Consider the following 56,683-nt stretch of genomic DNA (forward strand, 5'->3'; position numbering starts at 1 on the left):
AGACCTTGGGCTTCTTGCCGAGCTTCTCGACGACGGCGGCCCGCGCGTTGATCCAGTCGGTCGCGAGGTCCTGGACGGTCGCGTTCTGCCCGTACTTCTTGCGGGCGGCCGCGGCCAGCTGCGGGAACTTCGTCTGCGGGTCGGACGCGGTGAGCGCCAGGTACTCGTCGCCTCCGATGTGCCAGTACGGGCCGGGGAACAGCTTCGCGTACTCCGTCAGCAGCTGGTCGACGATCTTCGCGGACTGAGGGTTCGAGATGTCGACCGCGCCCTGGTACGTGGTCCCCGAGGCGTTGCGCAGCTGGATGCCCGGGTGCTGGTGGATGACCGACGCGAGGTGTCCCGGCGAGTCGATCTCCGGGACGATCGTGATGTGCAGCCGCGTGGCGAGCGCGATGATCTGCTTGGTCTGCGCGGTCGTCAGGTGCTGCGCAGAGACCACCTCGGGGTGGCTGCTGGACGCGATCCGGAAGCCCTGGTCGTCGGAGAAGTGCAGGCCGAGCTCGTTGAGCTTGAGGTCGGCCATCTCGCGCAGCCGCGCCTCGATCCAGCTCGCCGGGTAGAACTTGCGTGCGATGTCGAGGTTGAGGCCGCGTTCGGGCTTCGCCGGCCGGTCGTGCACGACGCCCTCGGGCATGTCGCCCGAGGCCCGCACCGACTGCTTGAGGGTGCGGGTGCCGTAGAAGACGCCGGACTGGTCGGGGCCCTTGATGACGACCCGGCCGCCGCTGGTGGTGAGGGTGTACGACTCGGCGGCGCCGCTCCCGCCGAGCGCGAGCTCCACGTCGCCGGGGCGCGCCGCCGCGGTCCCCCGGTAGTGGATCTTCAGCTCCTCGGCGATGAGCTGCGCCTCGTCCGTGAGCCCCTGTCCCGCGCTCCCCGAGGCCACCACGACGCCGCTCGACGGGGTCGGCCGCCAGCCGGGGCCGTGGGCGGCGGTGAACTGCCGCACGGACGGGACGGTGCGCGGCGCGCTCGACAGCGGGTAGCTGCGGGTCGGCGTGGGGGTCGCCGCGGCCGCGGTCCTGGACGGCGCGGGCGAGGACCCGGTGCTCTGCGCGCCGGACGAGCCGCCCTGGCACGCGGTGAGCGCCAGCGCGCCTGCCGCGACGGCCGCCGTCGCGGCGCCGAGTGTGCTGCGCGGTTGCCTCATGATCCTGGCTCCTCCTGTGCCGCCGGGTGGTGCCTGAGCGGCCGTCGCGGGGGCCGCGCCTCGGGGCCTGCCGGCCCTTCGGACGGGCAGTCCTGGTGCGAACCTGCCACGCCGGCGTCCACGCCGCATGTCGAAACTTCTTCGTACGAGTGAAAGAGTGTGCGCGAACCGGTCGACTTCCCGCGCGCCCGCTAGGGTCTTTCGTCTGGATCAGGGCGGATCAGGGAGCGGGGTCCGGTGCCGTGGATCGCAAGGCGGAGGAGGGAGCCATGGCGGAGCCATGGCGACCGACGACAACGCCGCGAGGCGCGGCACCGGGGCACGCGAGCCCGCCATGATCCAGACGAGAGACCCTGGCGTCGGGGCACCGCACCGGTCGTCGCCACCGAGATGAGCATGTCCCCGGCCGTATCCCACGACGCGTACGAGGAGCCTCCCCTGCTGTCCCGCGAGGAGTCAGGGCTGCGCCGCTTCAACGGCGCTCCCGCAGACACCGCCCACGAGGCCCTGCTCGGGTGCTGCGGCAGCGAGCGGTGGGCCCGCAGGGTCGCCGCCCACCGACCGTACCCCGATGTCGCGGCCCTGCTCGCCGCCGCCGACGAGGCGGTCTACGACCTCTCCCCCGCCGACCTCGGGCAGGCGCTGGCCGCGGAGTCCGCGGCCGACCGCTGCTCCCGCCTGTCGGGGGCCGAGGTGCCGCAGGCCGCGCTGACCGCCCTGCGGGCCGCGTTCGCCGCGTACGAGGCGAGCTTCGGCCACACCTTCGTGATCAGCCTTGCGGGGCGGGCCCCCGACGAGTACCTGGACCAGGTGCTCGCGGGCGTGCGGGCGCGGCTCGGCAACGACCCGGAGGAGGAGCGCGCGGTGGCCAGGGACGAGCTGCGCGGCCTCGCCCGTACCCGCCTCGCTGCGCTGGTGGCGCGACACGCGGGGCCCGAGGAAGACCCCGGGGGTCGGGCGCCGACGGTCCCGGCGCCCGGAAGGTCGCCCGAAATGCCGGGGAAGCGGTGAATCGCCCCTGCTCCGGTAGCCCGTCCGTGGCTGTTTGACTGCGGGTTCGATCACACCGGCGACCCCCGGGCGAGCCGACCGACAACTCGTCGCTAACATGGCCGGGGCCGGTGGACCGTACCCGGCCGGGCGCGACCGACACCACTGTGCTTGACCAAGTAAAAGATGGCGGCCGGCCCCGATCCCCGCTTCCGGAGGGTTTTCCGTGCCGGCTGGAACGTTGTACCGCGGCCGGGAAGGCATGTGGTCCTGGGTGGCTCACCGAGTCACCGGTGTCCTCATCTTCTTCTTCCTGTTCGTACACGTGCTGGACACCGCTCTCGTCCGTGTCTCCCCCGAGGCCTACGACCACGTCGTAGCGACCTACAAGAACCCTGTCGTCGCGGTGCTTGAGTACGGCCTGGTGGCCGCCATCCTCTTCCACGCACTGAACGGCCTGCGCGTGATCGCCGTGGACTTCTGGTCCCAGGGCCCGCGCTACCAGAAGCAGATGCTGTGGTCCGCGGTGGTCCTGTGGCTGGTGCTGATGATCGGCGCCCTGTACCCCGTGCTCGGCCACGCATTCCGTCAAGTGTTCGGGAGCTAGAGACCCATGTCCGCAGACACCACCTCAGCGGCCGGCTCCGGGATCGGCGAGGTCGAGGGCGCGAGCCTGTTCGACGCCGACCACCCGGCCCCCGTCATCGAGCCGCCCCGCGCCCGCACCCGCAAGACGCCCAAGTCGACCCGCGGCAACTTCGAGATGGCCGCCTGGCTGTTCATGCGGCTCTCCGGCGTGGTCCTCGTCGTCCTGGTCCTCGGCCACCTGCTGATCCAGCTCGTGCTCGACGGCGGCGTCTCCAAGATCGGCTTCGCCTTCGTGGCGGGCCGCTGGGCCAACCCGTTCTGGCAGATCTGGGACCTGGCGATGCTGTGGCTCGCCATGCTGCACGGCTGCAACGGTCTGCGTACCGTGGTCAACGACTACGCGGAGCGCCACGCCACCCGCATGTGGCTGAAGGGCCTGCTCTACGCGGCCACCATCTGGACCGTCCTGCTGGGCACGCTGGTGATCTTCACCTTCGACCCGAACATCCGCTAGAGCCGGGGCTGACGACACCCATGAAGATCCACAAGTACGACACCGTCATCGTCGGCGCAGGCGGCGCCGGGATGCGCGCGGCCATCGAGTCGACCAAGCGCAGCAGGACCGCCGTCCTGACCAAGCTGTACCCGACCAGGTCCCACACCGGTGCGGCGCAGGGCGGCATGGCCGCCGCGCTCGCCAACGTGGAGGACGACAACTGGGAGTGGCACACCTTCGACACGATCAAGGGCGGCGACTACCTGGTCGACCAGGACGCCGCCGAGATCCTCGCGAAGGAGGCCATCGACGCCGTCCTCGACCTGGAGAAGATGGGCCTGCCCTTCAACAGGACGCCCGAGGGCAACATCGACCAGCGCCGCTTCGGCGGGCACTCCCGCAACCACGGCGAGGCCCCCGTACGCCGCTCCTGCTACGCGGCCGACCGCACGGGCCACATGATCCTCCAGACGCTGTACCAGAACTGCGTCAAGGAGGGCGTGGAGTTCTTCAACGAGTTCTACGTGCTCGACCAGATCATGGTCGAGGTCGACGGGGTGAAGCGGTCGGCGGGCGTCGTCGCCTACGAGCTGGCGACCGGCGAGATCCACATCTTCCAGTCGAAGGCCGTGATCTACGCGTCCGGCGGCAGCGGCAAGTTCTTCAAGGTCACCTCCAACGCGCACACCCTCACCGGTGACGGCCAGGCGGCCTGCTACCGGCGCGGCCTGCCGCTTGAGGACATGGAGTTCTTCCAGTTCCACCCGACGGGCATCTGGCGCATGGGCATCCTGCTCACGGAGGGCGCCCGCGGCGAGGGCGGCATCCTGCGCAACAAGGACGGCGAGCGCTTCATGGAGAAGTACGCGCCCGTCATGAAGGACCTCGCGTCCCGCGACGTCGTCTCGCGCTCCATCTACACGGAGATCCGCGAGGGCCGCGGCTGCGGTCCCGCCGGCGACCACGTCTACCTGGACCTGACCCACCTGCCGCCGGAGCAGCTCGACGCCAAGCTGCCCGACATCACCGAGTTCGCGCGCACGTACCTCGGCATCGAGCCCTACACGGACCCGATCCCGATCCAGCCGACCGCGCACTACGCGATGGGCGGCATCCCCACCAACGTGATGGGCGAGGTGCTCGCCGACAACACCACGGTGGTGCCCGGCCTGTACGCGGCGGGCGAGGTCGCCTGCGTCTCGGTGCACGGCGCGAACCGCCTCGGCACCAACTCGCTGCTCGACATCAACGTCTTCGGCCGCCGCTCGGGCATCGCGGCCGCCGAGTACGCCGCGAGCCACGACTTCGTGGAACTCCCCGACAATCCGGAGGAGTTCGTCCTCGGGCAGGTCGAGCGGCTGCTGTCGTCGACGGGCAAGGAGCGCGTCTCCGTGCTGCGGGGCGAGCTCCAGGAGTGCATGGACGCCAACGTGATGGTCTTCCGCACCGAGCAGACCATCAAGACGGCGGTCGAGCGGATCGCCGAGCTGCGCGAGCGCTACCAGAACGTGGCGGTCCAGGACAAGGGCAAGCGCTTCAACACGGACCTCCTGGAGGCCATCGAGCTGGGCAACCTGCTCGACCTGGCCGAGGTGATGGCCGTGTCCGCGCTGGCCCGCAAGGAGTCGCGCGGCGGTCACTACCGCGAGGACTTCCCCAACCGCGACGATGTGAACTTCATGCGCCACACGATGGCGTACCGCGAGGTCGGCGACGACGGCAGCGAGTCCATCAGGCTCGACTACAAGCCGGTCGTCCAGACCCGCTACCAGCCGATGGAGCGTAAGTACTGATGGCTACCCCGACCATGGACCGGGTGGAGTCGGACTCCGCCGCCTCCGCGCACCTGCTCACCGTCACGTTCCGGATCCGCCGCTTCAACCCGGAGGTCTCCGACGAGGCGCAGTGGCAGGACTTCCGGATCGACATCGACCCGAAGGAGCGCGTGCTCGACGGGCTCCACAAGATCAAGTGGGAGCTCGACGGGTCGCTGACCTTCCGCCGCTCCTGCGCGCACGGCGTCTGCGGCTCCGACGCCATGCGGATCAACGGCAAGAACCGGCTCGCCTGCAAGACGCTGATCAAGGACATCGTCTCGCTGGACAAGTCGGGCGCCGCCGCCAAGCCCATCACGATCGAGGCCATCAAGGGCCTGACCGTCCTCAAGGACCTGGTCGTGGACATGGAGCCGTTCTTCCAGGCGTACCGCGACGTGATGCCGTTCCTCGTCACCACGGGCAACGAGCCGACGCGCGAGCGCCACCAGTCGGCCGAGGACCGCGAGCGGTTCGACGACACCACCAAGTGCATCCTGTGCGCGGCGTGCACGTCGTCCTGCCCGGTGTTCTGGAACGACGGGCAGTACTTCGGCCCTGCCGCGATCGTCAACGCGCACCGCTTCATCTTCGACTCGCGTGACGAGGCCGGGGAGCAGCGCCTGGAGATCCTCAACGACCGCGACGGCGTGTGGCGTTGCCGTACGACCTTCAACTGCACGGACGCCTGCCCGCGCGGCATCGAGGTCACGAAGGCGATCCAGGAGGTCAAGAGGGCGCTCATCACGCGCCGTTTCTGACCCGCTCGTTCGCTCCCGAGCACCGCGCCCGCCCCCTCGTGCACCGCACGCGGGGGCGGGTCTCTTCTGTGCCAGGATCGACGCACGCAGATCGTGGTCGAGGCCGCATGGGGAGGCGGAAGAGGCATGAGCGAGCCCAACCCGTACGCGAACGACGGGCAGGGGCAGGGCGGTTGGCCCGGCCTCTGGGAGGCGGAGCACCCCTGGGAGCCGCCGGGCGGGCGGGAGCCGACGGCGCTCGCGGGCGGCTCGACGCTGGTCGCGATCGGCGACATCACCGTGCTGAACACCGGCCGGATCGTGACGCCTTCCGGCACGCTGCCGCTGCACGGCGCGGTGTGGAGCGCGATGGACATGTCCCGCACCGAGGAGCGCGTCCCGCCGTACGCGATCGTCCTCGCCGCGGTGTTCTTCGTCTTCTGCCTCCTCGGGCTGCTGTTCCTGCTGGTGAAGGAGCGGACCACCACCGGCTTCGTGCAGGTCACCGTGGTCAGCGCGGGGCGGCACCACTCGACGGTCGTCCCGGTCACCCACCCGGCCACGGTCCCGCACGTGCGGGGGCAGCTCAGGTACGCGCGCTCGCTCAGCGCCTGAGCGGGCCCGCCGCGGGCGGGGCCCGCCTCAGCCGGGCACGCCCGTGCGGCGCGCCGCCGCCAGCCACCCGGAGAAGGCGCACAGCAGCCGGTCGTACAGCTCCGCGTCGGTCGTGCGGCAGACGTCGTCGAGCGCGAAGAAGCCGGCGTTGGGCAGGCGGCCGCCGCCCGGCGCGCCGAGCCCGGGCAGCACGCCGTAGTCGGCGGCCCTGCCGAGGCCGACGAACTGCCAGAAGACCGGCTCCGCCACGGCCTCGCGCAGCTGCCGCTCGATCTCGGGGCCCCGGCGCACGCCGCCGCCCGTGACGAGGACGACGAGCGTCGGCACGGGTGCGGCCTCCCGCCGCAGCCGCGCCCGCACCTCGGCGACGGCCCGGTGCGTCTCGTTGTGCACGCCGACGCAGCGCATGTCGATCTGCCCGGGGCGCAGCCCGCGGCGGCGGCGCCGCGGGCTGCCGAGGAACGCGAGCTGCCCGGGGCGCACATGGAGCCGCAGCCACTGCGGCAGCTCGCCGGGTACGCAGTCGGGCAGCCGCGCGGGGTGGGTCGCGAAGGTCCAGGCACGCAGCCGTCCGCCGCCGAGCACGGCGGCCGCCGCCGCGACGCGCTCCACCACGTCGGCGACCGCACCGCGCGCGTACAGCGGGGACATCGTCCTGGAGGCGTCGAGGACGAGCGCGACCCCGGCCCGGGCGCCCGGGGCGCCGTAGGTGCGCAGGCTCATGGCCGCCTGCTCGGTGCGCGCGGCGAGCCTGCGCCGCAGCGCGGGCGGCAGGCACTCGGCGCCGCTGCCGAGGCACTCGGCGCCCGGCGGCCCGCCCTGCGCGGGCACCCGCGGCTGCGCGGCGTGCGGCCCCGCGGCAGACAGCGCACGGAAGGCCCAGCTGCTGCCCGCGCGGTAGAGCTCGCCGCCCGCGTGCGGGCCGTCCCCCGCGACCGCGACCGCCGCGAGCTCGGCGGCGTCGTCGGCCCGCAGGATGCGCAGCAGCGCCCCGGGCGCCCGGTCGGTCTCCGGTACGCGGAACAGCACGCGCTCGACCGCGGCGGGCAGCGCCCGCAGGTCCACGGCGCCGCCCCGGCCGCCGCCCGCCGGCCTGCCTGCGGCGGTGAGCAGCAGCGCGGGCACGCCGGCGCCGGCCCCGCGGGGCGCGGCGGCGCCGCCGCCCGCCGCGGTCAGCTCGGCGCGTACCGCCGTCGCTGCGAGCGGGACCGGGGCGCCCTCGGCGGGGGAAGCGGAAGCCATGCCGCACAGTGTGCCGCGCGAGGGGCACTCTCCGTAAGCGCGGGGACCCGGGTGTGCGCGCCGGCCGCCAGAACGGCCGGTTGTGGCGGCCCTGTTCAGGCCGGGGCGAAGCGAGCCGCGTGACCCGCACGGGCGCGCCACCCGGCGGGTCCACGACCGGGGTGCCGGCGGCCTGCGGTGGCCCGCCGCGGTGACCGGGAACCGGTGGGGGCGGCCGCCCGCCGGCCCGCCCCCACCGACCGACGCCACCGGCCGGCTCTCCGGGCGGACGCGGTCCGTGCGGCGGCACTCCCTAGGCTGGTCGCGTGACGGACGAGAACCACACCGCCGACCGGGGCGCGGCCGCGCGCGGCACCGACGGGACCGGGCGCAGGGCCCCCAAGAGCGAGCAGACGCGCACCCTGATCCTGGAGACGGCGCTGCGCCTGTTCCAGGAGCGCGGGTACGACAGGACCACGATGCGCGCCATCGCCGCAGAGGCGGGCGTCTCGGTCGGCAACGCGTACTACTACTTCTCGTCCAAGGAGCACCTCGTCCAGGGCTTCTACGACCGGATCGCCGCGCAGCACAGGGAGGCCGTCGTGCCGGTGCTCGCCCGGGAGACGGGCCTCCAGGAGCGGCTCGGGGGCGTGCTGCGCGCGTGGCTCGACATCGCCGAGCCCTACCACCGGTTCGCCGGGCAGTTCTTCAAGAACGCGGCGGACCCTGACAGCCCGCTCAGCCCCTTCTCGCCCGAGTCCGCGCACGCGCGCGAGGCCGCGATCGCGGTGCACCGGGAGGTGCTCGCCGGCTCCCGCACCCGGGTGCCTGACGATCTCGCGGACGCGCTGCCCGAGCTGATGTGGCTGGCGCAGATGGGGCTCGTGCTGTTCTGGGTCTTCGACCGCTCCCCCGGCGCCGCGCGCTCCCGCAGGCTCGCAGGACGCGGCGCGCGGCTGACCGCGCGGGGCATCGCGCTGTCCCGCTTCCGGGTGCTGCGTCCGCTGGTGCGCGAAGTCCAGGAGCTGTGCGCGGACTTCCTGCCGGGCATGGCCCGGGCCGCCGCAGCGCGCGGCGGGCGCGCGGCGGGCGGCACCGGCCGCGAGGCGCCCTGAGCGGCCCCGCCCTGCGGGCGGACGGAGCCCGGGACGCCCGGGCTGCCCAGGGCCGTCAGATGCGGCCGAGCTCCCACAGCCGCCAGATGCCGGTGCCGTCCGAGAGGTACTGGGAGCCGGTGATGTTCTCCGCGCTCAGCACGTAGTCCTTCTTCTGCCACAGCGGCAGCAGCGGCACGTCGTCGGCGACGGCCTGCTGCACCGCCTTGAAGTCGTCGGACGCCTGGCCGCGCTGCGAGTACTTCTGCGTCGCCGTGATCAGGCTGTTCACCTTGGCGTTCGCGTAGTCGTTGTGGAAGGTGTTGTCGCTGCCCACGAGCGGCGCCACGAAGTCGTCGGGGTCCGGGTAGTCCGGCAGCCAGCCGATGGTGTACGCGTCGAAGTCGCCGTCCGCGTACCCCTTCTGGAAGGCCGCCCACTCCTTGCTGACGACCTTCACCTTGAACAGGCCCGTGGCCTCGAGCTGGCGTTTGATCTCCGCGGACTCGGGCGCCGCCGAGCCGCTCGGCGAGTACGCGAGGGTGAAGGCGACCGGCGTGTGCACCCCGGCGTCCGCGAGCAGCGACCTGGCCTTGGCCGGGTCCGGCTTCGGGTACGTGTCGAAGAAGGCGGTGCTGTGCGAGGTGATGCCCTGCGGGACCAGCGAGTAGAGCGGCTCGACCGTCGAGTCGTACACGTTCGCGGTGATCTTGTTGCGGTCGATCACTTCGGCGACGGCCTTGCGCACCGCGGCGCTCCCCATCGGGGAGCTCCCCCGGACGTTGAAGACCATGTTGCGGATCTCGGCGCTCGCGGCCTCCGTGACGTGCATGTCGTCGGAGCTCGCGTCGACCTTCGCCACGACAGAGGGCGGCATCTGCCGGTGCGTGACGTCGATCTTCTTGTCCTGCCAGGCCGCGTTCAGGTCGTCGGGCGTCTTGAAGTAGTCGACGTCCACGGGGCCGCCGGTGTCGCCGACGGCACCGACGTACTCCGGGTTGGGCACGAGCGTCGCCGACGTACCGGGCTTGTACGCCTTGAGCAGGTACGGGCCCGAGCCGACAGCGGTCTGGCCGCCGCGCAGCCGGTCCGCCGGGTACTGGCGGCTGTCGACGATGGCGCCCGCGCCGGTCGCGAGCTTGGAGGGGAACGTCGCGTCGGGCGTCTTGAGGTGGAAGGTGACGGTCATGCCGTGCGCCTCGACGGACTTCATCGTGGACAGCAGCGACCAGGGGCCCTGCGGGTTCTTGATGTGCACGACGCGGTTGATCGAGAACGCCACGTCGGCGCCGGTCATCTCGTCCCCGTTGGAGAACGTGATGCCCTTGCGGAGCGTGCAGCTGTACGTCAGCAGGCCGGTGCCCTCGAAGCCGCAGCGCCGCGCGGCGTCCCCGGTGGGGACGGTCGAGCTGGGCTTGAAGGTCAGCAGCGACTGGTAGATGTTGTTGAACAGGGCCCAGGAGCCCGCGTCGTACGCGCCCGCGGGGTCGAGCGAGCTGACGATGTCCGTCGTGCCGACCGTGATCGGCTTCTCCCCGTCGCCACCGGACGGCAGGAGCTGCCACCCGCCCACGCCGATGATCGCGAGCACGACGCAGGTAACCAGTATTCGGAGACGGATCGACCGCATGTTCGCTGTGCCCCTCGTATGTCACGCCCACCCCGGACCGCGACGGCGTCACCCAATCACACGCACTTCGCAAGGGAAAGTAACGATTGGGTACAACGGGCGGCGGTCGGGTCACTTGCACGGCCGCGGCCCCGGCCTCCGGCCGAAACGTGACACGTCCGTATCCGTCCGCATCATGCCGTGGTCACGCCGACTCCACAACCGTCGCGCAGCCACCATCGACCCACCGCGCCCGCCCGGCCCCGGGCCGTGACGCCGCCCCCGCGGACACGGGCCCCCGCGCTCGCGGGCCGCACCCCTGGGCGCCAGGGGGCGGTGATCACAACTCCTTCACAACCCCGCCGGGGTGACCCCGCGTCAGTCGCGGGCGGCCGGGGCGGTCCCGGCCCTCAGGGCGCGCAGGCCGCGGAACCCGATGGCGCCGATCGCCGTCCCCAGGAGAAAGGACGCGATGGCGAGCAGCAGGTGGACCCAGAAGTAGGCGGTCGGCCGGCCCGCGTCGTCGAAGGCGAGGCCGCTGCCGTCCTGCCACAGGTTTTTCGCGAAAGTGATCCAGATGAACCAGCTCCAGACACCGAAGGCGAGCAGGAACCAGGACACCGGGCGGCTGAGCTTCATGGCTCCAGTATCGCCGCCCGCGCGCGGGGCCCTCGGCCGGGGGCGCGGCGGGTGGTCCTCGTCACCTCGGCCGTCGAAACCCCTGGCGGTGCCCTGTACGTTTTCGGTCGTGTCTGCTGTGAAGAAGTCCGCGGTCGCCGCCGTGTGCGCCGCCCTGCTGCCCGTGTTCGCCGTGGCCCCCGCGTGGGCGGCCGCGGGGGACGGCACCCATGAGTCCAAGCCGCCGAGTCCGCCCGCGCGGATGTCCCGGGTGGGCGGGGCGCGCCTCGGGCTGCCGGGGACCCAGGTGGCCGCGGCGGCCGGGGTGCCCGCGCTGCCGAAGAAGCTGACGGCGAGGTCGTGGATCGTCTCGGACGCGGAGACGGGGGACGTGCTGGCCGCGCACAACGCGCACTGGCGGCTGCCGCCCGCCTCGACGCTGAAGATGCTGTTCGCCGACACGCTGCTGCCGAAGCTCCCGAGCACCGAGGAGCACCGGGTCGCCTCGGCCGACCTGGAGGGGATGGGCGCGGGCAGCAGCCTGGTGGGGGTCAAGGAGGACCAGACGTACTCGGTGCGCGACCTGTGGCTCGGGGTGTTCCTGCGCTCGGGCAACGACGCGGTCCACGTGCTGGCGGCGATGAACGGTGGCGTGGCGGACACGGTGAAGGAGATGCAGCAGCACGCGGACGGCCTCCAGGCGCTCGACACGCATGTCGTCACGCCCGACGGCTACGACCGGCCGGGGCAGGTCTCCAGCGCGTACGACCTGAGCCTGTTCGCGCGCTCCGGCCTGCAGAACAAGGACTTCCGGCAGTACTGCTCGACGGTGACGGCCCAGTTCCCGGGTGCGCAGCCGAAGAAGAAGGGCGCGAAGCGCGGGTCGTTCCAGATCCAGAACACGGACCGCCTGCTGACGGGCGCGGACGGCGTGACGCCGTACCCGGGGCTCGCGGGGGTGAAGAACGGCTACACCACGAACGCGGGCAACACCTACACGGGCGTGGCGGAGAAGAACGGGCGGGTCGTCCTCGTGACGGTGATGAACCCGTCGTCCAAGGAGCTCAACGCGGTCTACAAGGAGGCGTCGTCGCTGCTGGACTGGGGCTTCGCCGCGGACGGCAAGGTGGCGCCCGTGGGCAGGCTGGTGCCGCCGAAGTCGGCCGGTGACACCCGGCGGGCCGGCTCCTCGGCCGACCCGTCGCCCGGCGCGGCCTCGGGGCGGCCCGCGCAGGCCGCGGCCGCGCACGACGGCTCCGGGGTGGGGACGACGGCGCTGGCGATCGTCGGCGGTGTGCTGGTGGTCCTCGGGGCCGGCGGCTGGTTCGTCAACCGCCGCTGGCCGCGGCGCCCCGGCGCCTGAGCCGCCCGGAGGGGGCGGTGCGGCCGCCCCCCGAGGGACGCCCGTACGCGGGGCCGGGCGCGGCTCACCCCGCGGTCGAGCCGTGCGCGCCGCCCCCGGCGGGGGCGGGGCCCGCGTCGGCGGCGGCCTTCTCCTCGGCCTTGGCTCGCTCGCGTTCCTCCGCCTCGCGCCGGTTGAGCTCGACGCGGCTCGGCTCGCCCTTGCTCGGGGTGGCGGTCCAGGCGGCGCAGACCAGCAGGAGCTTGGCGGTGAAGTTGATCCAGAGCAGCAGCGCCACGGGCGTGCCGAACGCGCCGTACATGGACTTGCCCGCGACGCCCTTGATGTAGCCGCCGAGCAGGAGCTTGAGCACCTCGAAGCCGACCGCGCCGATGAGGGCGGCGACGACGAGGCGGCGCCTCTTCGGCTGCACGCGCGGCAGCAGCGTCAGGACGTACAGCAGGAGCAGGAAGTCCGCGAGTACGGCGATGAGCAGGGAGCCGCCCTGGAGGAGGACGCCGGTCGGGCCGTTCTCCGGGATGCCGAGGTGCTCGGCCGTCCAGCCGATCGCCGTGGAGCCGAGCCCCGAGGCGGCGAGCGAGGCGAGTCCGACCAGGCCGAGGCCGACGAGGACGAGGCCGTCCTTGGCCTTGAGCACGAGGGGGTTGCCCTCGGGCTTGTCGTCGAGTTCCCAGACCGCGCGCAGGCACTCGCGCATGTTGCCGATCCAGCCGATGCCGGTGAACAGCAGCAGCGCGCCGGCGACGAGGCCGACGGTGCCCGCGTTGTCGACGAGCGTCTGGACGTTGAGCTGGTCGGAGATGCCGGGGACCTGGTCGGAGATGCTCCGCTGGACGTGGTCGAGCTGGTCCTTGCTGAGCAGCGCGGCGCCGATCGCCGCGGCGACGGTGATCAGCGGGAACAGGGCGATGAAGCTGAGGAAGGTGATGGCCGCGGCCAGCCGCGACCAGTGCACCCGTTCGAGGGTCTCGTACGAGCGCCAGGCGTGTGTCCGCATCAACCGGGCGACGAACGGGCCGATGACGGGGAGTTTTTTCAGCCAGTCCATGAAGCAGATCTACCCCCGGATCGCGGAGACATCGGTTGCGTACGCGGCGGCACCGCACGATCCACCTGTTTATACGAGTACCGCGACTACCGCACGAATATGGGCATTACAGTCGCTACTGGGCTATACCGTCGCCCCTATGGCTGCCCAGACCCCTGACGCATCCCGCGCCGCACACGGCTCACGCGCCGCACTGCCGGATTTCGACTTCGGGTCGCTCACCGGGCGCGGCCGTACCGCGCCGACCACCTCGCTGCTCGCCCGCCCCCGCTCCTACGAGGAGGCGGCGGCCGCCCTGCGGGCGAGCGCGGCGCCTGACGGGCGGGGCGCGGTGGCGCGCGGCCTCGGACTCGCGCACGGCGACGCGGCGCGCAACGCGGGCGGCACCGTGCTCGACCTGACCGCGCTCGACCGGGTGCGCGCGGTCGACGCCGACGAGGGGCTCGTGGTGTGCGAGGCGGGGGTGCGGCTGCAGCGGCTCGCGCAGGCGCTGCTGCCGTTCGGCTGGTCGCTGCCCGTGCTGCCGGCCCTGCCCGCACCGCCGGGCTCGGGCGGGGCGACCGTGGGCGGCGCGCTCGCCGTGGACCTGCACGGGGGCGACCACGAGAGCGCGGGCTCGTTCTCCCGGCACGTGGTCTCGCTGCTGCTGCTCACCGCCGACGGCACCGTCCGCACGGTCGTGCCCGGCACGCCCCTGTTCGACGCCACGGCGGGCGGCCTCGGCCTGACGGGGGTGATCCTGTCGGCCACCGTGCGGCTGCGGCGGGTGTCGACCGCCCTGCTCGCCGTGGACACCGAGCGGGTCTCCGGCCTCGACGACGCGCTCTCCCGGCTGAGCCTGACCGGCCACCGCCACCGCGCGGCCACGGCGTGGCTCGACCTGCTCGCCCGGGGGCCCGCGCTCGGGCGGGGCGTGCTGACCCGGGCGCTGCACGTCCCGCTCGACGCGCTGCCGCCGCACGCCAGGGAGCCCTGCCCGGCGCCCGCCGGGCTGGTCTCGGGGGCGCTGCCGCCCGCGCTCGCCGCGCACGCGGCCCGGCTGCCCGCGCTGTCCGCCGCGCTGGTCCCCGACGGCCTGCTGGGCACCGGCGCGGCGCGTGCCCTGAACGCGCTGCGCTTTTGGGCCGCGCCGCGGCGCAGGAGCCGGCGGCTGCACCCGCTGGCCCGGCCGTTCGCGCCGCCGCCGCGGCTGGACCGCGCGTACGGCCGCAGCGGCTTCGTGCGGTACGAGTGCGCGGTCGGCAGCGGCCACGAGGACGCGCTGCACCGGATCGCCCGCGCGGTGGCGCGGCGCGGCCTCCCGGTGGCCGCCGCGGCGCTCCAGCGCCTCGGCGCCGAGGGCAGCGGCCTGCTGTCCTTCCCCCTCCCCGGCTGGGCCCTCGCGCTCGACATCCCCGCGAGCGCGCGGGGCCTCGGCCGGTTCCTCGACGAGCTGGACGAGGAGGTGGCGGGCGCGGGCGGCCGGGTGTGCCTGGCGCACGACGCGCGGCTGCGGCCCGACCTGCTCGCCGCCATGTACCCGCGCGTCGCGGAGTTCAGGGCGGCGCGTGCCGCGCTCGACCCCGCAGGCGTCCTCACCTCCGACCTCGCGCGCCGCCTGGCGCTCTGACTCCCGGCGGCCACGCCCCGGGCCGGCCGGGACCGCCGCAGCAGCTCTGCACGCCACGACAGGAAAGCCCGCCCTCTCCACGAGTCAGGAGTTCCCCATGAAGGACGCGTTCGGCGCCCCGCAGTCCGTGCTGGTGCTCGGCGGCACCTCGGCGCTCGGCCTGGCCACCGCCCGCAGGCTGATCGCGCGCAGGGCCCGCACGGTGTGGCTCGCGGGCCGCCCCTCCCCCGCGCTCGACGCCGCGGCGGCCGGGCTGCGGGCGCTGCGCGGCGGCCCCGGCTCAGGGCCCGATGTGCGCACGGTCGCCTTCGACGCGCTGGACCCCGCCTCCCACGAGGACGTGCTGGGCAAGGTGTTCGCCGAGGGCGACATCGACCTGGTGCTGCTCGCTTTCGGCGTCGCGGGCGACCAGGCGCACGACGAGGCGTCGCCGCCGGACGCGGTGCGTGTCGCGCAGACCAACTACACGGGCGCGGTCTCGGCCGCGCTGGTGTGCGCTGCCGCACTGCAGACCCAGGGGCACGGCGCGCTCGTGGTGCTCTCTTCGGTCGCGGGCGAGCGGGCCCGCCGCGCGGACTTCATCTACGGGTCGAGCAAGGCGGGCCTCGACACGTTCACGCAGGGCCTGCGGGAGGCGATGGACGGCACGGGCGTGCACGTCATGACCGTGCGCCCGGCGGCCGTGCGGGCCAGGGCCGGGGCCGAGCCGGGCCCCGGGCCGCTCTCCACCACGCCCGAGGAGGTGGCGGCCGCCGTCGAGCTGGGGCTGCGCCGCCGCTCCCGCACGGTCTACGTGCCGGGGCGGCTGCGCCTGGTGATGGCGGCGCTGCGGCACCTGCCAGGCCCCCTCTACCGGGCGGCGCAGCCGGAGTGAGCCGCCCGGCGGCCGGGACCCTTCGCCGCCTCAGGCCGCCGGAGGCGCGAGCAGGCCGCCGGGTCCGAACGCCAGCCGGGCGAAGCGCTCGCCGATGCGCAGGTGGGTCTCGGCGTCGGGGTGGAGCCCGTCGGGCAGCGGCAGGTCCGCGTGGTCGGCCTCGCCGTAGAGTTCACGGCCGTCGAGGTAGCCGATGTGCGGGTCGTCTGCGGCGCGCTGCCGCACGACGCGGTCCAGTTCCTCGCGGATCACGCCGAGTGTCAGCTTGCCGGTGGCGCGCTCGGCCGGGTCGCCGCCCGCGCGGAACCGCAGCCGCCCCGAGGCCAGGTCGCCGAAGTCCGGGAGGCTCGGGCCCGGGGTGTCCTCGTGGATCGGGCAGTACAGCGCGGAGACGACAAGCAGCGGCGTGTCGGGGTGGCCGTCGCGGACGGTGTCGAGGAAGCCGTGCACGGCGGGCCCGAGGGCGCGCAGCCGCATCAGGTCGGCGTTGACGAGGTTGATGCCGATCTTCACGCTGATCAGGTCGGCCGGGGTGTCCCGCAGGGCACGCGCGGTGAACGGGTCGAGCAGGGCGCCGCCGCCGAAGCCCAGGTTGACCAGCTCGGCGCCGCCGAGGCGTGCGGCGAGCGCGGGCCAGGTGCTCGCGGGGCCCGCGGCGTCGGAGCCGTGGCTGATGGAGCTGCCGTGGTGCAGCCAGACCGGCCGCCCGTCCCGCGGCACGGGGTGGACGGGCGCGTCGGTGCGCAGGGCGACAAGGTCGGTCGTCTCGTTGTGCGGGAGCCAGATCTCGATGTCCTTCTCCCGGGCGGGCAGGCCCGCGAAGCGCACGGTCCCGACCGGCCCTGGGGTGGTGTGCCGTGCGCCGGTGGCGAGGTCGATCAGCAGGACGTTGCCGCCGGTCACGCTCGCCCGCGCGGTGGGCTCGCCGTCGACGAGCAGCTCGTAGACGCCGTCGGGGCGCGGCGGCACACCCTCGTAGGCGGTCCTGGTGCGCAGCGCGTCGAGCTCGACCGCGGTGGCGCGGGTGCGCAGGGCGAGCCGTACGCCGGAGGGCTGGGACTCGGCCATGGCGAGCTGCCCGTCGGTGTTCTGGGCGCGCGCCCGCGCGGGGAGCCGGTGCGGCAGCAGGCCGTGCTCCGTCGGTTCGAGGTCGAGCGCGCCGCGCAGCAGGGCCGGGGTGAGCCGCGTGGTGGCCAGGTCGCCGTGCGGGCCGGTGGCGTGGGTGTGCGGTTGGTCCATGGGCGCAGCCTGCCAAGTCCGCGCCGCGTGCGCACACCCGTTTGCCGCCCGGGGGCGGCGCGTCAGCGGCGTACGGGCGCCCGGTGGTGGGGTGCGCCGCCCTGGGTCGGCACGCCGTGGGTCTCGCTGCCGCCGAAGGCGTACTCGCGCAGCTTGCGCCACACCTCGTCCTCGCCCTGCTCGTAGAGCGCGAAGGACGTGCAGGCCCAGGACGCCTCGAAGTCCGCGAGCTCCTCGTAGGCCCGGTCCATCGCCTCGTCGGCGATGCCGTGGGCGACGGTCACGTGCGGGTGGTACGGGAACTGGAGCTCGCGCACGAGGGGGCCGGAGGCGTCCCGTACCCGCTTCTGGAGCCAGGTGCAGGCGGCGCCGCCCTCGACGACCTGGACGTAGACGACCGGGGAGAGGGGCCGGAAGGTGCCGGTGCCGGAAAGCCGCATCGGGAAGGCGCGGGCGGCGCTCGCGACGGCCGCGAGGTGCGCCTCCACCACGGGCAGCGCCTCGGACTCGGCCCGGGTGGGCGGCAGGAGGGTGACGTGGGTGGGGATGCCGTGTGCGGCCGGGTCCCCGAAGCTCGCGCGCTGCCGCTGGAGCAGGCTGCCGTACGGCTCCGGGACCGCGATCGAAACGCCGAGCGTTACGGTCCCCACATCGATCTCCTCACTCTCGACCCTTCGTCCGGACTTGTCGTCCGGACTTGCCGGACTTGCCGTCCTTGTCGGCCGGCGCCCGGACGCACGCCAGTGTGGCCCCGGCACGGGGTCCCTGACCAGTGTCCGTGATCGCCGGCCGTTTCCGCGCACGGCGGGCGCGGGTCCGGCCGCTGCCGGGCCGCGCTGCCCCCGTGCGGCGCAGTCCCGGCGGGGCTCCTGCGGCCAAGTGGCCCAAGGCCGCACCCGGGGGGCTGCTCAGTGCTTGGCGGGGAGGAAGCCGATGCGGTCGTAGGCGGCCGCCAGGGTCTCGGCGGCGACGGCGCGGGCCTTCTCGGCACCGGCGGCGAGCACGGAGTCCAGGGTCTCGGGGTCCTCCAGATACGCCTGCGTGCGCTCCTTGAAGGGTGTGACGAAGTCGACCATCACGTCGGCGAGGTCGGTCTTGAGCGCGCCGTAGCCCTTGCCCGCGTACCGGTTCTCCAGGTCGGCGACCGGGGTGTCGGTCAGGGTCGCGAAGATGGTCAGGAGATTGCTCACACCCGGCTTGCCCGCGGGGTCGAAGACGATCTCAGAGCCGGTGTCGGTGACGGCGCTGCGCACCTTCTTCGCCGTGGCCTTCGGCTCGTCGAGCAGATTGACCAGGCCCTTGGGCGTGGACGCCGACTTGCTCATCTTGACGGTCGGGTCCTGGAGGTCGTAGATCTTCGCGGTCTCCTTGACGATGTGCGGCGAGGGGACCGTGAAGGTGTGCCCGAAGCGGCCGTTGAACCGCTCGGCGAGGTCGCGGGTCAGCTCGATGTGCTGCCGCTGGTCCTCGCCGACGGGCACCGCGTCCGCCTGGTACAGCAGGATGTCGGCGACCTGGAGCACCGGGTACGTGAAGAGGCCGACGGTGGTGCGGTCGGCGCCCTGCTTGGCCGACTTGTCCTTGAACTGCGTCATCCGGGACGCCTCGCCGAAGCCCGTGATGCAGTTCATCACCCAGCCGAGCTGCGCGTGCTCGGGGACGTGGCTCTGCACGAACAGCGTGCAGCGCTGCGGGTCGAGCCCGGCGGCGAGCAGCTGGGCTGCCGCGAGGCGGGTGTTGGCCCGCAGCTCGGCGGGGTCCTGCGGGACCGTGATGGCGTGCAGGTCGACGACCATGTAGAAGGCGTCGTGGGTCTCCTGGAGGGCGACGTACTGGCGGACTGCGCCGAGGTAGTTGCCGAGGTGGAAGGAGCCCGCCGTGGGCTGGATGCCGGAGAGGGCGCGGGGACGGTCTGAAGGCATGCCGCCATTGTCTCAGGTGCGTCCCACGGGCCGTGCCGTACGGCCCGTGGGACGCGTCGCGCCCGGGGGCACGGCCGGGTCAGCCGAGGGGCAGTCCCGGCGCCGGGTGGGCGGCCATCAGCTCGGCGACCTCGGCGCGCAGCGCCGCGAGCGCCGCCTCGTCGCCGGTGCGGGCCGCCGCGACGCCCCGGTCGAGCCAGTCGGCCACGGTCGGCATGTGCGCGGTGGTCAGGCCCCTGCTGGTCAGCGAGGGCGTGCCGATCCTGATGCCGGAGGGGTCGAAGGGCTTGCGGGGGTCGTAGGGGACGGCGTTGTGGTTGACGACGAGCCCGGCGCGGTCGAGCGCCTTCGCCGCCGCCTTCCCCGGCACGCCCTTGGGGGTGAGGTCGATGAGGATCAGGTGGTTGTCGGTGCCGCCCGAGACGAGGTCGAAGCCGCGGGCGAGCAGTTCGTCCGCGAGGGCGCGGGCGTTGGCGACGACCTCGTGCGCGTACGTGCGGAACGCCGGGTCCGACGCCTCGCGCAGCGCCACGGCGACGGCCGCGGTGGTCTGGTTGTGCGGGCCGCCCTGGAGGCCGGGGAAGACCGCCTTGTCGAGGGCCTTGGCGTGCTCGGCGCGCGACATCAGCATCGCGCCGCGCGGGCCGCGGAGCGTCTTGTGCGTGGTGGTGGAGACGACGTCGGCGTGGGGCACGGGCGAGGGGTGGGCGCCGCCCGCGACCAGGCCCGCGATATGGGCGATGTCGGCGACGAGGACCGCGCCGACCTCGCGGGCGATCGCGCCGAAGGCGGCGAAGTCGATCGTGCGGGGCACGGCCGTGCCGCCGCAGAAGATCACCTTGGGGCGCTCCCTGCGCGCCAGGTCGCGCACCTCGTCGAGGTCGAGGCGGCCGGTGTCGCGCCGTACGCCGTACTGGACGCCGCGGAACCAGCGGCCGGTGGCGGAGACGCCCCAGCCGTGCGTGAGGTGCCCGCCCATCGGCAGCGCCATGCCCATGACGGTGTCGCCCGGCGCGGCGAAGGCGAGGTGGACGGCGAGGTTCGCGGGCGAGCCCGAGTACGGCTGCACATTGGCGTGCTCGACGCCGAACAGCGCCTTGGCGCGCTCCACGGCGAGCGTCTCGACCTGGTCGATGACCTGCTGGCCCTCGTAGTAGCGGCGGCCTGGGTAGCCCTCGCTGTACTTGTTCTGCAGGACGGTGCCCGAGGCGTCGAGCACGGCCTGCGACACGTAGTTCTCGCTGGGGATGAGCCGGAGCGTCTCGGCCTGGAGGCGCTCCTCGGCGGACACGAGCGCGGCGAGCGCGGGGTCGGCGGCGGCGAGCGCGGGGCGGCGCGCCGCGGCGGCGGGGGATGCGGCAGGAGCGGGGGCAGGGGCGGGGAGTGTGTCGGCCATGGCGGCGTCCTCCGGGACGGTCCGTGTCAGCGGTCGGGTCCCGGTGCCCAGGCGGGGCGACACCTCGGTGCGGACGTGCGGGTCCGCACGGCTGCTTCCGCGGGGCTCCCCCGCGGTCGTTTCCGCGTACGCCAGTCACCCTGCGCGCACCACCCTAGCGGGGCGGGGCGCCTGAGCGGATCGCCGCAGGAGCGGAGGATGGATTTTCCGGCCGAGAGGGCAGGTACACGGTAGAAACCGGCGCGGGAGCGCTGCCGCGCCGAACGATCGGAGGAGCCTGTGCCCACTGTTCCCGGCCGCACGGAAGCGGCCGTCGCCTCGGCCGAGGCGCACGGCGCGCACAACTACCACCCGCTGCCCGTGGTCGTGGCGTCCGCGGAGGGCGCGTGGATGACGGACGTCGAGGGGCGCCGCTATCTCGATCTGCTCGCCGGGTACTCGGCGCTCAACTTCGGCCACCGCAACCGCCGGCTGATCGACGCGGCCAAGGCCCAGCTCGACCGGGTCACGCTGACCTCGCGCGCCTTCCACCACGACAGGTTCGCCGCGTTCTGCGAGCAGCTCGCCGCGCTGTGCGGCATGGAGACGGTGCTGCCGATGAACACGGGCGCCGAGGCCGTCGAGACGGCGGTGAAGACGGCGCGCAAGTGGGGCTACCAGGTCAAGGGCGTGCCGGAGGGCCGGGCGCGCATCGTCGTCGCGGCGGGCAACTTCCACGGCAGGACGACGACGATCGTCAGCTTCTCCACCGACGAGGAGGCGCGCGCCGGCTTCGGCCCGTACACGCCGGGCTTCGACGTCGTGCCGTACGGGGACGCGGCGGCGCTTGAGGCGGCGGTGGGCGAGCACACGGTGGCGGTGCTGCTCGAACCGGTCCAGGGCGAGGCGGGCGTCCTGGTGCCGCCGCCCGGCTATCTGGCGGCGGTGCGCGAGGTGACGCGGAAGCGGAACGTGCTGTTCGTGGCGGACGAGATCCAGTCGGGGCTCGGGCGCACGGGCCGCACGTTCGCCTGCGAGCACGAGGGCGTCGTCCCGGACATGTACGTGCTGGGCAAGGCGCTCGGCGGCGGCGTGGTCCCGGTGTCGGCCGTGGTCTCGTCCGCCGAGGTGCTCGGCGTGTACCGGCCGGGCGAGCACGGCTCGACGTTCGGCGGGAACCCGCTGGCGTGCGCGGTCGCCCTGGAAGTCCTCGCGATGCTGCGCACCGGCGAGTTCCAGGGGTACGCGGCCGAGCTCGGCGCGCATCTCCACCGCGAGCTCGGCGCCCTGGCGGGCGGCGGCGGCGCGGTGCGCGCGGTGCGCGGGCGCGGCCTGTGGGCGGGCGTCGACATCGACCCCGCGCTCGGCACCGGGCGGGAGATCTCGGAGCGCCTGATGGAGCGGGGCGTCCTGGTGAAGGACACCCACGGCTCGACGATCCGCCTCGCCCCGCCCCTGGTGATCTCGAAGGAGGACCTGGACTGGGGCCTCGCCCGCCTCCGCGAGGTCGTCGCAGGCTGAGGCCGCGCGGCTCCAGGCCGGGTCGCCGTGCGCCGCGGGGCGGCCGCCTACTCCACGCGCCACGCGGCGTCGTCCTGCGGCGCGGGAGCCGCGCCGGGCGGCACACCGGGGGCGCCCTGCGGCCCGGCGGCCGGGGGGCGGTAGTGCCAGAAGGGGCGGACGGCTACGGCGGCCGCGGCGACCAGGACGGCGCACAGCAGGGCGCTGCCCGACCAGGCGACGCCGAACGAGGTGGCGGCCGCCATGCCCCCGGCGCGCAGGTCGCCGAGGCGCGGGCCCCCGGCCACGACCACCGTGTAGACGCCCTGCATGCGCCCGCGCATGCCGTCGGAGGCGTACGTCTGGAGGATGGTCTGCCGGTAGACGGCGCTGACCAGGTCGGCGGCCCCGGCGAGCGCCAGCAGGAGCACCGCGAGCCAGAGGGATCCGGCGAGGCCCGCGAGCGCGATCGCGACGGCCCACGCGACGACCGCGCAGGCGAGCACGGCGCCCTGGCGGCGCACCCGCCCGATCCAGCCGCTGCACAGCGCGGCCAGCATGGACCCGATGGCGACGGCGGAGTAGAGCAGGCCGACCCCGCCGTGGAAGCGGACGGCGGCGGCCTGTGGAAAGAGCGCCTCCGGCATGGCGAGCACCATCGCGGCGATGTCCACCGCGAACGACATCAGCAGGACGGGGTTGCCGCCGATGAACCGCAGCCCCTCCCACACCGCACGCGCGCCGGGCCTGGCCACGCCGTCGGCCGGGCGGAGCGTGGGCAGCCGCAGGGTCGAGTGGAGCGAGGCGGTGAACAGCAGGGCGTCGGCCCCGTAGGCGTACGCGAAGCCGTGCGGGAGCGTCACGAGGGCGCCGGCGGTGAGCGGCCCGAGCACCTGCCCCACGTTGCCGACGCTGTAGATCAGCGTGTTGGCCGAGGGGACCAGGTGCCGCGGCACGATCGCTGGGACGAGGGCGCCGCGCGTCGAGGAGGACACCGCGAAGCCCGCCCCCTGCACCGCGATCAGCGCCAGGATCAGGGCGGCGGAGCCGGCGCCCGCGAGCGTCTGGGCCAGCAGCGCGAGCGTGGCGGCCCAGGTCACGAGCGACGAGCACAGGTAGAGCAGCCTGCGGTCGACCGCGTCGGCGACCGCGCCGCCCCAGAGGCCGAAGACGACGAGCGGCGCGAAGCCGCAGAGGCCCGCGAGGCCGACGTAGAACGAGGAGTGCGTGAGGGAGTAGATCTGCACCGAGACGGCGACCTCGGTGAGCATCGTGCCGATGACCGCGGCGCCCTGGCCGACCAGGACCCTGCGGTACGCGGGGTGGGCGAGCGGCCGGGTGTCGAGCGCGAGGCCGCGCAGCCGGCCGCGGCCCGCAGGCGCCGCCCCGTCCCCCGGCGCCTTCTCCTCTTCCCGGGCGCCCGTGGCCCGCTGCCCGCTCGTCCCGCTCATCGCGCGGCTCCTTCGGGGGCCGCGGCGGCGTGCGGGGACGCGTGCGCGGGGCGGGAGGGCGCCGCGGTACGGGGTGCGATGGGCATGGGCCCACGCTGCCACGCGGCCACCGTGCCGTTCTTCCGTTAATCTGCCTGCCTATGTCGGAGAACAGCCACGCGTGGACCGGCCCCGCCGGAGAGGCGCACGAGACCGCGCCTGCGGCGCCCGTCACCATCAACGAGCACCCGTCGGGCCACTTCATCGACCGCCACCGGCACGCGTACCACCAGCTCCTGCACGTGAGCGAGGGCGTGCTCGCCGTCAGAACGGCCGACGGCACCTGGGTCGCGGCGCGCGACCGCGCCGTATGGACGCCCGCGGGCCTCTGGCACGAGCACCGCGTCTACGGGCACAGCCGCGTGCACACCATGGGGTTCCCGCCCGGGGACGCGCCCCTGCCGGTCGACGCGCCGACCGTCGTGGCCGTCGACGGGCTGCTCCGCGAGCTGCTCCTGGTCTGCACGGAGCCCGACCTGCCGGCGGGCGAGGCGCGGCGGCTGCGCGCCGTGGTCGACGACCGGCTGCGCCGCGCACACGTACGGCCCCTGACGCTGCCCGCCGCGCAGGACCCGCGGCTCGCCGAGGCGTGCCGGCTCGTCACCGAGGACCTGGGCCGCCCGCGGACCGCGGCCTGGCTCGCACGGCGGGTCGGGGCGGGCGAGCGGACCCTCGCGCGCCTCTTCCGCGCCGAGTTCGGCACGACGTACCCGCAGTGGCGCACCCGGGTGCGGGTCTTCCACGCGATGCTGCGGCTGGCCGACGGCGCCACCGTCACGCAGGCGGGGCGCGCCTGCGGGTGGGCGACGACCAGCGCGTTCGTCGACGCGTTCGGCCGCACGATGGGCCAGACGCCGGGCGCCTACCGCGCCGCGGCCTCGGCCGCAGAAGGGGCGGAGGGGCCGCAGGGCGCCGGGAGCGGCTGACGGGGCAGCCCGCCGCCACGCCGCCCGCCGCCGCCTCCCCGGGGCGCGGCCTCAGGGCAGGACGCGGCAGAGGGCGTCGAGCGCGGGCTGCCACGCGCTGTCGGGCGGGGTCGCGTAGCCGACGACCAGCGCGTCGCGCTCGCGCACCCCGGGCCGCTCGCGCGCCTCCTCGTGGACGAAGGCGCGCAGGCCCGCGACGGCGAGGCCCTGCCCCGCGGCCGCCGCGACCACCGCGTCCTCGGTGCCGCGCGGCAGTTCGAGCACGGCGTGCAGCCCGGCCGCGATGCCGGTGACCCGGACGGCAGGTGCGCGCTCCGCGACCGCGGCGGCGAGCTGGTCGCGGCGGCGCCGATAGCGAAGCCGCATCGCGCGCACATGCCGGTCGTACCCGCCGGAGGTGAGGAACTCGGCGAGCGTGAGCTGGTCGAGCGCGCCGGGCGCCCAGTCGGTGTGGCCCTTGGCCGCCACCGCCTGAGCGACCACGGCGTGCGGCAGCACGAGCCAGCCCATGCGCAGCCCGGGCGCGAGGGACTTGCTCGCGGTGCCGCAGTAGACGACACGCTCGGGGTCGAGGCTCTGGAGGGCGCCGACCGGCTGCCGGTCGTAGCGGAACTCGCCGTCGTAGTCGTCCTCGACGACGAGTCCGCCGGTGGCGCGCGCCCAGTCGACGGCGGCGGCGCGCCGCTCGGGCGGCAGCGCCGTGCCGGTGGGGAACTGATGCGCGGGCGTGAGCAGGACCGCGTCGGCCGCGCCGAGCGCGTCCGTGCGGGTGCCGCGCGCGTCGGCGGACAGCGCGGGCGCCCGCAGCCCCGCCCCGGTCAGCAGCGCGCGGTACTGCGGCACGCCGAACGGCTCGACGGCGACCGCGCCCGCTCCCCGCGCCTCCAGTACGGCCCCGAGCAGCCGCAGCCCGTGCACGAAGCCCGCGCACACCACGATCCGCCCGGGGTCGGCGCGCACGCCGCGTGCCCGCGCCAGATAGCCGGCGAGCGCGGCGCGCAGCTCGGGGCGGCCGCGCGGGTCGCCGTAGCCGAACGCCTCGTACGGCGCGTTCGTCAGGGCGCGCCGGGCCGCGGCCAGCCACCGGGCGCGCGGGAAGTGGGCCAGGGTGGGGCTGCCTGGCAGCAGGTCGAGGCGTGCGCCGACGCCGTGCGCCGGTCCTGGCGGTACGGGCGCCGCCCGGGGTTCGGGGCCGCGCGGCGCGGCCCTGCGGGCGACGCGGGTGCCCGAGCCCTGCCGCGCGGTGAGCCAGCCCTCCGCGACGAGTTCCGTGTACGCGTCGGCGACGGTGTTGCGGGCGACGGAGAGGTCGGCGGCGAGCGCGCGGGACGACGGCAGCCGGGTGCCGGGCGCGAGCCGCCCGCCGCGCACGGCCTCGCGCAGCGCCTCCATCAGGGCGGCGCGCAGCCCGTGGCCCGGCCGCGGCTCCAGGCGGTCGAGGTGCAGGTCGGTGCCGGTGCCGGTGGCGGCGCCCGGACCGGCCTGGGCCCGGGGTCCGCGCCCGCCCCGCGCGCCGGGTCCGTCCGCGCCATCCGGTGAAGTGGCCCGCTTTTCCGTCATGGAAATGGACCATACGCCTGTGCCATCTGCTGCCTACGGTGGTCGTATGAGCACTGCGGAGCGCAACCCCGAGCACACCCCCCGACTCGACATGGCGGCCCTCGCGCCCGACGTCTACCGGGCGATGGTCCGGCTGGACGCGGCGGCCGGGCAGGGCGTCGACCCGACCCTGCTCGAACTGGTGAAGATCCGCGCCTCGCAGATCAACCACTGCGCCTTCTGCGTCGACATGCACTCCAAGGACGCGCTGGCGCACGGCGAGTCAGCGGACCGGATCATCCAGCTGAGCGCCTGGGAGGAGTCGCGCCACTTCTACACGGCTCAGGAGGTCGCGGCGATCGAGCTGACCGAGGCCGTCACGGTCCTGACGGACGGCTTCGTCCCCGACGAGGTGTACGAGAGGGCCGCCGCGCACTTCGACGAGAAGGAGCTCGCCCACCTGATCGCCGCGATCACCGTGATCAACGCCTGGAACAGGTTCGGCGTCAGCACCCGGATGGTGCCTGGCCACTACCGGCCCGCCGCCCACCGGCACTGAGGGGGGTACGCCATGCCGCACACCGCGGCCGACGCCTTCCGCGCCGCCCACCGCGACAGGGCGCCGCACGACCCGCCGTGGGACGTGCCCCGGAGTCGGGCGCGGTGGGTGGCTACGGCGCCGAGCTGCTCGGCCGCTGAGACCCGCCGCCGCGCGGCCCGGCACGACGACGCGCACCCGCACGACGACGCGCATCTGTGCACGAAGCGCCGGAACTCCCCGTGCACCATGGGGAGTTCCGGCGCTTCGGCGTGCGGGGCGTATCAGATCAGGCCGAGGGCGCGGACCGCGTCGCGCTCCTCTTCGAGCTCCTTGACGGACGCCTCGATGCGCGTGCGGGAGAACTCGTTGATGTCGAGGCCCTGCACGATCTCGTACGAGCCGTCCTTCGTGGTGACGGGGAAGGAGGAGATCAGGCCTTCCGCGACACCGTACGAACCGTCGGACACGACGCCCATCGAGGTCCAGTCGCCCTCGGCGGTGCCGTTGACCCAGGTGTGGACGTGGTCGATGGCGGCGTTCGCCGCGGACGCGGCGGAGGACGCGCCGCGCGCCTCGATGATGGCGGCGCCGCGCTTGGCGACGGTGGGGATGAACGTCTCGGCGAGCCAGGTCTCGTCGTTGACGGTCTCCGCGGCGTTCTTGCCGGCGATCTCCGCGTGGAAGATGTCGGGGTACTGCGTGGCGGAGTGGTTGCCCCAGATGGTCAGGCGCTTGATGTCGGAGACGGCGGAGCCGGTCTTCTGCGCGAGCTGCGTCAGGGCGCGGTTGTGGTCGAGGCGCGTCATCGCGGTGAAGCGGCCTGCCGGTACATCGGGGGCGGCGGCGCGGGCGATCAGCGCGTTCGTGTTGGCGGGGTTGCCGACCACGAGGACCCGGATGTCGTCGGCCGCGTGGTCGTTGATGGCCCTGCCCTGCGGCTTGAAGATGCCGCCGTTGGCCTCCAGCAGGTCGCCGCGCTCCATGCCCTTGGTGCGGGGGCGGGCGCCGACGAGGAGCGCCACGTTCGCACCGTCGAACGCCTTGTTCGGGTCGTCGGTGATGTCGATGCCCTTGAGGAGCGGGAAGGCGCTGTCGTCCAGCTCCATCGCGGTGCCCTCCGCGGCCTTGAGCCCCTGCGGGATCTCCAGCAGCCGCAGGCTGACCGGCACGTCCGCGCCGAGCAGTTGGCCGGAGGCGATGCGGAACAGCAGCGCGTAGCCGATCTGGCCGGCCGCGCCGGTGACGGTGACATTCACGGGAGTGCGGGTCATGGCGATCTCCGATAGCAAGCTGGCGGTGGGGGCCCCTGCCCTGGTGTTCGAGGGTCCCCGGGGTGCGGGACGCCTCCCCACACCGCCCGGAGCGGCCGCGGTCCGGTGCTGGGGCCGGAACCTTCCGAATCTTGATGTGAAGAGAAATCCACCGGCCAGGCTATCCGACGTGCGCCCCGGGACACCTGTGCCCCCGGGTGGCGTGGCTCACCGCGCGGTGGCGCACCCCTTCGCGCCCGTGCCGAGGGTCAGGCAGGCCCGCAGCCCGTGCGGCTCGGGGGCGGCGACCATCGGCGTGTACGTGCCGGTGCCGGTGCCCGCTTGTGCGGGTACGGGCGTCCCGCCGGGCGTGACCAGCAGCGTCCCGCCGGACGCCGAGCCGGTGACCCGGCCCCAGGCGGCGCCGCAGACGGCGCTGTAGCGGACCTCGACGAACGCACCGCCGACGGCACTCGTGGCGAGGGTGCGGGCGCGGCCCGAGGCGCACCCCATGGCCTCGGGGTCGGCCCCCGCGCAGGTGCCGGGCGCGCAGCGCACACCGGACGGCGGAACGGCCCCGGTCGACGCGGACGGCGAAGAAGACGAAGGGGACGAAGGGGGTGAAGGGGGTGAAGGAGAGAGAGACGAAGGAGAGGAGGGCGCGGCGGTGGGGCCCGTCGGCCGCGGGGGCGCGGCCTGCCCGGAGGGGGCGGACGGCGGGGCCGTGGTGCGGCCCGTGGCGTGCGGGGCGCCCGCGGTGTTCGTGGCGTCCGTGGCATCCGTGGCGGAGGGCTGGCCCGCCGCCGCAGGGGCGTCGCCACCGCCGCCGAGGCCGGTCAGCAGGACGACGGCGAGCACCACGAGGGCGACGCCGACCGCGGTGGACACGAGGGTGAGGGTGCGCGCGTGGCCCGGCCGCCTCGCGCGGTCCACATGCCGGGGCAGCGGCGCGGTGGCGCCGGCCGACTCCCCCGGGCCTTCGGGGACTCGGCGCTCACCGGGATCGCCCGCCGGCTCGGCGGCCACGGCCGGGAGCCGTACGGTGGACCGCTCGCCCGGGTACTCGGGGTACGGCTCGGGCACGGCGCCCTCGGAGCGTGCGCGTAACTCGGCCCTGTCCCAGAGTTCGAGCAGGGGCGCCCGGTAGGTGCCGACCGCCTCGGCGAGCGCCGCGGTGGCCTCGCGCGGCGGGCGGCGCACACCGCGCACGTACGCCGCCCAGTCGGCGCGGCTGAGGCCGGTCCTGGCCGCGACCGCGTCGAGGCTGAGCCCGCTGCGGTCGATCAGCTCCCGCATGCGGTCAGCGAGTTCACCGGCCGGGTCGGTGGCACGGCGCGCCATGTGGCCCCTCCCTCCGGCGCGTTCTGCGCCCGGCCCAGTCTCCCACTGTTGTCCGACCATCACACCGCGTGGGGATGGCGCGGATCGCTACGGCACGGTCGAGTGCACCACGCTCTGGAGTACGGGGATGTCGAGCCACGGCCTGGGCTGGATCATCAGCGCGAACAGCACGATGGCGACGCCGAGCACGCCGTACGTGACCATGTCGGTGAACCGCGACCGTACGGCCAGCATGCCGACCGACGGCACGGTCCTGCGCAGTACGGCCCCGCCGACCAGCGCGGCGCCCACCATGATCGTGCCGACCCGGAAGGCCGCGTCGAAGGGGTGCACGCCGACCGTCAGCAGCCCGAGCGCCGCCAGCGCGAGCACGCTGATCAGCGGCCACTGCCTGGCGGGCGCGGGCGCGTCCCCCGAGGCCGCGCGCCCCGCGCCCTCGGGCGGCGGGAAGTCCACCGTCTCGGGCACCTCCTCGGGCAGGGGGTTGGGGTGCGCCCCGGCCGCGGGCCCGTCCGGTGCGTCCTCTCCCCTGCCCGCCCTGGCGTCCTCGTCCCCGTCCGCCGGCGCGTCCTCGGCCGGGACCGCCGGTACGTCCGCTTCGTGCGGGGCGTCGGCGGCGCGGGCGTCACCCGCGCCTGACGGCGCGTCCCCGGCGGGGGCCTGTCCGGCGCCTGACGGCGCGTCCCCGGCGGGTTCGGACGGGGGCGGCTCGGGCGCGGGGCGCCGGGCGGCGCCCGCGGGCGCCTCGTCGCTCACTGCCCCGCCACCGCCCGCTCGGCCGCCTCGACCACGTTCACCAGGAGCTCCGCGCGGGTCATCGGGCCGACGCCGCCCGGGTTCGGTGAGAGCCAGGCGGCCACCTCGGCCACGCCGGGGTGCACATCGCCGGCGATCTTGCCGTTCTCGTCGCGGCTCACGCCGACGTCGAGCACGGCGGCGCCCGGCTTCACGTCCTCGGGCTTGATGATGTGCCGAACGCCCGCCGCCGCCACGATGATGTCGGCCTGCCGCAGCTGCGCGGCGAGATCCCGCGTACCGGTGTGGCACTGCGTGACCGTCGCGTTCTCCGACTTGCGGGTCAGCAGCAGCGGGATCGAGCGGCCCACGGTGATCCCGCGCCCGACGACCACCACGTGGGCGCCGTTGATCTCGACGCCGTGGTGCCGCAGCAGGTGGAGGATGCCGTTGGGCGTGCAGGGCAGCGGGCCCGTCTCGCCCAGCACGAGGCGGCCGAGGCTCATCGGGTGCAGGCCGTCCGCGTCCTTGGCCGGGTCGATGAGTTCGAGCACGCGGTTGGTGTCGATGCCCTTGGGCAGCGGGAGCTGCACGATGTAACCCGTGCAGGCCGGGTTCTCGTTGAGCTCGCGCACCACCGCCTCGATCTCCTCCTGCGTGGCCGTGTCCGGCAGTTCACGCTGGATGGAGTCCATGCCGACCTCGGCACAGTCGCGATGCTTGCCGTTGACGTACCAGCGGCTGCCGGGGTCGTCACCGACGAGGAGCGTGCCGAGGCCTGGTGTCAGCCCCCGCTCCTTCAGGGCCGCCACGCGGGCGGTCAGGTCGGACTTGATCGCGGCCGCTGTGGCCTTGCCGTCGAGAATCTGGGCGCTCATGACCCCATCCTCGCGGATGACCCTGCCCGTGTTCCAATTCGGTCCCCGTACTGCTCCGGCCACGTTGCGCTTGGACAACGCATACCCGAAGTCACTGGACAAGGGGTGTATTGCGCCATCACGATGACCGCGTACATCAGCGGCAGTGCAGGGGGGACGTCCGCTCATTTCGTCGTGCTTCCTCCGCCAGGACCGCTCGTCCCCGCACCACCAACGGAGGAACCGCTCACCATGAGCTTCGGCGAACCCAACAACCCGTACAACAGCGCGCCCCAGCCGCCGGCCGGCGCGCCGGGCGCCGCCGGCTACGGCTACCCGCAGCAGCCGGGCGTGCCCCCGCAGGGCTACGGCTACCCGCAGGCGCCCGGCGTGGGCGGCGCGCCGCAGTTCGGCACCCCCGGCATGCCGACGCTCGCACACTGGGGCCTGCGCGTCGTGGCCACCATCATCGACGGCATCATCATCGGCCTGCCGTACTACGTCCTCGGCATAGCCGGCGTGGCCATGGCGAGCGGCGACAACGGCAGCGGGGTCGGGATCACGCTGGCGCTGATCGGCTTCATCGGCACGATCGTGCTGGCGTTCTGGCAGCTCGCCAAGGAGGGCAGCACGGGCCAGACGATCGGCAAGCGCGCCATGAAGATCCGGCTGCTGAAGGAGGTCGACGGCTCGACGATCGGCTTCGGCCTGGCCTTCGGCCGCCGCATCTGCCACATCGTCGACTCGATCGCCTGCTACATCGGGTGGCTGTGGCCGCTGTGGGACTCCAAGAAGCAGACGTTCGCCGACAAGATCTGCTCGACGGTCGTCATCCGCTCGCAGTGAGCCGGTGAGCGGCTGAGCCGCTGAGCCGCCGCGCGGCCGGGGGCTGCACCCCTTCCGGGAGTGCGGCCCCCGCCGCGTGCAAAACCTCCGCCGGCGGAGGTTCCGGGGGAAGATCAGCCGGTGGAATCAGCCGGTGGAATCAGTGGAAGAAGTGGCGCGTACCGGTGAGGTACATCGTGGCGCCCGCCTTCTTCGCCGCCTCGACCACCAGCTCGTCGCGTACGGAGCCGCCGGGCTGGACCACCGCGCGCACGCCCGCCTCAAGCAGCACTTCAAGGCCGTCAGGGAACGGGAAGAACGCGTCCGAAGCGGCGAAGGCGCCCTGCGCGCGCTCGGTGCCCGCGCGCTCCACCGCGAGCCGCGCCGAGTCCACCCGGTTGACCTGGCCCATGCCGACGCCGACCGACGCGCCCTCCTTGGCGAGCAGGATCGCGTTGGACTTGACCGCACGGCACGCACGCCACGCGAACGCCAGCTCGCGCAGCTCCTGCTCGGAGAGGGCGTCGCCGGTCGCCAGCGTCCAGCCGGCCGGGTCGTCGCCCTCGGCCTGGAAGCGGTCGGTGGCCTGGAGCAGCGCGCCGCCGTCGATCGGCTTGACCTCGTGCACCGAGGCGGGCGCTTCGGGGCAGCGCAGCACGCGGATGTTCTTCTTGCGCGCCAGCACCTCCACCGCGCCGTCCTCGTAGCCGGGGGCCACGATGACCTCGGTGAAGATCTCCGCGACCTGCTCGGCCAGGGCGACGGACACCGGCCGGTTGACGGCGATGACGCCGCCGAACGCGGAGAGCGGGTCGCAGGCGTGCGCCTTGCGGTGCGCCGCTGCGACGTCGTCGCCGATCGCGATGCCGCACGGGTTGGCGTGCTTGATGATCGCGACGCACGGCTCCGCGTGGTCGTACGCGGCACGGCGCGCGGCGTCCGTGTCCGTGTAGTTGTTGTACGACATCTCCTTGCCGTGCAGCTGCTCCGCGCCCGCGAGGCCCGCGGCGCCCGGGGTGCGGTAGAGCGCGGCGGGCTGGTGCGGGTTCTCGCCGTACCGCAGGACGTTCGCCCGCTCGTAGGTCGCGCCGAGGAACTCGGGGAAGCCGCTGTCGTCGGCCGCCGCGTAGCCGTCGGCGAACCAGGAGGCCACGGCGACGTCGTAGGCGGCGGTGTGCTGGAACGCCTCGGCGGCGAGCCGCTTGCGGGCGCCCAGGTCGAAGCCGCCCCCGCGGGCCGCGGAGAGCACGTCCGCGTAGCGGTCGGGGCTGGTGACGACGGCGACGGACGGGTGGTTCTTGGCGGCTGCGCGCACCATCGAGGGGCCGCCGATGTCGATCTGCTCGACGCACTCGTCGGGCGAGGCGCCCGAGGCGACGGTCTCCCTGAACGGGTACAGGTTCACGACGACCAGCTCGAACGGCTCGACGCCGAGGTCGGCGAGCTGCTGCCGGTGCGCGTCGAGGCGCTGGTCGGCGAGGATGCCGGCGTGGACGCGCGGGTGCAGCGTCTTGACGCGGCCGTCGAGGCACTCGGGGAAGCCCGTGAGCTCCTCGACCTTGGTGACGGGCACCCCGGCGGCGGCGATCCGCGCGGCGGTCGAGCCGGTGGAGACCAGCGTGACCCCGGCCTCGTGCAGGCCCGTGGCCAGCTCCTCAAGGCCCGTCTTGTCGTAGACGCTGACCAGGGCGCGGCGGATGGGCCGCTTCGTACCTTCGGCGGTCACTTGATCGTTACCTTTCGTCCCTCAATGCGGTAGCCGTGCCGCGCCAGGCGCCCCACGACATCGACGAGCAGCCGTCGCTCGACTTCCTTGATGCGCTCGTGGAGCGCGGTCCCGCCCGCTTCGTGGTCTGCGTGGTCCTCGTCCCGCACCTCGACCACGCCCTGGGCGATGATCGGGCCGGTGTCGACGCCGTCGTCGACGAAGTGGACGGTGCAGCCCGTGACCTTCGCGCCGTACGCGAGCGCGTCGCGCACGCCGTGGGCGCCGGGGAAGCTGGGCAGCAGGGCGGGGTGCGTGTTGACGAAGCGCCCGCCGTACGCGGCGATGAACTCCTTGCCCACGATCTTCATGAACCCGGCCGAGACCACCAGGTCGGGCTCGTACACCGCGGTCGCCCCGGTGAGGGCGGCGTCCCACGCCTCACGGGTCGCGTGGTCGCCGACCCGGCACACGAAGGTGGGCAGCCCGGCGCGCTCGGCGCGCGCGAGGCCCTCGATGCCGGAGCGGTCGGCGCCCACGGCGACGATCTCCGCCCCGTAGGCGGACCCCTCGTCGGCGATCCGGTCGATCAGGGCCTGGAGGTTGGTGCCGGAGCCCGAGACCAGCACGACGAGCCGGGCCGGGCGCCCGGAGGGCGGCAGCGAGAACGAGGGCGAGGGGGGGACAGCCACGGCGCGGGCGCCTTTCTCGGACGACTCGGGCTTCTGGGCCACGGGGGCCCCGGCGGCCGGGCCTGTGCCGTCAGCAGGCTTTGTACGGTCCTACGAACGCGTCACGTCCCCCGATCTGGGGAACTCTACGAAGGGGCCGACCGTCAGCAACGATACCGGCATATCGATCGGCCCCCACGGGACGGGGGCAGGGCCGGGAGGTAGCGTCAGGGGACAGGACCCGTCCCCCGGACGGGCCGCGACGACGACAGGACCCCGGCGTGCGGGGGTCTGAGGGGAAGACGTTCACCAGATGCAGGACCGACGCCGTACGGTACTCAGCCCTCCGCAGCCCCCGGTACCGGTGCTGCTGCGGGAGCGCGAGTCCTCGTCTGCCCCTGGCACCTCGGGCCCGTCCTCCTCCGGATCGTCTTCCGGATCGCCCACCGGCTCCGGCTCCGGCTCCGGCTCCGACGACAATCCGTTCGCGCCGCCGCCCGAGGGGAGCGCGGACCAGCCGTGGCGCCCCCGCCACCACACGGGCGGCCAGGGCGAGGACTCCGGTTCGGCTTCCGGTTCCGGTGACGGCGGACGGCAGGGCGACCGCCCGGTCTGGGGCAGCCAGTGGAGCGACCGGCAGCCGGGAGGTTCCGGCGGTGGCTTCGGCGGAGGGTCGGGCAGGCCCGGGCCCTACGGCCCGGAGCGGCAGCAGGGCCAGGGCGGCGGCCCTGGCGGACCCGGCGGGCTGCGCTGGGACCCCAAGGACGTCTACCAGCGCCGCGCGCGCTACGCGCTGCTCGCCGGCATGTGGGGCTTCTTCTTCGCCCTGTTCAGCATCCCCGAGATCGCGCTCCTGCTCGGGGCGCTCGCGATCTACTGGGCGGTCAGCTCGCTGCGCGCGAAGGACCGCAAGGACGCCCCGCAGGGCGCGGCGGACGCGGCGGACGGCGGGCGGGCCCGCAGACCCGACCCGTTCGCGCCGCCCAAGCAATCGGCGGCCTACCCCTCCACGGAGGACCGGGCCTACGCCTCGGCCGGCGTCCACCACACCCACGAGCAGGACCCCGCACAGCAGGCGCGCCCCCAGCACACGGCGGCGGTGAGCGGCCTGGTCGCCGCGCTCCTGGCGCTGCTCGTCGTCGCCGGCACGTACTCGATGCAGTTCGTCTACTCCGACTACTACGTGTGCGTGCACGACGCCCTGACCCACGAGGGCCAGGTCGCGTGCAACGACGAGCTGCCCAAGTCCCTCGTCCCGATCCTCGGCATCAGCAGGTGACGGGCGGCCGCCCGCGCTGAGCGAGCGGCCTCGGCGTGGCCGCACCATCCGCGCCGCGCGAGGGGTGTCGGCGGGGCCGCACGATCCGTCGGCCCCGCCCCCGCGCCGCCGGGAACGGTGCCGTCAGCCGTCAGCCGTCAGCCGTCAGCCGTCAGCCGTCAGCCGCCGACCCGTCCCCGCCCGGTTCCGGTTCCGGTTTCTGCTCCCCTCTCGGTTCCGCTCCCGGTTCCGGTTCTGCTTCCGCCTCTGCTCCCTGACCCGGTTTCGGGTCGGTTTCCCGCCGCGCTCCCTCCGGCGCCTCCGCCGCGTGCGGCGCCTCCGCGGTCCTCGCGGTCCCCGCGACCTTCACGCCGGGCTTGCGCGCCTGCTCGGCCGCCGGTGTGGCGCCCTCGGCGTCGTCCGGCGCCGCGGCCCCCGGCTGCGCCGGCGCCGGCGCCCGGGGCGCCGGGTCGGCCGGGAAGTCGGCCATCAGTCCGCCGGAGACCTCCTTGAGCCCCGCCCAGCGGGCCTCGCGGGCGCCACGCTCGTGCCAGGACTGCGCCGACAGGAAGTCGTACGCCTCGGCGTCGGTTTCGGCCCCGGCGTCCGAGGCCGTACGGGGCGCCCTGCGCCACCAGGTGGAGGGGCGCGACCAGCGGCGCGCGCGGGCGGCCTCGCCCTCGGCGCCGCCCGCCTCGGCGGCAGCCGCGGTCTTCCCTGCCGCGAGGTCCGCGGCGGCGTTCCCCCCGGCCGACCGCCCGGGCTCCGCTCCGGTTTCTGTTCCGGTTTCCTCCTCGGCCTCCTGGCGGCCGATGAGGCGGCGTACGAGCCTGGACCACGGGCCGCCCGCTCCGCCCGGCCCGGCCTCGGCGTCCGCCGCGGCGGCCGTACCCGCGCCGATGGGGGCGGCAGGGGCCGCCGCGGGGACGGGGACCGCCGCGGGCTCCTCGTACGCGGGGGCTGCGCCGCTCCCCCGCAGCCGCCAGGCGCGCACGGCGAGCGCGAACGGCACGCCGACCGCGGCGGTCCACACCAGGGCCGCGGCGCCCGCCGCCCACCAGACGGGCCCGAAGGCGGCGAGGTTTCCGGTGCCGAGCGGGCCGCCCGCGTACGCGGCGAGCAGCGCCGTCGTGCCGCCGGCCACCGCGGCGCCGAGCGCGGCGGCCAGCGCGGTGCGGCCCGCGCCCCACGCCTCATCGGGGTCGACGAACGCGGGCGCGGCCCTGCGCAGCGTGAACCACCCGGCGGTGAGGCCCGCGGCGGCGGGGACGGCGAGCGCCGACCAGTGCGGCCAGCCGCCCGCGCCCTGCGGGACCGCGGCGAGCAGCGGGAAGGACGGCAGCCCCGGGTCGCCGTGGGCGGCGAGCGGGGTCACCGTCGCGGAGGTGCTGAGGGCGAAGCCGGGGCCGAGGCCGTACGCGGCGCCCCAGACCGCGGCGTTGGGGACGAGCGCGAGCCCGAGCAGCAGCACGGCGAACCGGCCCGACCACACGAAGGACAGCCGCAGGAACGAATCCTCGGCCGTCTGGCCGTGCCGGACCAGGGAGGCGGCGACGAGCAGCGCGCCCCCGCCGAGCAGGACAGCGGCCGAGGCGAGCCCCGCGCGCACCGCGAGCGCCGCGAGGCGGCGGGCCGCAGGGGACCACAGCGTGCGGGCGGCCCGGGCGCGGGCCGCCGCGGGCAGCGGCAGCGGCACGGCAGGGCGGCCGGAACCCGTCCAGGCGCCCGCACCGGTCGCCGCGAAGGTGAAGAGGGGCAGCACGACGGCTGCACGCAGCGGCGACGCGGTGAACGCGCCGCCCTGCGCGTACGCCACAGCCCCCGCGGCCACCAGCAGATAGCCGCCGCCGACGGTGGCGACGGCGCCGAGCGCGGTGAGCTGCGGGCGGCCCTCCTGGGGTTCGAGCGCGTCGCGGGCCGCCCGGTACCCGAGATACGCGGGCAGCGCGGTGAGCAGCAGCGGCACCACCCCGACGGGCGCTGGCGCCCCGGACAGCGTCCCCGGCCGTACGAGGTCGACGCCGTGTGCGAGCAGCCACAGCGCGACGGCCACATGGAGCGCGCCGCCCGCCCCGCTGTCCGGGTAGGGCGAGCTGATCCACAGCGCCATGACCAGCACGGCGAGCGCGCCGAGGCCGAGGCATGCGGCGATGGCGCCGCGCAGGAAGGACGCGGTGAGCGCGGCGGCCCTGCCGCGCTCCAGGGCAGACGCGGACGACAACAGCTCTCCGCGTTCGGTCACTTGGGTCACGCCCGCCATGCTGCACGCGACACGCACTTTAAGCACGTAACAGGCGGATGCTCGACATGTCGATCATTATTCGGTTATGTGCTTTTCTGACCGGCCCCTTGCTGCGGAGACTCCCCGATGACGCAGAGCGCCACCCGAAGCACCCCGCGCCCCGCCCCGGCGGCACCGCCGCCGCCTCCGCCTCCGCCACCCACGGAGCGCAGGAGGCTGCGCGAGGCGAAGGCGATGACCGTGAAGCAGCTCGCGTCGGCGGTGGGCGTCACCCAGTCGACGGTGCGGGGGTGGGAGACCGGCCGCACCGAGCCCCGTGGCCGCAGGGGCGGGCAGTACCTGGCCCTGCTCGCCCGCTACGCCGTGGAGGTCGCGGCCGCCGAGGCGGCGGAGGACGCGGCGGAGGAGGCGCGGCGGGCCGCCGCCCGGCCGGAGCCCGCCGAACGCGCACGGGCCGCGACGCCCACGGATGACGGCCGGCCCGGTGACGCTGACGGGCCGTCCCGTACCGCTGACGTGCCGTCCGGTGCCGCCGTCCGTGCGGTCGTCGGGCCCGGCGGGCGGCGGATCGTCGTGCTCACCCGACCGCTGCCCGGGGGCGCGGGCGCGCTCCACCGAACGCCCGAGCAGGCGTTCGACGCGCTGTACGGCTTCGTCGCGCCGGGGCTCGTACGCCAGGCGTACCTGCTGACGGGGCATCGGGGGCTGGCGCGCGAGGCGGTCGAGCGGGCGTTCCAGCTGGCCTGGCAGCGCTGGCCCGAGGTCGCGCGCGACCGGGACCCGGCCGGCTGGGTGCGGGCAGCGGCGCACGAGTACGCCCTCTCGCCGTGGCACTGCTTCCGGCTGGTGAGCGGGGTGCGCGCGGCCCGGCCGCGGCGGGGCGAGGCGTCGGCGCCGCAGGGGCGCGCGCTGCGCGACGCGCTGCTCGCACTGCCGCGCACGTACCGCCGCGCGCTGCTGCTCTACGACGGCCTCGGCCTCGACCTGCCCGACACCGCGGCCGAGGCGGAGGCGAGCACCCCGGCGACCGCGGGCCGGCTGCTGCACGCGCGCGAGGCGGTCGCGGCCCGGCTGCCCGAGCTGGCCGACCCCGCCCTGCTGCACGAGCGGCTCGACGGGCTGCTCGGCTCCGTGCCGGTGCCCGCGCCGCGCCCCGCGCGTGCGGTGCGCGGGGGCGGGGAGGCGCGGAGCAGGCTGTGGACGCACGCGGCGCTGGTGCTCACCGTGCTCGTGGCGAGCACGACGACCTTCACCGTGCTGACCGCGCCCCGCGCGTACCACCCGCCCGAGGCGCCGCCCGAGCGGGTGACGGGCGTGCCCGTGCCCGGCGGCCCCGAGCGGCTGACCGCGCAGGACGTGCGGCTGCGGAACGCGCTGCGCGCCGTGCCGCTGAACGGCCCCGAGCGGCTGCTGCCGCGGGCCTCCTAGCCACCGGCGGCCCGGCCCGGCGGGAAGCGCATGGCCCGGCTCCCCCGCCGAGGGGGAGCCGGGCCAGGGCGGCGGCGCGCGCCGCCGCGCGATGTCAGCCGGCGAGGAGGGCGCGGGCGAGCTCCGCGGTCTCGGTCGGGGTCTTGCCGACCTTCACACCGGCGGCCTCAAGGGCCTCCTTCTTCGCGGCTGCCGTGCCGGAGGAGCCGGAGACGATGGCGCCTGCGTGGCCCATCGTCTTGCCCTCGGGCGCGGTGAAGCCCGCGACGTAGCCGACGACCGGCTTGGTCACGTTGGCCTTGATGAAGTCGGCCGCGCGCTCCTCGGCGTCTCCGCCGATCTCGCCGATCATCACGATCAGGTCCGTCTCCGGGTCGGCCTCGAACGCCTTGAGGGCGTCGATGTGCGTGGTGCCGATGACCGGGTCGCCACCGATGCCGACGGCGGACGAGAAGCCGATGTCGCGCAGCTCGTACATCATCTGGTACGTCAGGGTGCCGGACTTCGACACGAGGCCGATGCGGCCCGGCTTGGTGATGTCGCCGGGGATGATGCCCGCGTTGGACTGGCCGGGCGTGATCAGGCCGGGGCAGTTGGGGCCGATGATGCGGGTCTTGTTGCCCTTGCTCGACGCGTACGCCCAGAAGGCGGCCGAGTCGTGCACGGCGATGCCCTCGGTGATGACGACGGCGAGGCCGATCTCGGCGTCGATCGCCTCGACGACGGCGGCCTTCGCGAAGGCCGGCGGCACGAAGACGACGGTCACGTCGGCGCCGGTCTGCTTCATCGCCTCGGCGACCGAGCCGAAGACGGGTACAGACGTGGGGGCACCGCCCTGGCCCTTAAGGCCTTGGGGGACGTCGAAGTCCACCGACGTGCCCGCCTTGCGCGGGTTGACGCCGCCGACGATGTTGGTGCCGTCGGCGAGCATGAGCTTGGTGTGCTTCATGCCGGTGGAGCCGGTCATGCCCTGGACGATGACCTTGCTTTCCTTGGTCAGGAAGATAGCCATGGTGTGGTTTTCCCTCGCCCTTTTCTTACTTGGCCGCGGCCAGCTCGGCGGCCTTGTCGGCCGCGCCGTCCATGGTGTCCACGCGCTGCACCAGCGGGTGGTTGGCGTCGGACAGGATCTTGCGACCCAGCTCCGCGTTGTTGCCGTCGAGGCGCACGACCAGCGGCTTGGTGACGTTCTCGCCCTTGGACTTCAGCAGCTCAAGGGCCTGCACGATGCCGTTGGCGACCTCGTCGCAGGCGGTGATGCCGCCGAAGACGTTGACGAACACGGACCTGACGTCCGGGTCGCCGAGGATGATCTCCAGGCCGTTCGCCATCACCTGGGCGGAGGCGCCGCCGCCGATGTCGAGGAAGTTGGCCGGCTTCACGCCGCCGTGCTTCTCACCGGCGTACGCGACGACGTCGAGCGTCGACATGACGAGGCCCGCGCCGTTGCCGATGATGCCGACCTGGCCTTCGAGCTTCACGTAGTTGAGGTTCTTCGCCTTGGCCGCGGCCTCCAGCGGGTTGGCCGCGGCCTTGTCCTCAAGGGCCTCGTGCTCCGGCTGGCGGAAGTCCGCGTTGTCGTCGAGAGAGACCTTGCCGTCCAGCGCGATGATCTTGCCGTCACCGGACTTGACCAGCGGGTTCACCTCGACCAGCAGGGCGTCTTCCTCGACGAAGACGGTCCACAGCTTCTGCAGGGCCTCGGCGATCTGGTCCGCGACCTCGGCCGGGAACCTCGCGGCCTCCACGATCTCGCGGGCCTTCTCGGGCGTGCAGCCCTCGTTGGCGTCGACGGGGATGCGGGCCAGCGCGTCGGGGTGCTCCTCGGCGACGACCTCGATCTCCATGCCGCCCTGGACGGACGCCATGGCGAGGAAGGTGCGGTTGGTGCGGTCGAGCAGGAAGGAGACGTAGTACTCCTCGGCGATGTCGGCGGTCTGCGCCAGCATCACCTTGTGGACCGTGTGGCCCTTGATGTCCATGCCCAGAATCTGGCCGGCCTTCTCGACGGCGTCCGCCGGGTCGGAGGCCAGCTTGACGCCGCCGGCCTTGCCGCGGCCGCCGACCTTGACCTGGGCCTTGACGACGGCCTTGCCGCCCAGGCGCTCGGTCACGTCGCGGGCCGCCTCAGGCGTGTCGATGACTTCACCGGCCAGCACCGGTACACCGTGCTTGGCGAAGAGGTCCCTCGCCTGGTACTCGAACAGGTCCACGCGTGTCCGTCCCTTGTCTCTTCTCGAAACCGCAGCCTGTGATCGCGGGTTGCGATGATCTGCTAGTGATCTGCGTGGGCGTGCCGCGAAGGGCAACGTGACTGCGCTGTCACTGAGGGAGGCGTACACGGGGTCCGGAACGCGGCATGTCCGCCTGGCAGGTTATCTCCGGGAACGTGCGCTCCCTAAATCACGGGTCACAGATGAGCGGTGATACCTGTCACAGAGCGCACAGGTGTCCGGGACGCGCCCGCGCCCGGCCGCACGGCGCGGTGCGGGCCCGCGCGCGGGCCGAGGTCAGCGGGGCGCTACGGCCGGGGTGTCGTCCGGCACCGGTATCGGGCGCTTCTCGATCGCCGCGGCCATGACCTCGGGGAACAGGTCGGGCGTGCAGGCGAAGGCGGGGGCGCCGAGCTGGGCGAGCGCGGCGGCGTGCTCCCGGTCGTAGGCGGGGGCGCCCTCGTCGGAGAGGGCGAGCAGCGCGACGAACTGCACGCCCGACGCCTTCATCTCGGCCACCCGCTTCAGCATCCCGTCGCGTATGCCCCCCTCGTACAGGTCGCTGATGAGGACGACCACGGTGTCGGCGGGGCGGGTGATACGGGCCTTGCAGTACGACAGGGCGCGGTTGATGTCCGTGCCGCCGCCGAGCTGCGTGCCGAACAGCACGTCGACCGGGTCGTCGAGCTGGTCGGTGAGGTCGACCACCGCGGTGTCGAAGACGACGAGGCGGGTGGCGAGGGAGCGCATGGAGGCGAGGACGGCGCCGAACACCGACGCGTAGACGACGGACGCGGCCATCGACCCCGACTGGTCGATGCAGAGGACGACCTCCTTCTTCACGGACTGGCCCGCCCTGCCGTAGCCGATCAGCCGCTCGGGCACGACGGTGCCGTACTCGGGCAGGTAGTTCTTGAGGTTGGCCCGGATCGTGCGGTCCCAGTCGATGTCGCGGTGGCGCGGCCTGCTGACGCGGGCCGAGCGGTCGAGCGCGCCGGTCAGGGTGGCCCTGGTGCGGGTGGCGAGGCGCTTCTCGATGTCCTCGACGACCTTGCGGACGACGGCGCGCGCGGTCTCCTTCGTGGTCTCCGGCATGGCCTTGTTGAGCGAGAGCAGCGTGCCGACGAGGTGCACGTCGGCCTCGACCGCTTCCAGCATCTCCGGTTCGAGCAGCAGCGCGGAGAGGCCGAGCCTGTCGATGGCGTCGCGCTGCATGACCTGCACGACCGAGCTGGGGAAGTACGTGCGGATGTCGCCCAGCCAGCGGGCGACGGAGGGCGCTGACGCGCCGAGCCCCGCGCTCCTGTTGCCGCGCGCGGGGCGTGCGCCGCCGCCCTCACCCCCGTAGAGGGCGGCGAGCGCACTGTCCATGGCGGCGTCGGCGCCGCTGAGCCCGCATCCGGTGCCGTCGGCGTCGCCACCGAGCACCATCCGCCACCGGCGCAGCCGCTCGTCCGGGTCGGCGGCGGCCGTGCCGGGCCCGGCCTGCGGGCCCGTGCCGACCGCCGACTGCGGGTCCGCGCCAGGGGCCGTGCCCGTGGTGGTCTCCGGGCCCCCGTGGCCGGCTGTCTCGGGGGCCGCTGCGGGGTCGCTCATCGGTTCTCCTGCGGGAGGGCGGGCCCCGCGAGTGCGGGGACGGGCACGGACGGGTCGCGGGTGTACGGGTACGGGCCGCCTGCGCCGGCCGGGGCGGGCCCCACCGGGTGCGGCGGCGCGCCCGGCGGTGTGCGGCCGAGCAGCAGCGCGACCAGCGGGACGACGGCGTCGGCGCGCGCCGCGTCCACGGCGCTCCCGAAGCCGGGCTCGGCCCCCGCGGCGGGCGCGGCGGCCGAGGGGCCGCGGCGCACCTGCTCGCCGAGGGTCCTGCGCACACCCGGCTCGTACGCGGAGAAGGTGCGGCGCAGCAGCGGCAGCACGTCGGTGAACGCGGTGGCGGGCACGGCGGTCAGCCAGGCGTCGACCAGGCCGAGCAGCCGGTCGTCGTGGACGAGGAGCATGCCGCCTCCCGAGGTGCCGCCGACGAAGCCCTCGATCCACGCGGCCGCGTCCCCCGGCGGGGTGCCGGGCGAGAGGGCGAGGCCCATCAGGCGGGCCGCCTCGTCCGCGGGGAGGCGGCCGTCGTCCAGCAGGAGGCGGGTGGCGCGGCCACGGACCACGCCCGCGAAGGTGTCGCGGCCCGCGAGCTTCTCCAGCACGGCGGCCCAGCGGCCCGGCAGGTCGCCGCCTGGGCCCGCGGGCAGCAGGCCGATCGCGGTGTGCACCGCGTCGACATGGCGGCGCATGGCCTCCGCGCCGTCGGCGTCCAGGCCCGCGCAGGCGGGCGGCAGGCCGACGCAGACCCGCTCGGCGAGCGCGGTCGCCACCTCGCCGAGCGCGGCGGTGTCGGTGCCGCGCACGTCCCCGTAGCGCAGGGAGCGGGCGAGCGCGGGCAGCGCCTGCGCGAGGTGCGCGACGTCCGCGTCGAGCGCGGCGCGGTCCGCGAGCGCCCGCATGACGACGGGCAGCGCGTCGGGCAGGGCGGCGAGCAGGCACTGCTCGGCGAGCGCGGTGACGTCGGCGAGCGCGGTCGCCGACACGGCGGCGGACTCGGCGCGCGCGGTCGCCGCCGCGCGCACCGTCGTGCCCCAGATCCCGGCCTCGGCGACGCGCACGGACAGCTCGGGCTCCCAGCGCAGCCGCCAGCTCTCGCGAAACGTACCGGAGTTGGCGCGGCCCGCGGCGGGCTCGCCCCAGCCGACGCCGAGGAGGCGCAGCCGGTGCAGCAGGGTCGAGCGCGCGGTGTCGGTGTCCTTGCGCAGGTCGAGGTCGAGCTCGCGCTCCAGCGCCTCCGGCTTGAGCCGCAGCGTGCGCTGCTGCCTGGTCAGGTCGCGCTGGAGCGGCACCGCGGGCGCGGCCTCGGGCACCTCGCCGAGTTCGTCGCCGACGATCAGCCGGTCGGTGACGAGCGCGAGCGGCACGTCGGAGCCCTCGCACATGACGGCGCGGACCGCGTCGACCGTCTCGGTGAGCCCGGCGAGCGGGCGGCCGCGCATCACCGCGAGCGCCTGCGCGAGCCGCACGGCCTCGATGACGTGCGCGGACGAGACCGTCCTGTCCTCCTCGCGCAGCAGCCCCGCGACCTTGGTGAGCCAGCGCTCGACGGGGCGGTCGGGCGCCGCGAAGAGGTGCCCGTACCAGCCGGGGGACTCGATGCCCGCGCCGTAGCCGCTGTGCCGGGCGAGCCTGCGGTGGGTCCACGGCACCCACGTCAGCTCGGCCTTGACCTTGGGCAGGCCCTTGAGCAGGGCGCGGTCGGCGGTGGCCGTGGTCTTCGCGCGCAGCGCGGGCACGTGCCACGCGCCGCAGACGACGGCGACGCCGCTGCCGTCCCCGAAGTCGCCGAACTCCTTGCGGGCGGCGCGCAAGGCGATGCGCATGTGCGCCTCGCGGACGAGGTCGCGGCGGTGCCCGCCGTCGCCGAACCGCTCGCGCAGCGCGGCCATCGCGTCGGCGACGGCCTCGAACGGCGCGAACGGGTCCGCGGCGGCCGTGTCCCCGCCGCGGTGCTCGACGGCGTCCTCCCACCAGCGCTCGGGGTCGTCGTACCCCGCGGCCTCGGCGAGGACGCCGATGGGGTCGACGCGCACGTCGGCCGCGGAGGGCCCGGCGGCGGTGCCGGAGTCAGGGTCGGTGTCGGTATCGGTGTCGGGGTCGGGGTCGGGGTCGGGGTCGGTGTCGGGGTCAGGCCCAGGTCCGTCGTCCGGTTCTTCGACGCCCTCTGGTTCTGCGGCTTCTTCCGCTGCCAGGGCGAGCGAGTGGGCCGCCGGCAGGTCGATGAAGCGTACGGGCACGCTGTGGCGCACCGCCCAGCGCAGGGCGACCCACTCCGGCGAGAACGCGGCGAGCGGCCAGAACGCGGCACGCCCGGGGTCGTCCACCGCGTGCGCGAGGAGTGCGACCGGGGGCCGCATCGCCGGGTCGCCCGCGAGCGCCGCCAGGGCATCTCCCTCGGGCGGGCCCTCGATCAGGACGGCGCCCGGCCGGGCCGCGTCGAGCGCGGCGGCCACGCCGCGCGCCGAGCCGGGGCCGTGGTGGCGCACGCCGAGGAGCAGCGGACCGCGCGCGGGCGGCGCCGCGCCGTGCGGTACGGGGGTCTGCGCGGCGGGCGTGCTCACGCGGTCACCTCGCGGCAGGCGCGGTAGAAGTCCTTCCAGCCGTCGCGCTCGCGTACGACCGTCTCCACGTACTCCTGCCAGATGACGCGGTCGGCCGCCGGGTCACGGACGACGGCGCCGAGGATGCCGGCGGCGACGTCGCCAGGGCGCAGCACGCCGTCGCCGAAGTGCGTGGCCAGCGCGAGCCCGTTGGTGACGACGGAGATGGCCTCGGCCGTGGAGAGCGTGCCCGAGGGGGACTTGAGCTTGGTGCGGCCGTCCGCGGTGACGCCGTCGCGCAGTTCGCGGAAGACGGTGACGACGCGCCGGATCTCGCTCATGCCGTCCGACTCGACGGGCAGCCCGAGCGAGCGGCCGATCTGGTCGACACGCCGGGAGACGATGTCGACCTCGGCCTCCGGGGTGGCGGGCAGCGGCAGCACCACGGTGTTGAACCGCCTGCGCAGCGCGCTCGACAGGTCGTTGACCCCGCGGTCGCGGTCGTTGGCCGTCGCGATCACGTTGAACCCGCCGACCGCCTGGACCTCCTCGCCCAGTTCGGGCACGGGCAGGGTCTTCTCCGAGAGGATCGTGATCAGCGAGTCCTGCACGTCGGCCGGGATGCGCGTCAGCTCCTCCACGCGTGCCGTGCGCCCCTCCGCCATCGCGCGCATCACGGGGCTCGGCACCAGCGCGGCGCGGCTCGGTCCGTGCGCGAGGAGCTGCGCGTAGTTCCACCCGTAGCGGATGGCCTCCTCCGGCGTGCCCGCCGTGCCCTGCACGAGCAGGGTCGAGTCGCCGCTCACGGCGGCGGCCAGGTGCTCGGAGACCCAGGTCTTCGCCGTGCCCGGCACACCGAGCAGCAGGAGCGCGCGGTCGGTGGCGAGGGTGGTGACGGCGACCTCGACGATGCGCCGCGGGCCGATGTACTTGGGGGTGATCACCGTGCCGTCGGGGAGGGAGCCACCGAGCAGGTAGAGCGAGACGGCCCACGGCGAGAGGCGCCAGCGCTCGGGGCGCGGCCTGTCGTCGTGGGCGGCGAGCGCGGCGAGCTCGGCCGCGAACGCGTCCTCCGCGTGCGGGCGCAGCACCTTCGCCGCCGGCTGCTCTGCGTTCTCCAAATTCTCCTGGTGCCCCGGGTTCTTCAGGTTCTCCTGGTTTCCCGAGGTCCCCTGGGTCCCCTGGGTCCCCTGGGTTTCCCGGGTTTCCTGGGTTTCCCGGTTCTCCTGCCGCGTGTGGGACACGGTCATGGCTTCCCCCTCCAGATCGTTCGGCCCGCTGTGGTCACCACCGTGCACCACCCCACTGACAATCACTCGTATGCGCAGGTCAGGTGCTGTGAACGGCCGGTTGTCAGTGGCCCGGCCTACGGTCGTGGCATGACTGATCTGGGGGTGCGCTGGACGGCGGAGCAGGTGCTCGCGCTGGCTCCTGACGACGCGTCGCGCAGGGCCGGGAGCAAGCTCGGCGCCGCGGGACCGTGGTCGGAGACGGGGGCGGGCACCGCGCAGGCGCCGGGCGCCGTGTGGGGGTTGTGCAGGGGCAGCGGCAGCAAGCCGTATCAGACGGTGGTGGACACGGCGGGGCCCGCGTACAAGTGCAGTTGCCCGAGCCGGAAGTTCCCGTGCAAGCACGCGTTGGGGCTGCTGCTGCTCTGGGCCTCGGGCGGCGGCGGTGTCGCGGCGGGCGGCGAGCCGCCCGCGTGGGCGCAGGAGTGGCTCGCGGGGCGCAGAAAGCGTGCCGAGCGCGCGGAGGAGGGCGGCGGCGCGGGCGCGGGGGCCGCGAAGGCCGCGGATCCTGCGGCCGCGCGCCGCCGCGCCGAGCGCAGGGCTGCGCGTGTCACCGCGGGCGTGGGCGAGTTGGAGCAGCGCCTCGCCGACCTGCTGCGGGGCGGGCTCGCCGCGGCCGGCTCCGGGGCGCGCGCCGGCGGGCCCGGGCCCTGGGAGGAGACCGCGGCCCGCATGGTCGACGCGCAGGCGCCCGGACTCGCGGCCCGCGCACGCGAGTTGGGGGCGATACCCGGCTCTGGCGCCGGCTGGCCCGGCAGGCTGCTCGAAGAGGCGTCCCTGCTGCATCTGCTGGACCGGGCCTGGCTGGGCCTCGACGCGCTGCCCGGGCCGCTGGCCGCGACGGTCCGTACGCGGGTCGGGCTGCCGTCCGCGCCCGGGGAGGGCGCTGAGGTGCGGGACAGGTGGTCGGTGCTCGCGCAGTACGACAGCTCGGACGGCAAGGTGACGACGCGCCGCATCTGGCTGCGCGGCGCCGGGTCGGGGCGGTGGGCGCTCCTGCTGTCCTTCGGGGCGGGCGGGCGCGCGCCCGAGCTCGCTCTGCCGGTGGGTCTCGCGATCGACGCGCTGCTCGCGCCGCACTCCGGTTCGGGGCAGCTGCGGGCGGGCCTGGTGGAGCGGTTCGGGACGCCGGTGCCGTTCGGCGCTCCCCCGCCCGGCGGCCCGGTGGCCGCGGCCGCCGATGCGTACGGGCGCGCGCTGCTCGCCGATCCCTGGCTGGAGTCCTGGCCCGTGGTGCTGACGGATGTGGTGCTGCTGCCGCCGGAGCCGGAGATGAGGGGGGAAGGGCACGTGGCGTGGCGCCTGCGCGACGCGGCGGACGACGCCGCGCTGCCCCTGACCTCGCACGCCGAGCGGCGGCCCGGCCTGTGGAAGCTGCTCGCCGCCGCGGGCGGCCGTCCCGCGACGGTCTTCGGCGAGTGCGGCCACCGCGGCTTCGAACCGCTGGCGGTCTGGTCGGAAGACGCTGACGGGACGGTGGCCCTGACATGAGCACCGGTACGGGCACGAGCGCCGGTGCGCGGCATACGACCGGGGCGCCGGGCGGCGCCGGTGGGCCGGACGCCGCGGGGACCGACGGCAGAGCGGCAGGCACCGGAGCGGCGAGCGTCAGGACGAATGGCATGGAGGGGGACGGGGCGATGGCGGCACACGGAGACACGGACAGCGGCCCGAACGGCAGCACGCCCGGAGGCACGGACGGCGGCGCGAAGGGAAGCACGAACGGCAGCGCGGTCGGCGGCGTCAACAGAGCCACGGGCAGCAGCGCGAACGGCGACGCGGACCACGGTCCGAACGGCAGCGCGAACGGCGGCGCGGACAGCGGCGCGGACAGCGGCACCGACGGCAGCGCGGTCGGCGGCGCGGGGCGGGAGGCGCGGTGGGAGGAGCTGGTGACCTCGGCGCTGCTGGGGACGGACCGGCGGACGCCGCCCGTGTCCGCCGCGGGGGCCGAGGCGCCCGATGCACTGCTCGACGCGGCGGCGCTCGCGACGGTGCGGCGGCGGGCCGGGCTGCTGCCGTCCGCCGCGGCGGGCGAGGGGCCTGCGCCCGCGCCGCGCGACGGGCGGCGGCCGCTGCCGGGAGCGGCCGCGCAGCGGCTGGCGACGCTGCTCGCCGGCCGCGCGTCGGGCGGCTCGGGGTCGGGGCGCAGGGGCGCGGCGCCCGACCTCGCGGAGCTGCTGCCGCAGTGGCTCGCCGCTGCCAACGCCCACGGATACGGGCCGCCTGCCCCGCTGCTGCCCGCCCTGCTCGACGCGGCGCGTGCGCGCACGGACCTGCGCCCGCAGGCGCTGGCGTTCGCGGGCCCGCGCGGCCTGTGGCTCGCGCGGTTCAACACGGAGTGGAGGTTCGCCCTGCGCGGCGGCGCGGGCAGCGCGGCCCTGCCCGATCTCGCGGACCGGGGCGCGGTGCAGCGGCTGTGGGAGGAGGGCCTGTTCGCCGAGCGGGTCGCGCTCCTCGCGGCGCTGCGCGCCCGGGACCCGGCGGGCGCGCGCGAGCTGCTCCTGTCGACGTGGCCGTCGGAGCGCGCCGAGGACCGGCTGATGTTCCTCGACACGCTGCGTACGGGCCTCTCGGACGACGACGAGCCCTTCCTCGACGAGTCGCTCGGCGACCGCAGCAGCAACGTCCGCTCGGCCGCGGCCGAGCTGCTCTCCGGGCTGCCGCGCTCGGCGCTCGCGCAGCGGATGGCGCGGCGCGCGGTGGCGTGCGTCGCGCTCGACCGGTCGTGGCGCCCGTCGATCCAGGTGGAGGCGCCGTACGAGTGCGACGCCGGCATGCGGCGCGACGGGGTGGTCCCGGTCCCTCCCGCGGGCCGCGGCGAGCGGTCGTGGTGGCTCGGCCAGCTGGTGGAGGCGGCGCCGCTCGACGTGTGGTCCGCGCGGCTCGGGGGCCGTACCCCGGCGAAGGCCGTGGCGCTTCCGGTGGCCGACGACTGGCGGCAGGACCTGCACGCCGCGTGGTGCAGGGCGGCGATACGCCAGCGCGACCCCGCGTGGGCGCGTGCGCTGCTCGACGGCGCGCCCCCGTCCGACAGGTCGCGGCTGCTCGCCGTCCTGCCGGAGGAGGAGCGGGCCGCCACCGTCGCGTCGTTCATCGCGAAAGACGGCCTCTCCGAGGCGTTCCAGCTGCTCGGGGTGTGCGCGGTGCCGTGGTCGGGGCCGCTGGGCGGCGCGGTGGTCGACGCGCTCGACATCGCGCGCGACGCGGGCAGCTACCCGTGGAGCTTCAGCGGGGTGATGGGCCTCGCGGAGCGCTGCCTCCACCCGCGCGAGGCGGACCGGCTCGAACTGCTGACGGCCCCGCAGAAGGAGACCGAGGACACGTCGCCCGGCGCGGGCGGCTACTGGTCGGAGGCGTTCCGCCGCCTCGTCGCCACGCTCCGCCTGCGGGCCGAGATGTACGCCGAACTGTCGGCCGAACTGCCGTACGGGGACGGCGCGTTGACCAACCCCCCGGAAGGGGCCGCGCCCGGCGCCCGGTGACCCCCGCCGCGGTGCAGGCCCTCAGGGCCGCGGTCTCGGAGCGCGGGCCCTCGCGCCCGGCGCCGCACGGCGGGGCGCCCGCCGGGGCGTCACGCGCCTGCGGACTCGCGGACGTTGGCGTTGACCCACTGCACGATGGACGTGGTGGTGGCGCCGGGGGTGAAGATCTCCGCGACGCCGCGCTCCTTGAGCGGCGGGATGTCGGCCTCCGGGATGATCCCGCCGCCGAAGACCTTGATGTCCGCGGCGTCGCGCTCCTTCAGCAGGTCGATGACCTTCGCGAACAGCGTGTTGTGGGCGCCGGAGAGGATCGAGAGGCCGATGGCGTCCGCGTCCTCCTGGATCGCGGTGTCGACGATCTGCTCGGGCGTCTGGTGCAGCCCCGTGTAGATGACCTCCATGCCCGCGTCGCGCAGGGCACGCGCGATGACCTTCGCCCCGCGGTCGTGGCCGTCGAGGCCCGGTTTCGCGACCACCACGCGGATCGGCCCGCTCTCACCCATCACTGCCTCCACTCACACACGACCACGACGGACCAAGTGAACGAACGTTATCCACAGCATCGCGCACCCTGCCACGAGGCGGTGCGCGGGATGGGCCAAATCACACACCGCGATTCGAACGCCGTCGCGACCCGTCGTTCCGCCACGCCCGGAAGAGAGCCGATTGCCCCTGTCCACGGCGGCCAAACCTTGCAGAAGATTGTGAGCGCCGCATACCGCCGGGTACAGTCGCGGCCACTGCTGTCGAGGCGAGAGGAAGTTGGTGGACGACCAGCACCCCCGAGCAGGCGTCGCCGACTACGGGACCGACCCTCTCTTCGGCGCCCTCCCGGACGGCTACGACACCCGGCAGCACGGCGGCGGGCAGTACACCGAGGATCAGGCGCACGCGTACGACCAGGCGCCTGCGTACCCGTACGCCCCCGACTACGCGCCCGACCCGTACGCGCAGCAGTACGGCGGCCTGCCGTACACCTACGGGTACGCCACCGTCCCCGGCGGCTGGGAGGGGCAGCACGCCTACGCGTACGACGCGGCGGGCGCGACCGCCACCCTCCCGCACCAGCAGGCCCAAGCCCCGCAGACACAGCAGCAGACGCAGGCGTACGGCAGCTGCGCCGAGCACCCCGGCTACGAGCCCACCATGCAGTGGACCGTCCCTGACCAGGTCGTCGCGGAGCACGAGCCGGCGCCGCCCGCCGCCCCGTACGACGCGGGCTGGTACGCCTCCCAGGACACCCTGGTGGCCCCGCTGGTCCCCCCGGCCCCCGAGCCCGCCCCCGAGCCGGTGGATCCGGAACCCGTGGCGGCCGTGGATCCCGAGCCCGAGGGGCCCGGCGCACCCGACGCGCCCGCGGCGTCCGACGCGGCAGGGACGCCGCCCGCGCCCAGGCCCGGCGGCAGGAGCGCCGCACGCGCTGCGGGGGCGCGCAGCCGCCGCCGCGCGCCCGCGAAACGCTCCGCGCTGCTGACCATCGCCGTGCCCTCCGCGTGCGTGATGGGCGCGGCGGGGATCGCCGCCGCCTCGGTCACCGCGTCGGGCGGCGGTGACGACGCGCAGGACGGCCTGGCCACCGCGGCGGCCGCCGACCCCGCTTCCGTGCGGCCCGTCGCGGCCAACGACAAGATGGACACGCAGCTGGCCGCGCTCAGCGCCGACGCCCGCGACTTCGGGGGCCGCGCGAGCCGCACGCAGGAGCGCATCGACCTCAAGGCGCGCCAGGCCGCGGAGAAGAAGAAGCGGGAGGAGGAGGCGGCCCGCAAGGAGGCCGCGCGCCCCAAGTACCTGCTCCCCGTCAAACAGCGCGGCCTGAGCGCCTACTTCGGGCAGGCGGGCGTCAACTGGATGTCCGTGCACACCGGCATCGACTTCCCTGTGATGACGGGGACGCCGGTGATGGCCGCAACCGACGGCACCGTGCGCACGCAGTGGAACAGCAGTTACGGCAACATGGTGATCGTGACCGCGCCGGACGGCACCGAGACGTGGTACTGCCACCTCAGCAGCGCCCGGGTGCGGTCGGGTTCTGTGAAGGCCGGGGACGTCATCGCGTACTCGGGCAACACCGGCAACACCACGGGGCCGCACCTGCACTTCGAGGTGCGGCCGGGCGGCGGCGCGGCGATCGACCCGCTGCCGTGGCTGCGCGGCCACGGCCTCGACCCGACCTGAGCTGCACGCGGCCCGTACCCGCCCCGCCCCCACGCGGGAGACCGGGCGCGTCCCGAGGACGCGCCCCGCCTCGGCGCTCAGAGCTTCTCGACCGGCGCGTACCGCAGCAGCAGCCGCTTCGGCTTGGCTTCGCCGAAGTCGATCTCGGCCTGGGCCTCGGAGCCCGAGCCCGTCACCGCGACGACCGTGCCGAGGCCGAACTTGTCGTGCGTGACCCGGTCGCCGACTTCGAGGGCGATCACCGGGCGGTCCGTGATCTGCCCCTTCTGGCGGGAGCGGGTGCCGCCCCTGCCGCCGGAGAGCGGCGAGAACGCGCCACCCGACGACGGGGACGAGGACGACACCGGGCCCGCGGGGATCTGCGCACCCGTGCGCTTCCAGTCCAGGTGCTGCCCCGGGATCTCTTCGAGGAAGCGCGACGGCGGGTTGTACGAGGGCTGGCCCCAGGCGCTGCGCATCGAGGAGCGGGTCAGGTAGAGCCGCTCGCGGGCGCGGGTGATGCCGACGTACGCGAGGCGCCGCTCCTCCTCCAGCTCCTTGGTCTCGCCGAGGGCCCGCATGTGCGGGAAGACCCCGTCCTCCATGCCGGTCAGGAAGACGACGGGGAATTCGAGGCCCTTGGCCGTGTGTAGGGTCATCAGCGTGATGACGCCTGAACCGTCCTCGTCCTCGTCGGGGATCTGGTCGGAGTCCGCGACCAGCGCGACCTGTTCGAGGAACTCGGCAAGCGTGCCGCCGCCGGCCGCACCGCCGCCCGCGGGGGCGGCCGCCGCTGCCGGGGCCTCAGCGCCCTCGCCCGGAGCCGCCGCGCCCTCTCCCCCGGGGGCCGCGCCCTCGCCGCCCTCGCCGCCCGGGGCAGCGGTCGCCGTCTCGCCCCCCGCCTGCTCCCGCGCCTGCTCGAACTCCAGCGCCACGGCGGCGAGTTCCTGGAGGTTCTCGATGCGGGTCTCGTCCTGCGGGTCCGTCGAGGACTGCAACTCGGCGAGGTAGCCGGTCCTTTCGAGGATGGCTTCGAGGACCGTCGCCGGTCCCGCGCCACCCTCGACGACCGTGCGCAGCTCCTCCATCAGGGTGTTGAACCGCTTGACCGCGTTGGCCGAGCGCGCGGCCATGCCGTACGCCTCGTCGACCCGGGCGAGCGCCTGCGGGAAGGTGATGCGCTCGCGCTGCGCCAGCGCGTCGATCATCGCCTCGGCGCGCTCGCCGATGCCGCGCTTGGGCACGTTGAGGATGCGGCGCAGCGGCACGCTGTCCTCGGGGTTCGCCAGCACGCGCAGGTACGCGAGGACGTCGCGCACCTCCTTGCGCTCGTAGAACCGCACGCCGCCCACCACCCGGTAGGGCAGGCCGACGCGGATGAAGATCTCCTCGAAGACGCGGGACTGCGCGTTGGTCCGGTAGAAGACGGCGACGTCGCCCGCCTTCGCCTCCCCCGCGTCGATCAGCCGGTCGACCTCGTCGGCGACGAACTGGGCCTCGTCGTGCTCGGTGTCCGCGACATAGCCCGTGATCTGCGCGCCCGCGCCCGCGTTGGTCCAGAGGTTCTTCGGGCGGCGGCTCGCGTTGCGCTCGATGACCGCGTTGGCCGCGCTGAGGATGGTCTGCGTGGAGCGGTAGTTCTGCTCCAGCAGGATCGTCGTCGCGTCCGGGTAGTCCTCCTCGAACTGGAGGATGTTGCGGATCGTGGCGCCGCGGAACGCGTAGATCGACTGGTCCGCGTCGCCGACGACGCACAGCTCGGCCGGGTCGTGCGCCTCGCCGGTGGACTCGTCGGCACCGGAGGGGCCGACCAGCTCCCGTACGAGGGTGTACTGGGCGATGTTCGTGTCCTGGTACTCGTCGACCAGGACGTGCCGGAAGCGGCGCCTGTAGTGCTCGGCGACGTCGGGGAACGCCTGGAAGAGGTGGACCGCGGTCATGATGATGTCGTCGAAGTCCAGGGCGTTGGCCTCGCGCAGCCGCGCCTGGTACATCCGGTACGCCTCGGCGAGCGTCTTCTCGAAATTGTCGGCGGCCTGGTCGGCGAAGGTCTCCTCGTCGATGAGCTCGTTCTTGAGGTTGGAGACCTTGGCGGAGAACGACTTGGGCGGGTACCGCTTCGGGTCGAGCTCCAGGTCGCGGCAGACCAGCGCCATGAGCCGCTTCGAGTCGGCGGCGTCGTAGATCGAGAACGACGACGTGAAGCCGAGCTTCTTGGACTCGCGGCGCAGGATGCGCACGCACGCGCTGTGGAACGTCATCACCCACATGGCGCCGGCGCGCGGGCCGACGAGCTGCTCGACGCGCTCCTTCATCTCGCCCGCGGCCTTGTTGGTGAAGGTGATGGCCAGTATCTGGCCGGGGTGCACGTTGCGCGTGGCCAGCAGGTGGGCGATGCGGTGCGTGAGCACGCGCGTCTTGCCCGAGCCCGCGCCCGCGACGATGAGCAGCGGCGAGCCCGTGTGCACGACGGCGGCGCGCTGCTCGTCGTTGAGCCCTTCGAGCAGCGCCGCGGGGTCCACGACGGTGCGCGGGGCACCGTCGCGGTGGTACGCATCCCTGGCCGCGGGCACGTGGAACGCTCCCTCGAAGAGGTCGTCGGGCACCTGCTCGGGAGCGGTGTCCTCGGGCGGCGGAGGCTCCTCGCCTGGGGGCTGGAGGTCCGCAAGGAAATTGTCGTCAAAGAGGCTGCTCATCGCTCCCCGAGTCTAGGCCGTCCCTGCGACAGCCCGCGGGGAGTCGCCCGCACCGGCCGCGGGAGCGGTCGGACCCGCCTCGGGGCGTGCGACCCAGGTCACGGAAAAGTCTCGGGAATGTATCGGACCAATCGCGCATCGTCCTTCCCAGCGGGGTCGGGGTTGGCTAGCGTGCTCGTTCGAACGGCCGCCCCACCCGCCCCTGGCGCCCCACAGGCGTCCGCGGGGCCGCCGACCGCCGCCCCCGCAGAACGGCGCGCCGCCGCCGGAAGCGCCCGGAAGGAGATGCCCGCCATGGCATCGCACCGCAAGCCGCACAGCAGCGGCCTCGTCCGCGCAGGGTCCCCCGCCGTGGGGCTCACCACGGCCGCGCTCGCGTCCGCCGCGCTGCTCGGCACCGCCTCAGGGACCGCGACGGCGGCGCCGACCGCGCCGGGGGCCTCGATCGAGGAGGTGCAGAAGCGGGTGGACGACCTGTACCGCGAGGCGGGGGCGGCGACGGAGGACTACGACCGGGCGAAGGAGTCCACCGGCAGGCAGCGGAGGGCGCTGGACGGCCTGCTCGACGACATCGCGCGGCGCACCGACCGGATGAACGAGTCCAGACGGACACTCGGCCTGTACGCGGCGGCGCAGTACCGGCAGGGCGCGGTCACCCCGACGGCCGCGCTGATCTTCGCCGACAGCCCGCAGTCGTACTTCGACGAGACGCATCTGATGGGCCGGCTCAGCGACCGGCAGAACGGCGTGCTCGCCGACTTCCGCAGCCAGCAGGCCGCGGCGGCGAAGAAGCGCACGCGGGCGACGGAGCAGCTGAGGTCGCTGACGGCGTCCCAGGCGAAGCTGCGGGCGAGCAAGGCGCAGATCCAGCAGAAGCTCGGGGACGCGCGGGCCCTGCTCTCGCGCCTGACCGCGCAGGAGAAGGCGCGGCTGGCGGCGCTGCAGAGGCAGAAGGAGGCGGCGGCCCGCAAGAAGGCGCAGGCCAAGGCCGCGCAGGAGGCGCGGGACCGCGCCGAGGCCAGGCGGCAGCAGGCGGCGCGGCAGTCCGCGCAGCAGCCGCCGGCCGGCACGGGCACGGGCGGCGGTACGGGCACGGCCGCGCCACCCTCCGCCACGAAGGCCGGGAAGGCGCTCGCCTTCGCGCGGGCGCAGATCGGCAAGCCGTACGTGTGGGGCGCGACGGGCCCCAGTTCGTACGACTGCTCGGGCCTGACGCAGGCGGCCTGGCGCGCGGCGGGCGTGGACCTGCCCCGTACGACGTACGACCAGGTCGACGCGGGCACCCGGGTCTCCACGGACGACCTGGCCCCTGGCGACCTGGTGTTCTTCTACTCCGACATCAGCCACGTCGGGATGTACATCGGCGGCGGCATGATGATCCACGCGCCGCACCCCGGCGCGGACGTGCGCGAGGAGTCGATCTACTCGATGCCGATCTACGGCGCGGTGCGCCCGGCCTGACGCGCCCGCGGCCCAGCCCCCGCCCGCGTGGCCGGATCATCCGACCAACGCCTCCGGACGATCACTCCTCCCCCGCACCCGGGCACCATCGGTCACAGAGCGGCCATGCGGCACCACGGAAGCGCCAGCGGCTCTCAGGTCACGCCAGTTCCGTTCTTCCCGATGCCGTTCCGTGACCTGGCGGCCTAGCGTCCTCTCCATGTCGACGCACCGAAAACGCGCGAAGCGCCCGCGGCCCTTCACCCTCTCCGGCTTCGCCGGGGCCGTGCTCCAGGGGCCCACGGGCCGCACCGCGACCGCCGCGACCCTGGCGCTCGCGGGCGCCGCGGCCGCCGCCGCGTCCACCGCCCCCGCGCAGGCGGAGCCGAGCCGGACGCCCGCGCAGGTGAAGGCCGAGGTCGACGGCTTGTACCGGCAGGCGGAGACGGCGACTCAGAAGTACGACGGCGCGAAGGAGAAGGCGGACAGGGCGCGTTCGTCGCTCGACTCGCTGCGTGACGAGGCGGCCCGCACCCAGGGCCGGCTCAACTCGGCGCGCGACGCGCTCGGTTCGGTCGTGACCGCGCAGTACCGCGC

General features: G+C 74.6%; 46 protein-coding genes (1 of these 46 cut by a window edge). 21 read left to right on the forward strand and 25 right to left on the reverse strand.

Going from position 1 to position 56,683, the window contains the following annotated elements:
- On the reverse strand, window positions 1–1,153 hold a 1,153-nt coding region (locus AB0910_RS16810), incomplete at its 3' end, for a family 20 glycosylhydrolase (protein WP_366745355.1).
- Between the two features lie 396 nt (window positions 1,154–1,549).
- On the opposite strand from AB0910_RS16810, the gene AB0910_RS16815 reads away from it, so the two are divergent.
- The 6 genes from AB0910_RS16815 to AB0910_RS16840 all read left to right on the forward strand — a co-directional run bounded on the left by AB0910_RS16815 (window position 1,550) and on the right by AB0910_RS16840 (window position 6,396).
- Entirely contained in the window at window positions 1,550–2,164 is a 615-nt protein-coding gene (locus AB0910_RS16815; protein ID WP_366745356.1) for a 2-oxo-4-hydroxy-4-carboxy-5-ureidoimidazoline decarboxylase, read from the forward strand.
- A 205-nt stretch (window positions 2,165–2,369) separates the two neighbouring features.
- Entirely contained in the window at window positions 2,370–2,750 is a 381-nt protein-coding gene (sdhC, locus tag AB0910_RS16820) for a succinate dehydrogenase, cytochrome b556 subunit (protein WP_345651540.1), read from the forward strand.
- Window positions 2,751–2,756: 6 nt separating this feature from the next.
- Entirely contained in the window at window positions 2,757–3,245 is a 489-nt protein-coding gene (locus AB0910_RS16825) for a succinate dehydrogenase hydrophobic membrane anchor subunit (RefSeq protein WP_366745357.1), read from the forward strand.
- A gap of 20 nt (window positions 3,246–3,265) precedes the next feature.
- The gene (sdhA, locus tag AB0910_RS16830; RefSeq protein ID WP_366745358.1) at window positions 3,266–5,020 is read left to right on the forward strand and encodes a succinate dehydrogenase flavoprotein subunit; all 1,755 of its coding nucleotides are present in this window, start codon (window positions 3,266–3,268) and stop codon (window positions 5,018–5,020) included.
- Complete coding sequence (locus AB0910_RS16835) at window positions 5,020–5,802, forward strand: succinate dehydrogenase iron-sulfur subunit (protein ID WP_366745359.1); 783 nt, start codon at window positions 5,020–5,022, stop codon at window positions 5,800–5,802. Before sdhA ends, AB0910_RS16835 begins: the two co-directional genes overlap by 1 nt.
- 126 nt (window positions 5,803–5,928) lie before the next feature.
- Complete coding sequence (locus AB0910_RS16840; RefSeq protein ID WP_366745360.1) at window positions 5,929–6,396, forward strand: hypothetical protein; 468 nt, start codon at window positions 5,929–5,931, stop codon at window positions 6,394–6,396.
- Between the two features lie 27 nt (window positions 6,397–6,423).
- On the opposite strand, the gene AB0910_RS16845 is transcribed toward AB0910_RS16840, so the two are convergent.
- Window positions 6,424–7,638: a VWA domain-containing protein gene (locus AB0910_RS16845; RefSeq protein WP_366745361.1), complete on the reverse strand. Its 1,215-nt coding sequence runs from the start codon at window positions 7,636–7,638 to the stop codon at window positions 6,424–6,426.
- A 401-nt stretch (window positions 7,639–8,039) separates the two neighbouring features.
- Between AB0910_RS16845 and AB0910_RS16850 the strand changes: the two genes are divergently transcribed.
- Window positions 8,040–8,732 (forward strand): TetR family transcriptional regulator, encoded by a 693-nt coding sequence (locus AB0910_RS16850; protein ID WP_366745454.1) that lies wholly within the window; start codon window positions 8,040–8,042, stop codon window positions 8,730–8,732.
- Between the two features lie 55 nt (window positions 8,733–8,787).
- Here AB0910_RS16850 and AB0910_RS16855 read toward each other — a convergent pair whose 3' ends face one another.
- Both AB0910_RS16855 and AB0910_RS16860 read right to left on the reverse strand, forming a co-directional pair.
- A complete protein-coding gene (locus AB0910_RS16855) occupies window positions 8,788–10,341 on the reverse strand; it encodes an ABC transporter substrate-binding protein (RefSeq protein ID WP_366745362.1) in 1,554 nt (517 codons plus the stop codon).
- A gap of 357 nt (window positions 10,342–10,698) precedes the next feature.
- A complete protein-coding gene (locus tag AB0910_RS16860) occupies window positions 10,699–10,959 on the reverse strand; it encodes a hypothetical protein (protein WP_366745363.1) in 261 nt (86 codons plus the stop codon).
- 109 nt (window positions 10,960–11,068) lie between these two features.
- Between AB0910_RS16860 and AB0910_RS16865 the strand changes: the two genes are divergently transcribed.
- Window positions 11,069–12,301, forward strand: a complete 1,233-nt coding sequence (locus AB0910_RS16865) for a D-alanyl-D-alanine carboxypeptidase (RefSeq protein WP_366745364.1) — start codon at window positions 11,069–11,071, stop codon at window positions 12,299–12,301.
- A gap of 64 nt (window positions 12,302–12,365) precedes the next feature.
- Here the strand turns inward: AB0910_RS16865 and AB0910_RS16870 are convergent, their stop codons facing one another.
- The gene (locus AB0910_RS16870) at window positions 12,366–13,349 is read right to left on the reverse strand and encodes a YihY/virulence factor BrkB family protein (protein ID WP_366745365.1); all 984 of its coding nucleotides are present in this window, start codon (window positions 13,347–13,349) and stop codon (window positions 12,366–12,368) included.
- A 139-nt stretch (window positions 13,350–13,488) separates the two neighbouring features.
- On the opposite strand from AB0910_RS16870, the gene AB0910_RS16875 reads away from it, so the two are divergent.
- Entirely contained in the window at window positions 13,489–14,958 is a 1,470-nt protein-coding gene (locus tag AB0910_RS16875) for an FAD-binding oxidoreductase (protein ID WP_366745366.1), read from the forward strand.
- Between the two features lie 97 nt (window positions 14,959–15,055).
- Window positions 15,056–15,832, forward strand: coding sequence for an SDR family NAD(P)-dependent oxidoreductase (locus AB0910_RS16880; RefSeq protein WP_366745367.1), 777 nt, complete (start codon window positions 15,056–15,058; stop codon window positions 15,830–15,832).
- Between the two features lie 30 nt (window positions 15,833–15,862).
- On the opposite strand, the gene AB0910_RS16885 is transcribed toward AB0910_RS16880, so the two are convergent.
- From AB0910_RS16885 to glyA, 4 genes are all read right to left on the reverse strand, one after another.
- Window positions 15,863–17,071 (reverse strand): GDSL-type esterase/lipase family protein, encoded by a 1,209-nt coding sequence (locus AB0910_RS16885; RefSeq protein ID WP_366745368.1) that lies wholly within the window; start codon window positions 17,069–17,071, stop codon window positions 15,863–15,865.
- 62 nt (window positions 17,072–17,133) lie between these two features.
- Window positions 17,134–17,721, reverse strand: coding sequence for a 2'-5' RNA ligase family protein (locus tag AB0910_RS16890; protein ID WP_366745369.1), 588 nt, complete (start codon window positions 17,719–17,721; stop codon window positions 17,134–17,136).
- A 258-nt stretch (window positions 17,722–17,979) separates the two neighbouring features.
- Entirely contained in the window at window positions 17,980–18,993 is a 1,014-nt protein-coding gene (trpS, locus tag AB0910_RS16895) for a tryptophan--tRNA ligase (protein WP_366745370.1), read from the reverse strand.
- Between the two features lie 79 nt (window positions 18,994–19,072).
- The gene (gene glyA, locus AB0910_RS16900; protein ID WP_366745371.1) at window positions 19,073–20,389 is read right to left on the reverse strand and encodes a serine hydroxymethyltransferase; all 1,317 of its coding nucleotides are present in this window, start codon (window positions 20,387–20,389) and stop codon (window positions 19,073–19,075) included.
- Window positions 20,390–20,668: 279 nt separating this feature from the next.
- On the opposite strand from glyA, the gene rocD reads away from it, so the two are divergent.
- A complete protein-coding gene (gene rocD / locus AB0910_RS16905) occupies window positions 20,669–21,889 on the forward strand; it encodes an ornithine--oxo-acid transaminase (RefSeq protein ID WP_366745372.1) in 1,221 nt (406 codons plus the stop codon).
- 47 nt (window positions 21,890–21,936) lie between these two features.
- On the opposite strand, the gene AB0910_RS16910 is transcribed toward rocD, so the two are convergent.
- A complete protein-coding gene (locus AB0910_RS16910; protein ID WP_366745373.1) occupies window positions 21,937–23,319 on the reverse strand; it encodes an MFS transporter in 1,383 nt (460 codons plus the stop codon).
- Between the two features lie 140 nt (window positions 23,320–23,459).
- Between AB0910_RS16910 and AB0910_RS16915 the strand changes: the two genes are divergently transcribed.
- Window positions 23,460–24,284, forward strand: a complete 825-nt coding sequence (locus AB0910_RS16915) for a helix-turn-helix transcriptional regulator (protein WP_366745374.1) — start codon at window positions 23,460–23,462, stop codon at window positions 24,282–24,284.
- A gap of 51 nt (window positions 24,285–24,335) precedes the next feature.
- On the opposite strand, the gene AB0910_RS16920 is transcribed toward AB0910_RS16915, so the two are convergent.
- Entirely contained in the window at window positions 24,336–25,676 is a 1,341-nt protein-coding gene (locus tag AB0910_RS16920; RefSeq protein WP_366745455.1) for a PLP-dependent aminotransferase family protein, read from the reverse strand.
- 214 nt (window positions 25,677–25,890) lie between these two features.
- On the opposite strand from AB0910_RS16920, the gene AB0910_RS16925 reads away from it, so the two are divergent.
- Window positions 25,891–26,382 (forward strand): carboxymuconolactone decarboxylase family protein, encoded by a 492-nt coding sequence (locus AB0910_RS16925; protein ID WP_366745375.1) that lies wholly within the window; start codon window positions 25,891–25,893, stop codon window positions 26,380–26,382.
- Window positions 26,383–26,645: 263 nt separating this feature from the next.
- Here the strand turns inward: AB0910_RS16925 and AB0910_RS16930 are convergent, their stop codons facing one another.
- The 4 genes from AB0910_RS16930 to AB0910_RS16945 all read right to left on the reverse strand — a co-directional run bounded on the left by AB0910_RS16930 (window position 26,646) and on the right by AB0910_RS16945 (window position 30,568).
- On the reverse strand, window positions 26,646–27,635 hold the full coding sequence (locus AB0910_RS16930; RefSeq protein WP_366745376.1) for a malate dehydrogenase: 990 nt from the start codon (window positions 27,633–27,635) through the stop codon (window positions 26,646–26,648).
- 207 nt (window positions 27,636–27,842) lie between these two features.
- A complete protein-coding gene (locus tag AB0910_RS16935; RefSeq protein ID WP_366745377.1) occupies window positions 27,843–28,955 on the reverse strand; it encodes a DUF2690 domain-containing protein in 1,113 nt (370 codons plus the stop codon).
- A gap of 87 nt (window positions 28,956–29,042) precedes the next feature.
- Complete coding sequence (locus tag AB0910_RS16940; RefSeq protein WP_366745378.1) at window positions 29,043–29,711, reverse strand: DUF3017 domain-containing protein; 669 nt, start codon at window positions 29,709–29,711, stop codon at window positions 29,043–29,045.
- Window positions 29,708–30,568, reverse strand: a complete 861-nt coding sequence (locus AB0910_RS16945) for a bifunctional methylenetetrahydrofolate dehydrogenase/methenyltetrahydrofolate cyclohydrolase (RefSeq protein WP_366745379.1) — start codon at window positions 30,566–30,568, stop codon at window positions 29,708–29,710. The genes AB0910_RS16940 and AB0910_RS16945 overlap by 4 nt, the downstream gene beginning before the upstream one ends.
- A 231-nt stretch (window positions 30,569–30,799) precedes the next feature.
- Here AB0910_RS16945 and AB0910_RS16950 point away from each other — a divergent pair, with 231 nt between their 5' ends.
- Complete coding sequence (locus AB0910_RS16950) at window positions 30,800–31,393, forward strand: RDD family protein (protein WP_366745380.1); 594 nt, start codon at window positions 30,800–30,802, stop codon at window positions 31,391–31,393.
- A 139-nt stretch (window positions 31,394–31,532) separates the two neighbouring features.
- Here the strand turns inward: AB0910_RS16950 and purH are convergent, their stop codons facing one another.
- Both purH and purN read right to left on the reverse strand, forming a co-directional pair.
- A complete protein-coding gene (gene purH, locus AB0910_RS16955; protein WP_366745381.1) occupies window positions 31,533–33,098 on the reverse strand; it encodes a bifunctional phosphoribosylaminoimidazolecarboxamide formyltransferase/IMP cyclohydrolase in 1,566 nt (521 codons plus the stop codon).
- Complete coding sequence (gene purN / locus AB0910_RS16960; RefSeq protein ID WP_366745382.1) at window positions 33,095–33,769, reverse strand: phosphoribosylglycinamide formyltransferase; 675 nt, start codon at window positions 33,767–33,769, stop codon at window positions 33,095–33,097. Before purN ends, purH begins: the two co-directional genes overlap by 4 nt.
- A gap of 292 nt (window positions 33,770–34,061) precedes the next feature.
- Here purN and AB0910_RS16965 point away from each other — a divergent pair, with 292 nt between their 5' ends.
- Window positions 34,062–35,027, forward strand: coding sequence for a hypothetical protein (locus AB0910_RS16965; protein ID WP_366745383.1), 966 nt, complete (start codon window positions 34,062–34,064; stop codon window positions 35,025–35,027).
- Between the two features lie 151 nt (window positions 35,028–35,178).
- Here AB0910_RS16965 and AB0910_RS16970 read toward each other — a convergent pair whose 3' ends face one another.
- Entirely contained in the window at window positions 35,179–37,257 is a 2,079-nt protein-coding gene (locus AB0910_RS16970; RefSeq protein WP_366745384.1) for a DUF6350 family protein, read from the reverse strand.
- Window positions 37,258–37,374: 117 nt separating this feature from the next.
- Here AB0910_RS16970 and AB0910_RS16975 point away from each other — a divergent pair, with 117 nt between their 5' ends.
- Window positions 37,375–38,676: a helix-turn-helix domain-containing protein gene (locus AB0910_RS16975; protein WP_366745385.1), complete on the forward strand. Its 1,302-nt coding sequence runs from the start codon at window positions 37,375–37,377 to the stop codon at window positions 38,674–38,676.
- 94 nt (window positions 38,677–38,770) lie between these two features.
- Here AB0910_RS16975 and sucD read toward each other — a convergent pair whose 3' ends face one another.
- The 5 genes from sucD to AB0910_RS17000 form a co-directional block, all read right to left on the reverse strand.
- Window positions 38,771–39,688, reverse strand: coding sequence for a succinate--CoA ligase subunit alpha (sucD, locus tag AB0910_RS16980; protein WP_366745386.1), 918 nt, complete (start codon window positions 39,686–39,688; stop codon window positions 38,771–38,773).
- A 25-nt stretch (window positions 39,689–39,713) separates the two neighbouring features.
- On the reverse strand, window positions 39,714–40,889 hold the full coding sequence (gene sucC / locus AB0910_RS16985) for an ADP-forming succinate--CoA ligase subunit beta (RefSeq protein WP_366745387.1): 1,176 nt from the start codon (window positions 40,887–40,889) through the stop codon (window positions 39,714–39,716).
- 297 nt (window positions 40,890–41,186) lie between these two features.
- A complete protein-coding gene (locus tag AB0910_RS16990) occupies window positions 41,187–42,320 on the reverse strand; it encodes a VWA domain-containing protein (protein WP_366745456.1) in 1,134 nt (377 codons plus the stop codon).
- Between the two features lie 161 nt (window positions 42,321–42,481).
- On the reverse strand, window positions 42,482–45,043 hold the full coding sequence (locus AB0910_RS16995) for a DUF5682 family protein (RefSeq protein ID WP_366745388.1): 2,562 nt from the start codon (window positions 45,041–45,043) through the stop codon (window positions 42,482–42,484).
- On the reverse strand, window positions 45,040–46,272 hold the full coding sequence (locus tag AB0910_RS17000; RefSeq protein ID WP_366745389.1) for an AAA family ATPase: 1,233 nt from the start codon (window positions 46,270–46,272) through the stop codon (window positions 45,040–45,042). Before AB0910_RS17000 ends, AB0910_RS16995 begins: the two co-directional genes overlap by 4 nt.
- 129 nt (window positions 46,273–46,401) lie before the next feature.
- Here AB0910_RS17000 and AB0910_RS17005 point away from each other — a divergent pair, with 129 nt between their 5' ends.
- Both AB0910_RS17005 and AB0910_RS17010 read left to right on the forward strand, forming a co-directional pair.
- Complete coding sequence (locus AB0910_RS17005; RefSeq protein WP_366745390.1) at window positions 46,402–47,802, forward strand: SWIM zinc finger family protein; 1,401 nt, start codon at window positions 46,402–46,404, stop codon at window positions 47,800–47,802.
- Window positions 47,803–47,951: 149 nt separating this feature from the next.
- Window positions 47,952–49,796, forward strand: a complete 1,845-nt coding sequence (locus AB0910_RS17010) for a DUF5691 domain-containing protein (RefSeq protein WP_366745391.1) — start codon at window positions 47,952–47,954, stop codon at window positions 49,794–49,796.
- Between the two features lie 89 nt (window positions 49,797–49,885).
- On the opposite strand, the gene AB0910_RS17015 is transcribed toward AB0910_RS17010, so the two are convergent.
- Window positions 49,886–50,299, reverse strand: a complete 414-nt coding sequence (locus tag AB0910_RS17015; RefSeq protein WP_366745392.1) for a cobalamin B12-binding domain-containing protein — start codon at window positions 50,297–50,299, stop codon at window positions 49,886–49,888.
- Window positions 50,300–50,561: 262 nt separating this feature from the next.
- Here AB0910_RS17015 and AB0910_RS17020 point away from each other — a divergent pair, with 262 nt between their 5' ends.
- Window positions 50,562–51,971, forward strand: a complete 1,410-nt coding sequence (locus AB0910_RS17020; protein ID WP_366745393.1) for a M23 family metallopeptidase — start codon at window positions 50,562–50,564, stop codon at window positions 51,969–51,971.
- 77 nt (window positions 51,972–52,048) lie between these two features.
- On the opposite strand, the gene AB0910_RS17025 is transcribed toward AB0910_RS17020, so the two are convergent.
- Window positions 52,049–54,646, reverse strand: a complete 2,598-nt coding sequence (locus AB0910_RS17025) for an ATP-dependent DNA helicase (RefSeq protein WP_366745394.1) — start codon at window positions 54,644–54,646, stop codon at window positions 52,049–52,051.
- Window positions 54,647–54,940: 294 nt separating this feature from the next.
- Between AB0910_RS17025 and AB0910_RS17030 the strand changes: the two genes are divergently transcribed.
- Both AB0910_RS17030 and AB0910_RS17035 read left to right on the forward strand, forming a co-directional pair.
- Window positions 54,941–56,107 (forward strand): C40 family peptidase, encoded by a 1,167-nt coding sequence (locus AB0910_RS17030; protein WP_366745395.1) that lies wholly within the window; start codon window positions 54,941–54,943, stop codon window positions 56,105–56,107.
- Window positions 56,108–56,306: 199 nt separating this feature from the next.
- A protein-coding gene (locus tag AB0910_RS17035) for an NlpC/P60 family protein (RefSeq protein WP_366745396.1) crosses the window boundary here: on the forward strand, window positions 56,307–56,683 show its 5' portion. The gene runs 709 nt beyond the window's last position; the window shows 377 of its 1,086 coding nt (coding positions 1–377); the start codon lies at window positions 56,307–56,309; its stop codon lies beyond the right edge, outside the window.

The organism is Streptomyces sp. NPDC047002 (assembly GCF_040704505.1).
Classification (GTDB): Bacteria; Actinomycetota; Actinomycetes; order Streptomycetales; family Streptomycetaceae; genus Streptomyces.

Excerpts from the sequence above, each read along its gene's own strand:
- AB0910_RS16815 (WP_366745356.1), top strand. The coding sequence starts at position 1,550 with ATGTCCCCGGCCGTATCCCACGACGCGTACGAGGAGCCTCCCCTGCTG.
- AB0910_RS16825 (WP_366745357.1), top strand. The coding sequence starts at position 2,757 with ATGTCCGCAGACACCACCTCAGCGGCCGGCTCCGGGATCGGCGAGGTC.
- sdhA (WP_366745358.1), top strand. The coding sequence starts at position 3,266 with ATGAAGATCCACAAGTACGACACCGTCATCGTCGGCGCAGGCGGCGCC.
- AB0910_RS16835 (WP_366745359.1), top strand. The coding sequence starts at position 5,020 with ATGGCTACCCCGACCATGGACCGGGTGGAGTCGGACTCCGCCGCCTCC.
- AB0910_RS16840 (WP_366745360.1), top strand. The coding sequence starts at position 5,929 with ATGAGCGAGCCCAACCCGTACGCGAACGACGGGCAGGGGCAGGGCGGT.
- AB0910_RS16845 (WP_366745361.1), bottom strand. The coding sequence starts at position 7,638 with ATGGCTTCCGCTTCCCCCGCCGAGGGCGCCCCGGTCCCGCTCGCAGCG.
- AB0910_RS16855 (WP_366745362.1), bottom strand. The coding sequence starts at position 10,341 with ATGCGGTCGATCCGTCTCCGAATACTGGTTACCTGCGTCGTGCTCGCG.
- AB0910_RS16860 (WP_366745363.1), bottom strand. The coding sequence starts at position 10,959 with ATGAAGCTCAGCCGCCCGGTGTCCTGGTTCCTGCTCGCCTTCGGTGTC.
- AB0910_RS16870 (WP_366745365.1), bottom strand. The coding sequence starts at position 13,349 with ATGGACTGGCTGAAAAAACTCCCCGTCATCGGCCCGTTCGTCGCCCGG.
- AB0910_RS16875 (WP_366745366.1), top strand. The coding sequence starts at position 13,489 with ATGGCTGCCCAGACCCCTGACGCATCCCGCGCCGCACACGGCTCACGC.
- AB0910_RS16880 (WP_366745367.1), top strand. The coding sequence starts at position 15,056 with ATGAAGGACGCGTTCGGCGCCCCGCAGTCCGTGCTGGTGCTCGGCGGC.
- AB0910_RS16885 (WP_366745368.1), bottom strand. The coding sequence starts at position 17,071 with ATGGACCAACCGCACACCCACGCCACCGGCCCGCACGGCGACCTGGCC.
- trpS (WP_366745370.1), bottom strand. The coding sequence starts at position 18,993 with ATGCCTTCAGACCGTCCCCGCGCCCTCTCCGGCATCCAGCCCACGGCG.
- glyA (WP_366745371.1), bottom strand. The coding sequence starts at position 20,389 with ATGGCCGACACACTCCCCGCCCCTGCCCCCGCTCCTGCCGCATCCCCC.
- AB0910_RS16910 (WP_366745373.1), bottom strand. The coding sequence starts at position 23,319 with ATGAGCGGGACGAGCGGGCAGCGGGCCACGGGCGCCCGGGAAGAGGAG.
- AB0910_RS16915 (WP_366745374.1), top strand. The coding sequence starts at position 23,460 with ATGTCGGAGAACAGCCACGCGTGGACCGGCCCCGCCGGAGAGGCGCAC.
- AB0910_RS16920 (WP_366745455.1), bottom strand. The coding sequence starts at position 25,676 with ATGGAGGCGCTGCGCGAGGCCGTGCGCGGCGGGCGGCTCGCGCCCGGC.
- AB0910_RS16925 (WP_366745375.1), top strand. The coding sequence starts at position 25,891 with ATGAGCACTGCGGAGCGCAACCCCGAGCACACCCCCCGACTCGACATG.
- AB0910_RS16930 (WP_366745376.1), bottom strand. The coding sequence starts at position 27,635 with ATGACCCGCACTCCCGTGAATGTCACCGTCACCGGCGCGGCCGGCCAG.
- AB0910_RS16935 (WP_366745377.1), bottom strand. The coding sequence starts at position 28,955 with ATGGCGCGCCGTGCCACCGACCCGGCCGGTGAACTCGCTGACCGCATG.
- AB0910_RS16945 (WP_366745379.1), bottom strand. The coding sequence starts at position 30,568 with ATGAGCGCCCAGATTCTCGACGGCAAGGCCACAGCGGCCGCGATCAAG.
- AB0910_RS16950 (WP_366745380.1), top strand. The coding sequence starts at position 30,800 with ATGAGCTTCGGCGAACCCAACAACCCGTACAACAGCGCGCCCCAGCCG.
- AB0910_RS16965 (WP_366745383.1), top strand. The coding sequence starts at position 34,062 with ATGCAGGACCGACGCCGTACGGTACTCAGCCCTCCGCAGCCCCCGGTA.
- AB0910_RS16975 (WP_366745385.1), top strand. The coding sequence starts at position 37,375 with ATGACGCAGAGCGCCACCCGAAGCACCCCGCGCCCCGCCCCGGCGGCA.
- sucD (WP_366745386.1), bottom strand. The coding sequence starts at position 39,688 with ATGGCTATCTTCCTGACCAAGGAAAGCAAGGTCATCGTCCAGGGCATG.
- AB0910_RS16990 (WP_366745456.1), bottom strand. The coding sequence starts at position 42,320 with ATGGTGCTCGGTGGCGACGCCGACGGCACCGGATGCGGGCTCAGCGGC.
- AB0910_RS17000 (WP_366745389.1), bottom strand. The coding sequence starts at position 46,272 with ATGACCGTGTCCCACACGCGGCAGGAGAACCGGGAAACCCAGGAAACC.
- AB0910_RS17005 (WP_366745390.1), top strand. The coding sequence starts at position 46,402 with ATGACTGATCTGGGGGTGCGCTGGACGGCGGAGCAGGTGCTCGCGCTG.
- AB0910_RS17010 (WP_366745391.1), top strand. The coding sequence starts at position 47,952 with ATGGCGGCACACGGAGACACGGACAGCGGCCCGAACGGCAGCACGCCC.
- AB0910_RS17015 (WP_366745392.1), bottom strand. The coding sequence starts at position 50,299 with ATGGGTGAGAGCGGGCCGATCCGCGTGGTGGTCGCGAAACCGGGCCTC.
- AB0910_RS17025 (WP_366745394.1), bottom strand. The coding sequence starts at position 54,646 with ATGAGCAGCCTCTTTGACGACAATTTCCTTGCGGACCTCCAGCCCCCA.
- AB0910_RS17030 (WP_366745395.1), top strand. The coding sequence starts at position 54,941 with ATGGCATCGCACCGCAAGCCGCACAGCAGCGGCCTCGTCCGCGCAGGG.